The following is a 57,671-nucleotide window of genomic DNA, read 5'->3' on the forward strand; positions in this document are numbered from 1 at the left end:
AGCACCTGATCGACACATGCACATCAGCTTCAGCGGTCGCACCGCGCTCGTAACCGGTGCCGCCCAGGGCATCGGCCAGGCGATTGCCCTGGGCCTTGCGGCGGCCGGCGCACGCGTGCACCTGGCCGATATCGACCACGACGGCATGCAGCGTTTCGCTGTCCAGCACGGCATGACGGCGCACGTCGCCGACCTCGGTGACCGGACCGCCGCTCACGCGCTCGTCGATGCCGTGATGGGCCACGACGCACGCCTCGATATCCTGGTGCATGCCGCCGGCGGCGTGCGTGGCCAGGTCGGCCGCCCGATCGAGGATATCGGTCCTGCGGACTGGCGCGCGATCTTCGAGGCCAATGTCGATGCGGCCTTCTGGCTGGCGCAGGCCGCCGCGGCACCGATGCGCGCGGCGGGCTATGGCCGCATCGTCAATATCGCGTCGGGCGCCGGCCTGCGGCCCAGCCTCACCGGTATCCAGGCCTACACGTCGGCCAAGCACGCGCTGGTCGGCCTGACCCGCCAGTTGTCGCAGGACCTGGCGCGCTTCGGCATCACCGCCAACGCCGTCGCACCGGGCTTCGTGCGCTCCAATCCCGCGAGCGAGCGGCAATGGCAGAGCTACGGCGCCGACGGCCAGCAGCGTCTGGTCGACGCGATCCATACAAGGCGCCTGGGCCAGCCGGCCGACATCGCCAACGCCGTGCTGTTCCTGGCCAGTGACCAGGCATCCTGGATCACCGGCGAGATCCTCTCGGTCGATGGTGGTCGCTCGTGACGTCGATCACGCCATTTTAGCTGCACGGCTCTGCTGATTTTCCGCAGGAAAACACAGCCCCAATGTAGCCACACGTAGCGCGTTTGGTGCGGCGCGCCGATAATGTCGGCGCGCCTGGGGAGAGGGATGCGGATGATCCGAGGAAAGGTCGGGGCATTGCTCGCGAGCACGGCGGTGGTTCTCGCCTGCGGTGGTGCGGCTGCCAAGTGTTTCGACACGACGGTGATCTATGAGTCGGGCGATTTCATCCTGAGCTTCGATCAGTGGCGCAATCCCGACGACGAAGTCGGTGAGCTTCGCCACCGCCCGACGGGTAAACGGCTGGAGGTTTTCTCCATCTACCTGGGGACCAACGGCAAGACCGGCACCTGGGGCCTGTCGATCGCGGAGCGATATTGCCGCGATCGCGATGACTGCACCTTGGAGGGTGATGTCGAAGTGGTGCAGCCCGGTGACGGTCGGGAACCGCCGAAGGAGCTGCGCGTGCTCGATCTGTCCAAGATGATGGATACGTATCTGCGTGCCGGCTTCTGGCCCGGCGGCGCGCGGCCGGATGAACGCTTCGTGCTGAAGGAATGCCGCCCGCTCAGGTAGGGCGGGACGGGCTTCCGAGGCGCCTGATCGGCGGCGCCATAGACGAGGCTCAGGCTCCCTTGGCCTCGCGGCGGAAGGTGCGGGTCATGCTGGCGGCGAACGCTTCGAGCGTGGGTCGATCGGCGCCGTCGCGCGCCGCGGCCGACATGCCGGCCAGGGCAATCTCGACGAACTTGGACAGCGCATCGGCCTGTTGCGGGTATTGCGTGGCGATGAAGTCGCGCAGCGTGTCGTGGGCGGCCTGCTTGATGGCGGCGGTCAGCGCGCGCGCATCGGGATCGGCGCTGTTGCGCGCGCCGTCCAGCACCAGGCAGCCGGCGGTACCGTCGCAGGCGGGATAGATCTCCGCCGCACGCGCAAGCATGTGCCCGATTACGGCGGTGACCGAGCCGCCCTTGGCGCGGGCATGGGTGAAAAGGTCGGCCTCGCTCTTGGCGTAGCGCTCCAGCACGCGTGCGAACAGGCCGGCCTTGCTGCCGAAGGCGGCATAGAAGCTGGGTGGCGTGATGCCGAATGCCGAGACCAGTTCGGCCACGCCGACCGCGTCGTAGCCGCGGGCGTGAAACAGCTTCAGCGCAGTCGCCACCGCCTGGTCCACGTCGAAGGTCCGTGGCCGGCCGCGTGCCGGGGGATTTTTTATAGTATCCACTATATTAAGCCTTGAACCTGTGCAGATGATTATATATAGCAACTACTATACAATCTCAAGGAGGCCATGATGGCTGATTTCACAGGTAAGAACGTCCTGGTTCTCGGCGGCAGCCGGGGTATCGGCGCCGCGATCGTTCGCCGCTTCGCCACCGGCGGGGCCAAGCTTGCGTTCACCTATGCCGGTTCGAAGGAGGCAGCGCAGGCGCTGGCGACCGAGACCGGGACCGAGGCGATCCACACCGACAGCGTCGACCGCGATGCGGTGATCAAGACGGTGGCGTCGCGTGGCGCGCTCGACGTGATCGTCATCAACGCCGGCATCGGAATCATCGGCGATCCGCTGACGTTGGAGCCCGATGCGATCGACCGCATGATCGATGTCAACGTCCGCTCGCCGTATCACGCGGCCGTCGAGGCGGCGCGCAAGATGAACGACAACGGCCGCATCATCGTGATCGGCTCGGTCAACGGCGATCGCATGCCGTTCGCCGGCGGTGCTGCCTATGCGCTCACCAAGTCGGCGGTGCAGGGGATGGTGCGCGGCCTGGCACGCGACTTCGGCGCCCGCGGCATTACGGTCAACAGCGTCCAGCCGGGGCCGACCGACAGCGACATGAATCCGGCCGACGGCCCGATGGCCGGCCTCATGCACAGCTTCATGGCCATCAAGCGCCACGCGCGCGGCGGCGAGGTCGCCGAACTGACCGCCTTTCTCGCCGGGCCGCACGGCGCCATGATCACGGGCTCGATGCAGACCATCGACGGCGGCTTCGGCGCCTGATCGGGAGCAGGGCCGCAGCGCGTCCTGCCGTGGACGCGCTGCGGCGATGCCGAAATTGCAATTGCGAGTCGTTCGCAATTGGGTAGGATCTTGCCATGACAACCATGGCAAGTCCCTACCGGCTGTTCGATCTGGTTCTGGCCCGGCGGCGCAACCTGAACCACAGCCTCAGCCGCCTGACATTCCAAGGCCCGGATGTCGCCCGGATGGCGACGCACGCGCCGGACCAGCGGATCAAGATCTTCTTCCCCGACGCGGCGGGGCGGCCGTCGGCCCTGCCTCACCGGCCCGACTGGCTGGCCGTCTATCGCGCGCTGCCGCCGCAGGCGCGCCCGTCGATGCGCACCTACACCATCCGCCATTTGCGGCCGCAGGCGGGCGAGGTCGACGTCGATTTCGTGCTGCATGGTGATGCTGGCCCGGCATCACGCTGGGCGATCCACGCCCAATTGGGCGACCCCGTGCAGTTCGTGGCACCCAACCGCGACTATGACGGCGAGGCCGGCGGCTACGAGTGGAAGCCCGCGCCCGACACGCGGCACGTTCTGCTGATCGCCGACGAGACGGCATTGCCGGCGGCGAGCGGCATTCTGGAATCATTGGCAGCTCTGCCGGCGCCGCCGGCGACACAAGCCTTCATCGAGGTGGGCAGCGCCGCCGACACCTTGGCGTTGCCGACCTGGCCGCAGTTGGAAGTGGCGTGGATGCCGCGCGACCAGCACACGGACGATCGGCCGCCGATGGTGTCGGCCATCCACCGCGCCCGTCTGCCGGCGGCGAAGACGGCCGCTGCTGGGACGGCGCTGCCTGACGTCGACATCGAGTCCCAGATTCTCTGGGATCTGGCGGCACCCGGGGACGCCGGTTTCTATGCCTGGATCGCGGGTGAGGCGGCGTCCGTGCTGGCGATCCGCCATCACCTGGTCAAGGAGCGCGGCATGGATCGCCGATCCTTGAACCTGATGGGCTATTGGCGTCGCGGTCGGGCATTGGACGACAGCCTGTAACGTCTGCTGCCGTGGGCAGGCCCGCGGCACACCTTCGACTCAGCGTTGAGTTTACGCGATGAGACTGCTACAACCATAGGTCTCAAGAGAAACGTGACGTGACATGCCGCTGGCATCGATCGGTTGGGACTTTGTCGCCCTGGTGCCGGCGCGTCGGTCACGTGTCCCCGTCATTTTCCTCCACGCCGGCAGTCGGGTCTGAACGTCGTGTGCTTCATCGGTATCGCGGTGCTGATCTGAATTGATTCATCCCGGTGATCGGGAACCACGGATGCTTTGCGGCTGGCTGGAGTGGCAGGAGGTACGCCACATTTTTAGGGGAGGCCAGGCATGCTCACGATGAATCCACCGGTGACCGTCATCAGGGTCAAGAACCCGGCACAGAATTTTGTCGACGATAACGAGATGCTGTTCGGCTATTCGGAGCCGAGCTACAACGGCACGCCTGTGACACAGCTGGATCAAACCATCGCGGCGCGGCAAGCCGTCCAGACCACCATCAACCGGAACACGCCGATCGCCGTGGCGGGCAGGACCTATCAGTCCAACCTGATGGTCACAGGCGTTCCCAATCATACCATCACGTGGCAGATCTCGATGCCGCCGGCGCCGGTCTCGGGCGGCTGGGAGGCGGCCGACGTCCCCGGATTGCGGATCAAGGAGCTGGTCAACCAGATCAACACCCGCCGGCAGCGCGACGGCCTGGAGGTGACCGAGGCGATGAAGCCGGAGAATCACCCGATGCGCTTCAAGAAGACCGCGCGGATGACCTTGCGCTTCGAGCCATACCCGAACGCGACCGAATTCATGACCCACATCATGAACCACGAACTGCAGCACGTCGCCGATCACATGTGGCTCGCCAAGAAGGTCATCGGTCGCTGGGACGATGTGCTGATGATGATGCTCAATCAGCACATCACCCTGCTCGACAGGACCAGGGAGGGAACCAACATCGTCGGGATCGTCAATCTGTTCGGCTATGCCACCGGCAGCGCCCGCATCCCGCTCTATTGGAAGATCTGCACCATCGACAGCGGCGAGTTGTACCACGAGACCGAGGAAGGCGCCGACCCGGTGGCCAAGGTCGTGCAGATTACCGACACCACGGTCACCGTCCAGCTCAGGCCCAAGAAGATGATCACGGTGGCACCCAACATCACCATCAATCCGCAACCGCATCAATCGTTCGCCGTCAAGGGTGACCGGATCGACGGCATCGAGTTGCGGATGGACGCGGGCATGCCGGCGCCGTTCACCAAGGGCATCCGCAAGATCCACCTGCGCTACTACGAGCCGACGTGACGCCCGTCGAGCCTGTCACTCACCCAGGAGCGAGGCGGGATCCCGCCAGCGATGCGGTTGGGTCGATCGCCATTGCGCGCGATAGTGCGCGAGGTTGACGTCACTGACCAGTGACACCGGCTGGTCGTTCAAGGTGATCGTGCCGTCTTGCAGCAGCGGCACGCACCAGCGGAATGTCACGTCACCCCAGAACACGGTGACGGGCGCATGGTTCCAGTCCCGCACCAGCAGGAACTCGCACAGGATGCCGCGATGGACGATCGCGCGCTTGTGGCTGAAGCGCTTTTCCGGAATCTCGTGTAGGGACAGGCGGCAAATCGTGTCGTCGATCGCGGCGAAGTCATCGCCGCGGTAGACGAGGTCGATGTCGGCATGGGGACCGGGATCGCGCAGGCCCAGCAGTTCCTCGGCCCAGCCGCCGAACAGATCGCACTGCACCCCCTGGCCCGCGAGCAGGGCGAGGACGTCGCAGACCATCGCCGCCGTGCTGCCGATGGTCCGGGACATCATGCGGGCCCGCGCGGCAGGGAGTCTCAGGCCGCGTCGACGCTCTGCGCCTGTTCCAGCGCCTGCTGGCTCTCCAGCCAGGTCTCCTCGGCGGCGGCGATGCGGCGGCCGATGTCGCCGAGCTCGATCTGCAAGGCGGCGACGGCGTCCTGGTTGCCGTTGTACAGGGCCGGATCGTTGAGCCGTTCCTGCAGGGCGGTGCGCTTGTCGGTCAGCGTCGCGAGTTCCTTCTCGGCGCGGTCGATGGCCTTGCGCAATGGCGCCAGCTTCTGGCGCAATCCGGCCGCCTGGCGGCGCTGTTCCTTGCGCTGCTCGGCCGTCGCGCCGCTGGCTTGATCCGCGCCGTTGCCGCCGCGGCCGCTGCCGCGCTCGCTGAGCAGCTGCTGCTCGTAGTCGTCGAGGTCGCCCTCGAACGAGGTGCAGGTGCCACCCGCGATCAGCCACAGCCGGTCGGCCACGAGGCGCACGAGATGCGCATCGTGGCTCACCAGGATCACGGCGCCTTCGTACTCGTTGAGCGCCTCGACGAGCGCGGTGCGCGAGTCCATGTCGAGGTGGTTGGTGGGCTCGTCCAGCAGCAGCACGTGCGGCGCATCGCGCGTCATCAGCGCAAACAGCAGGCGCGTCTTCTCGCCGCCCGACAGCGAGCGCACGGTCTGATCGGCCTTGGGGCCGGAAAACATGAAGCGCCCGAGCTGGGCACGCACCTTGGTCGGCGGCGCGTCCGGCATCAGGCGGCGCATATGCTCGAACGGCGTGCCGTCGAGGTCGAGCTCTTCCTCCTGCTGCTGCGAGAAATAGCCGACGCGCATCTTGCCTGACTTGCGGACCGTGCCGCTGAGCGGCTTCAGCCGATCAGCCACCAGGCGGATGAAGGTCGATTTGCCGTTGCCGTTTTGGCCCAGCAGCGCGATGCGGTCGTCCATGTCGATGCGCAGGTCGAGCTTCTGCAGCACCGGCGTGTCGGCGGCGTAGCCGACCGACGCGCGGTCCATGGTGATCAAGGGCGGCGGCAGTTTGTCGGGGCTGGGGAAGGCGAACTCGACCGGCACCTCCTCGGCGATCGGCACGATCGGCTCCATCTTTTCCAAGAGCTTGATGCGCGACTGCGCCTGGCGCGCCTTGCTGGCCTTGGCGCGGAAGCGGTCGACGAAGGACTGGATGCGCTTGCGTTCGGCGATCTGGCGGGTCTGCAGCGCCGCCTGACGCTCGGCGCGTTCGCGCCGCGTGCGTTCGAAGCGGTCGTAGTTGCCGGCATAGGCGACCAGCTTGCCCTGGTCGATATGGATGATCTGGTTGCACACCGCATTCAGCAACTCGCGGTCATGGCTCACCAGCAGCAGCGTGTAGCGATAGGTGCGCAAATAGTCGGCCAGCCACAGCCGGGCCTCGATGTCGAGGTGGTTGCTGGGCTCGTCCAGCAGCAACAGGTCGGGCTCGGCGAACAGCGCCTGTGCCAGCGCCACGCGCATGCGCCAGCCGCCGGAGAAGGTGTCGCATGCCCGGCCTTGCGCCGCGTGATCGAAACCCAGGCCGTTGAGGATGCTGCCGGCGCGCGCCGGCGCGGCGTGGGCGCCGATATCGGCCAGCCGGGTATGGATCTCGGCGACGCGGTGCGGGTCGGTCGCGGTCTCGGCTTCGGCCAGCAGCGCGGTACGCTCGCGGTCGGCCTCCAGCACGGTGTCGAGCACGCTGCGGGCGCCGCCAGGTGCCTCCTGCGACACTTCGCCGACGCGGGCATTGGCACGCATGGTGATCGAACCGCCGTCGATGGCGGTCTCGCCGCGGATCAGCCGCAGCAGGGTGGACTTGCCGGTGCCGTTGCGGCCGACCAGGCCGACGCGATGGCCGTCGGCGACGGCCACCGTGGCGCGATCGAAGAGGACACGGCCGGCAATGCGGTACACGAGATCGTTGATGTGAAACATGGCGGCGCGGCGTTTAGCACGGGGTGGCGCCGTTGAAAACCACCGGCGCCGCGCGCTTCAGCCGCGGCGGATGAGCTTGAGCGCCGCCGTCTTTTCCGCCGCGGGCTGCTGTGGAACACCGGCGAAGCGACGTGGGCTCATTTTCCGCCCCGCGCCGCGCGCTGCTTGCGCAATTCCTCATCGACGTTGAAGAAGTATTCGTTGCCCTGGTTGACCAGGATCACGGTCGACAGCCCCAGCGGTGTCGGCACCGGACGCTCGGTGGCGAAGTCGATCAGCAGCCGATCGGGCACGCCGACCTGGCGTCCGGGATCATCCGGCGGCCTCTGCACGGACGGCGGGATCTCGATGTCGGGCTGCGGGCAGATGCCGCTGCCGATCGGGCACGTGTTGAACGTCTGCACGTCGACGACCGCACCGCGTCGGCGCACGTAGAAGCCGGCAAACGTCGTGGCGTCGAACGGCTCGCTGAACGGCGCCGTCACGGCATGTGCTGTCGTGGGATCGATCTGCCGCACGCTGCCGGTCAGGGCGATCGGGTTGCTGTGCGCCACGTAGATGCCCAGCAGGCCGTACGTGCCGCTGCCGGCGATGGTCGAGCCTGGGCCACCGACCAGGTACACCGTGGTGTTGCCGGCATTGACGTTGGTCAGCTGGATGCCGCCGTCGGGATTGGGGCCCAGCGGGATCGCCGAGGTGCCGCTGGGCGGTGTCGCGCTCGACTTCAGTGTTGCGAAGCCGCTGGACGACAAAGCCGGGCTGCCGGTCAGGTCGAGCACCACGAGGTTGGGCGACCCCGACCCGCTGTCGAACGACACGTTGTTGAGGATGATCTCGCTGCCGGTGGCGCCGGCGACGCGGCGCAGCAGGACCAGGCCGTCGGTCGTTGTCAGCGTCGTGTTGTTGACCACGATGTCGCCGCTGCCGATCGCCAGCTCCAAGGTGGCGCCAATGCCGGCGTGCACGCCATCGACCGTCGCCACCAGGCTGTCGCCGGCCACGCCGCCGGCCGGCACCGTTACGCTGGCGGCATTGATCAGCCGGAAGTCGCCCAGGCCGCCTTCGGTGGCGCCCGCTGCCGAGCCCGACAGGAACCGCACGTTGTTGAGGCCGGCCGCCGTCGACAGATCGACCGCGCCGCCGGCCACGGCCAGCAGGCCGTTGGCCACGACGCCGCCGAGCGCGCTCTGGAAGACGTCGGCGGCGGCGTTCAGGCGCGCGGTGGCACCGATGGCAGCGAGCCCGTTGATGAACTCGATGCTACCGGTGCGCGACACCAGGGTGACGTCGCCGCCGTTCGTCAGGATCGCGCTGTTGGCCGGCGCGCCCGGCGCCGCACCGCTGTTGCGGTCGCCGATCAGCGGCGTGCCCGATCCGGCCACCGAGACCACCGGGATCGATGACTCATCGACGTAGCGGAAGGTGCCGGTCTGGGTTCCCAGCGTCGCGTCGCTCTCGCGCGCGACATGCGCCAGGCCGGTCACCGAGTTGTTCGGATTCGTCAACTCGACCGAGCCACTGCCGCGAACCGCCGTGGCCAGCGCGCCGTCGAAGCCGCCGCCGCGCGTCAGGCGGATGGCCCCGGTCTGCTGGATCGCGAGACCGGCGGCGCCCGACTCCAGCACCAGGCGCTGGAGCAACGGGCCGGCGCCGGAGAAGTTCAGGCCCTGAATGGTGATCGTCCCGGCCGGGTTTTCCAGTGTCGTCGTGGCGCCGCCGAGCTGCAGACCGGCCGCACGGCCGATCGAGCCCAGCCGCAGCGTGCCCGTCTGGACACTGGCGAGCAGATTGGCCTCGGTCAACAGCGTGCCCGTCGTACCGCTGGCGCCGCCAACGACCATCGGCGCGTTGGCCGTCGTCGGCCGCAACACCGTCACACCCGTCGGGTTGTCCGCCGGGAACGACGAACCGGGCGATCCTGTCGCGATGCCGCCGATCCGCGCCCCCGCCTGGATATTGATCGTGTTGGCCGCGATGTCGAGATAGCGCCCGGCACCGATCGTGATCCCAATCGGCACGGTGAAGGCCTGGCCAATGGTCACCGTGTTCGCGTCGACAAAGCGGAAATCGCCGCCCGCCGAGCCGACCAGAGTAATCGCATCGTTGCTTGCGCTCGACAGATCGACCGAGCCCCCCGCGTTCACCACGAGCGTTGCGCCGCCGCCGCTCGCCGTCTCGACGATATTGCCACCTGTCTGGACGATGTTGCCCGAGGCGCTCAGATTGATGCTGGGGCCGGAAATGGTTCCCCCCGTTTGAACGATGTCACCGGCTGTCGCACTGAGCGTCGTCGATTGATTAGAAAAGATCTTCCCGGCTGTTTGCAGAATGCCCACCCCGCCGACACTGCCGTTGGCGCTCATGTCCACGGTGTTGCTTGCTGAAATGACACCGCCAACGACGATCTGGCTATTGGCGGTCACATTGAGGTTGGTCGCGGAAGACACGGTGGCCGTGCTGACCACGAAGACGGATCCGCCGGTCGACTCCAGGAGAGCGCCGAATGCGGAGGGGCCGGCACTTGTGACATTGGCGTTCACAAAAAGCTGCCCGCCGGCCGACAGGCGCAGATCAAAGGACGTCCCAGCGCCTGTCGCTACGGGACCGTTGACGGTCAGGTCGCCGCCTGATTGCAGGTTGATGGCGCCGGCCGCAACGCCAGTAGGATCGACCGTCAGCGCGCCCTTTGTGGTGATGCCGACCCCCCCGGGAGTCGAGCCCCTCACGGCTGCGATGTTGTTGTTAACGTTGTTGGCAAACATGCCGTTGCCGGTATTGAAGTCCACCAATCCCGCACTCACCGTGGCCGAGGTGAGGCTGACGCTGCCGAGGCCAGGGACGGTCAGGACCAGCGTCCCGCCGCCAGCGTCGATGGTGCCTGTACCGGTGATGCCGGCGCCTACAGTGTTGGTAATGCCGGCATTGAGAGTCGCGCGGATACCGGCCGCTTCGTTGGTTCCAGAGATCACACCATTTATAATAATGCTGCGGTCCGCGTTCAGGGTGAGCGTGTTTGTCGTCGTCCAGGTGATGTTCGCCCCGGCCAGCAACGTGATGTCGCCTGCGTCACTTCCGGCGCTCGATGTCGTTATGACGACATCGGTGCCGCCCTGAAGAACGGTGCTGAACCCGGCCGCCTGCGTTGCATCGATCGTCATATCAGTCGGATCAAGAAGCCACGTGCCCGCTCGACCGGCTGTCGCGCTGGCGTTGGCCATTGCTCCCGGTAAGACTGAAAGCGTGCCTTTCCCCGACGTTTCCACAAACCCGCCGTCGCCGCCCTTCTGCCCGCCCTTCGCGGTGATCGTGCCGCCGAACACGGTGGCGTTGTCGGCCCAGACGATCACCGTGCCGCCGTTGCCCAGCATCGTCGCATCGGCCGCAATCCGCGCACCAACCGCCACCGTCGCGTCGCGCGCGTTGGCGAGCGGGCCCTTGCCCTGGTAGCTGCCGCCGACGTTGACCTGGCCGCCGCCGGAGGCGCCCGAGGCGTCGATCACCGCCGTCGCCGCGACATTCACCTTGCCGCCTTGCGCCGTTGCGACCACCTGGCCGCCACGCTGGCCCATGGTGCGGCCCGACACGTCGATCTTGCCGGTCACGTTCACCGTGCCGCCGTTGCCGGCGTCCGCCGTCACCGCGCCCAGCACCAGAACGCCGTTCTCCTGCGTCACCGCCTGGGCCCGGATCGCACCGCCCACGTTCACCACGCTGTCGACGACACCGCCCGCGGCGCGCGCCGTCATCGTCACCACGCCGCCGTCGGCATTGATGGTGCCGGTGTTCGACGCCAGCGGCTGCTTCCTGCCCTGGTCATCGACCGGCTGGCGCGACACCGGCTGGCCGATCTGGAAGTTGATCAGGCCGTCGCCCGCCAGATCGACCGTGAACGTCTCGGCACCGCCGATCGTGACACGACCCAGGCGGGCGTTGATCACGCCGTTGTTGGCCGCCATGTTGCCGGCGAGACCGACCAGGCCGCCGTCGCGCACCGTGATCGAGCCGTCGTTGACGACGCCGGCGTTGGGGTTGGACGAGCGCACATCGAACGCCAGCTTTCCGTCCGCCATGAAGGCCTGGCTGCTGGCGATGTTGGCGGTCGATGCGATCAGCGATCCGACATTGACCTGCGCGCCGTTGGCGAAGAGCACGCCGGCGCCGTTCACCAGGACGATCTGGCCGTTGGCGGTCAGCCGGCCGGCGATCACCGACGGATCAGGGCCGGTGACGCGGTTGAGGGTCACCGAACTGGCGCCCGGCTGCCGGAAGTCGACGCGGTTACCCTGGCCGATCGAGAAGCTGCGCCAGTCGATCACGCCGCGGTTGGTGGTCTGGTTGACCGTCACCTGGTTGGTGCCGGTGGTGATGGTGGCACTGCCGCCCACCACCGTGCCGCCGGTCGGCAGCTGCGCGCCGGCCGGCGTGGTGAACGCGAGCGCGTTCCAGCCGATCAAGGCCGCCAGCGCCGTGGTCCCCAGCAGTCCGCCGCGCGCCGGATACCGCGCGGTCTCGATGACGGTTGGGATCCGCACCGTGCTCTGGTTCCGCCGCCGTGCCATGTCCGCGCTCCACTCACTGTACGCCTCGCTTCAGCACCGGCGTCCGTCTAGGGTCGGTGAGCCCGTGCGCGACAAGAAGCAGCCAAAGCGGGGCGTCGTCCTCGTTTGCGATGGATGGCTATTCTGTCTTCTGTGCTGGTCCAGCCGCGGTGAAATATCGTTGAAGCGGCAACCCGTATCGCGGGCCACAAGGCGCGACCGGCATTCATTTCTCTGTCAAATTGCACAAGGTTGAAAATGAAGGACCGAAGGCTTGTCGATTGAGACGCCCACGGCGCAAGGCGTCAACAGCTAACATCGTGCGCGTGGACGCAAGAGATCGCGTCGTGACCGCCGCCGCGGCGATCAGCGCATCACAACAAGGACCGCGCTCAGTCCGCTGCGTTTCAGCGTTCCCATGCCCGATCGTTCAAGGAATCGATCGTGATGTCGCTGGCTTTGGTTGGTCCTCGGGTGGAGCGTGACCGGCGCCGACGCCAAACGCGCCGGCATGGCCGCGCACCAGTCCATGGCGGCCGTCGTGACGCAACACCCTCATGGATCCCGAGCCTTACCCCCGGCGCACGAGCTTGAGCGCCGCTGTCTTTTCCGCCGCAGGCTGCTCTGGAACGCCGGCGCGGCGCATGCCGTCGATGAGCTGGGGAAACCACCGGCCGTGCGACCAGCGGTTGCGCAGCCGGCTGTAGTCGGCCAGGTTGAACCGCGGATCGAGCCCGAGCAGTTCAGCGACGGCGGCCGCGGCCGGCCGGCCGGCGATACCCAGGGCGGCGGCATGGGCCAGGTGGGCCGTCAACACCTCCGGGCTGGCCGCGATGGCGCGCTCGCCCCAGCGCACGGCGGAGTCGTGGTGACCCTGCATGAGCTGTGCGGCCGACAGGCCCGCCAGCCAGCCGCCGGCCTCCGGGTCGACCGGGTCGACACGCAGCGCCTCCTCGAAGTGCGCCATCGCCGTCACCGGATCGTCCTGATAGATGTGGACCCAGCCCGCCGTCGCGCGCGTGCACGATGCATTCGGATACAAGTCGACAGCGCGGCTAACCATCGCCACGGCAGCATCGCGCCGGTGTCCCAGGTAGCTGAAGATGAAGCCGACCTGGGCCAGGACGTGCGGATCGTCCCGTGCCACTGCCAGTGCCGCCTCCAGCAAGCGGATGGCCTCGGCCGCTTCGGCCAGCGGATCCTCGACAAAGCGTTGCGATACGCGCCACAGGCGACACCGCGCTGCCCCGACCAGCGCCAATGCGTAGTCCGGATCCATCGCCAGCGCCTGCTCGAGCAGGGCCAGCGCCTTCGCGCAATTGTCGCGCGTGAACGGCGCCATGGCGGCGATCGCCCGCCGATAGGCGGCATAGGCGCTCGGCGACTCCGTCGGCCGCCGCTGCAGGCGCTCGACCTCGGCACGCTGCAATCCCGGTTCGAGCCCGCTCACGATGCTGGAGACGACCTGGTCCTGAAGCGTGAACACATCGTCCGTGGCGTGATCGAAACGGTCGCTCCACTCCTGCACGCCGTTGGCCGTCTCGATCAGGTTGGCGTGGACCCTCATGCGGGACCCGACATGCTGCACCGTGCCGGTGACGACGTAGCCCACGCCAAGCTCGCGGCCGACGGCCACATGAGGGACGTCACGACCCCGGAAGCTGAACGCGGAATTGCGCGGCAGGACATAGAACCAGCGGATCCGCGACAGGCAGGTGATCAGGTTTTCGACCAGGCCGTCGGCCATGGGCGAGTGGCCGGACTGCGCGCCGGGGTCGGTGAACGGCAGCACCGCCAGTGACGGGCCGTGTGGCCGTCCGTCCGCCGACGTTCCCACCGATGGCGACGGCGCCCGCGCTGCCACGGGCTTCAGCGGGCCGCCGAAGCGGTAGCCGCGGCCGGACTCGGTGACGATGATCTCGGACCCTTCGGCGCCAAATGCCTTGCGCAGCGCCCAGATCTGCACGGTCAGGTTGGTTTCCTCGACGACCCTGCCGGGCCATGCCCGGGCGATCAGCGTGTCCCGATCGACAATGTCGCCGCCGGCCTCGATCAGGGCGAGCAGGATATCGATGGCGCGGCTGCCGAGCACGATGCGCTCGCCGTCGGCCACCAGGGTCCTGGTTCGCGGCAGCAGCCGCCAATGCCCAAAGAAAATGCCTTCCTCGGACATGTCCGGGTTCCGGCGAGAGTTACCACAAACTGACGCAACGCCGGACCATACCGGCGCAACGCTGCTTCGACTGGCTGAACAGTACCGAAGAGCGGCAACTGGCGCCATGGCTTTCGGGCGCGCCCGTTGGCGGAAGCGCCCGGTACGCGGCATATCGTACGGTCAGTCTGCGACGTTGCGCGGGTAGGTCAGCTTGGCGGCGTCGGCGAGCGCGAGGTCGATCTCGACGGTGACGACCGGATGGGCGGCGTCGGTACGCGCGAGCTCATCGCCGTCCGGTCCGATGATCCAGCTGCTGCCCGCGAAATTGCCGGCCGCGGGGTTGTCGCCGCGACGATTGGCGCTGGCGACGAAGGCGCCGGCGGCGATCGCGGCCATGCGCGTCGCCACCTCCCAGCGGTGATGCCCGCCGGTGGCGCGCGGCACGGCGATCAGCTGCACGCCGCCCTGTCCCAGGGCGCGCGGCGCCGGGCTGACCTGGACCTCGCTGCAGATCAGCATGGCAAAGCGCAGGCCGTCATCGTCCACGACGTCGACCACCGGCGGCGCGCGGTCGAACCAGGTGGCTTCCCAGCCACCTTCCTGTTGCGGCAGCCAGGCTTTGGCGCGGCCGGGAACCATGCCGCGTGCCGGCGTCCACAGAAAACTCTCGTTCAACCGCTGGCCGCCGGTCTCGATGGCGCGTGTGCCCAGGATCCGGCGTGCCGCCAGGCGTTCGAACTGCTTTGACAGATCCTCGTGGCGTGCGACCGCATCGCGCCAGACCGCGGCATCGAACACGGGCTGTGCCCAGAAGCTGCCCGATGCCACCAGTTCCGGCAGCACCAGCAGGTCGGTGGGCGCCGCCGCCAGCGTCGTCGCCAGGTGGTCCCATGCCGGCGCCATGGCCGCGGTGTCGTCGGGAAATTCGCAGACCGTGATCTTCATGGCCTCATCCTCCTGAGGGACCGATGATGAGCGGTCAGCGTGTCGTTGACCATTGGCACGAATGACAGCTATCGTGAAGATCATGCCAATCGTCAACACGGTCGCCGCGCCGCGGCGTCCCCGGCCACGCAACACCATGGTTGCCGTTCTGGCATACGATGGCGTCAGCACGTTCGAAATGGGCATCGCCATCGAGGTGTTCGGTCTGTCGGACATGGGCCGCGGCTGGTATCGCGTCATGGTCTGCGCCGACCGGCCGGGACGGCGGCTGATCGCCAACGGCGGCGTGAAGATCGTGGCCGATCTCGGCCTGCCGGCGCTGGCCAGGGCAGGGACCATCATCGTGCCCGGCTGGCAGGACGTCGAGGCGACACCACCCGAGCCGCTGCTCGATGCGTTGCGTCGTGCCCATCGCCGCGGTGCCCGCATTGTTTCGATCTGCTCCGGCGTGTTCGTGCTGGCCGCGGCCGGCCTGCTGGAGGGCCGGCGCGTCACGGCACATTGGGCCAACATCGACGTGCTGGCGCGACGCTACCCGCATCTGCGGATCGATCCCGACGTCCTCTACGTCGATGACGGCGACATCCTGACGTCGGCCGGCCGCGCCGCCGGGCTCGACCTCTGCCTGCACATCGTGCGCTGCGACTTCGGCACCGCGATTGCCAACGACGTGGCGCGCCGCCTGGTGGTGGCGCCGCACCGCGATGGTGGGCAGGCCCAGTTCATCCCGCGGCCGGTGTCGACCGAGGGTGATCCGCTGGCGGCGTTGCTGGCCTGGTCGCAGCGCCACCTCGATCGCGAGCTGACGATCGCAAGCCTGGCGGCGCGGGCGCGCATGAGCCGCCGCACCTTTATCCGACGCTTCGAGGCGGCCACGGGTTCAGCGCCGGGTGAATGGATCCTGCAGGCGCGCATGGCCCAGGCGCGTAGCCTGCTGGAAGCGACCGACTTGCCGATCGAGCACGTAGCGACACGCACCGGCTTCGGTTCGGCCGACGCACTGCGCCACCATTTCCGCACGCGCCTGGACACCAGCCCGCAGCGATACCGATCGAGCTTCCGCGTCTAGGGTGGGTCCCATTCAATCACGCTGTCATCCCGAGCGCAGCGAGGGACCTTGCGGTGCGTCGACCGCACCGGCTCGCATGTACGGGATGAAGACTTCACCACAGAGTTCCCACCGGCTACGCCGACCACAAGTTGCGAGCGAAGCGAGCCCCTGGGAGCGCGGGCGTCCCGCCCGCTCATGCTTCGGCGCTGCGCGCAAAGGCGAAAGCTACGCTTTCACCGGAGATGCGGGCGAGACGCCCGCGCTCCCAGGAATGATCGTCCTGGCTCCGAGACTGTTGTTTCTTGTTAGCGGCGCGCTCCCAGCGAAGATGTACCGTTTCCTTTCAGGCACGGAGGACACGGAGAAAACACAGAGACCAATCTTCGCGCACGCCGAAGATGCGCCATGCCTTGTCTCTGTGTGCCTCTGTGCCTCTGTGGTGAAGTCTTCCTTCTCATGACCGCGCGTTTGTGCGGGTTGGCGCGCCGCAAGGTCCTTCGCTGCGCTCGGGATGACAGCGGAGGTCGAGCAACCGCATGCGCCTGTTCGATCGGAACACGCTCACTGTCCGCCGCGCGCGGCGCGGTGCCGGCGCTCTTCGTCGTCGACGTTGAAGAAGTATTCGTTGCCCTGGTTGACCAGGATCACGGTCGACAGGCCCAGCGGCGTCGGCACGGCACGGTCGGCGACGAAGTCGAGCTGCAGCCGATCGGGTACGCCGACGAAGCGGCCCGGATTGTCCGGTGGCCGCTGCACCGACGGCGGGATCTCGACGTCGAGCTGCGGGCAGATACCGCCGATCGGACAGCCGTTGAATGTCTGTATGTCGACCACCGCGCCTTGCCGGCGCACGTAGAAGCCGGCGAATCGCGTGGCGTCAAACGGCTCGCTGAACGGCGCCGTCACTGCATGCGACGTCGTGGGGTCGATTTGCCGCACGCTGCCGGTCAGCGCGATCGGATTGCCGTGCGCGACGTACACACCCAGCAGGCCGTAGGTGCCGCTGCCGGCAATGGTCGCGCCGGGACCACCGAGCAGGTACACCGTCGTGTTGCCGGCGTTGACGTTGCTCAACAGGATGCCGCCATCCGGATTGGGGCCCGGCGCGATCGCCGATGTGCCGCTGGGCGGCGTCATGCTCGACTTCAATGCCGCGAAGTTGCCGGGCGACAGGGCAGGGCTGCCGGTCAGGTCGAGCACCACCAGGTTCGGCGATCCGCTGCCGGTGTCGAACGACACGTTGTTCAGGATGATCTCGCTGCCGGTGGCGCCGGCGATGCGGCGCAGCAGGACCAGTCCGTCTGTCGCCGTGAGTGCCGCATTGTCGACCGTGATGTCGCCGGTACCGATCGCCAGCTCCAGGGTGGCGCCGACGCCCGCATGCACGCCCGCGATCGTTGCCACCAGGCTGTCGCCGCCAACGCCACCGGCAGGTACCGTGACGCTGGCGGCGTTGATCAGCCGGAAGTCGCCAGGGGCTTCGCCGGCGCCGGCCGCCGATCCCGAGAGGAACCGCACATTGTTGAGGCCTGCTGCCGTCGACAGGTCGATGGCGCCGCCGGCCGCTGCCAGCAGCGCGTTGGCCACGATGCCGCCTGTCGCGCTCTGGAAGATCTGGTCGGCCGCGCTCAGCCGTACCGTGGCGCCGACAGCGGCCAACCCGTTGATGAACTCGATGCTGCCGGTGCGCGACACCAGGGTCACGTCGCCGCCCGCGGTCAGGATCGCGCTGCGGGGCGGCGCCCCTGGCGCAGCGCCGCTGTCGCGCTGGCCGATCAGGGGCGTGCCTGATCCGGCCACGGTGATCACCGGGATCGACGAGCCGTCAACGTAGCGATAGGTGCCGCCCTGGATTCCCAGCGCCGAGTCGCTGATGCGGGCGACATGGGCCAGCGCGCCCACCGAGTTGTCCTGGGTCAGCTCGACGGCGCCGCTGCCGATCACGGCCGTGGCCAGCGCATTCACGACGATCGGCGCCGTCTGGCTGATGGCGGTGCCGCCGGCGGCCGACTCGATCACCAGGGTCCGGACGGCCGCGCCGCTGCCGTTGAAGTCGAGGCCCTGCACCGTGATCGCGCCCGCGGCGCTTTCACCGGCGATCGTGGCGCCGCCCAGCACCGTGCCGGCGGCGCGGCCGATCGAGCCGATGCGCAAGGTGCCGGTACGGATGCCGGCGCTCAGTGCGGCTTGCGTGAGGCCCGTGCCGCCGGTGCCGCCGATCACGGCAGGCGTACCCGCTGTGGTCGGGCGCAGCACGGTCACGCCGGTTGGATTGTCGACACGCGATTCGCCGGCCAGCATCGCGCCGACCAGCACCCCGGAAGCGATACCGATGCCATCGGCCGAAATGTCGAGGTAGCGCCCGGCGCCGATGGTGATTCCCTGCGCGTCGCGACCCAGCACGACGGTATCGGCATCGACATAACGGAAATCCGTGCCCGCCGATCCGACGACAGTCACCACGTTGTTCGTGGCGCTGGTGAGCTGCACGGCTCCGCCGGCGCGCGCGCTGAGATCTCCGACCGAACTGGTGATGTTGCCGCCCACCTGGATGATGGACGTGCCGGCACCGGCGGTCAGAAAGACACTGGTCCCCGCGATGGTGCCGGCCGTCTGGACGATGCCGTTGCCCCGCAGGTTCACGAAGTTCTGGCCGGCGATGCTGCCGTTCACGGTGAGCTGCCCGGCGGAGTCGATGTCCGTGAAACCCGACACGGTGAGGCCGCCGGACCCGATGGTCATGGGCACGCTGCTGCTGATGAACACGTGGCTGACCGGTGATCCCGTTGCCGAACTCGCCGCCGTCGCCAGCGCGTTGATGGCGTTGCCGGGATTGTCAATGGAAGCACCGCCGTCGGCGATGAAATTGACGGCGCCGGCCGTGACCGGCGCCGCACCGAGCGTGATGCCGCCGGCCGTCATGGTCAGCGTACCGGCGCCGACATCGATGATGCCTTCGGCGGTGCTGGTGATGCTGCCGGGAAAGGCGGTGAGCGTCACGTTGCCGCCGCTGGTGACGATGGCATTGTTGATCAGCAGGCCGCCGGGGCCTGTGTTGAGGTCGACCGCGCCGGCCACGATGGCGGTGTTCGCCGGCAGGCCCGGCGTCGCGCCGCCGCTGCGCAATCCCACCAGCGGCAGTGTCGCCGAACCCAGGATGCCGATGGTCAGGCCGAAGCGGACATCGAGAGAATAGAGACCCGTGGTGATGCCAGCCTCGGTATCGCTGATGCGCAGGACGTGGGCGACCGTGCCGATCTCGTTGTTCAACGCGCCGCCACGCAACACGACATTGGCATCGGCCCGCGTGGCGGTGGCCAGCGCCGTCACCAGTAGAGGATCCGTCGCCGACTGGGTGATCGCCGCGCCGGCGGCGCCGGATTCGAGCACCAGCGTCTGGACCGCTGCCGCAGACAGATCGAGGCCCTGAATGGTGATGGCCCCGGCAGCGCTTTCCGTGGCGGTGGTTGCGCCGCCCAACGCCGTGCCGGCGGCGCGACCGATCGAACCGATGCGCAAGGTCCCCGTGCGGATGCCCGTGACCAGCGCGGCTTCGGTCAGGCCCGTGCCGCTGGTGCCGCCGATGGTCATGGCCGTGCCGGCTGTCGCTGGCCGCAGAACGATCACACCGGTCGGGTTGTCGGCACCCGTCGCCGTCACCACGCCGATTTGGGCGCCGGCGCGAATCGTGAAGCCGTCGGCTGCGATATCGAGGTATCGCCCGGCGCCGATGCCGATGCCGCCAACGGCGCCGGTGCCAACGGGACTACCCAGTTCCAGCGTGTCGGCATCGACGTAGCGGAAATCAGTCCCGGCCGCGCCCACGAGACGGTCGACATTGTTGGTGGTGCTGGCAAGCTGCACGGCGCCGGCCGCCGATATTTCGAGGCGTCCGATGCTGATCTGTCCGGGGCTGATCGCGATGTTACCGCCCGTCTGGATGATGGATCCGGTGTTTGCGGTGAGCGCGATATCGGCGCCCGATATGGTGCCGGCCGTCTGCAGGATCCCGCCTGCCGCCACAAGCGATAATTGACCTGCGGCCGTGGTGATACTTCCGCTCACGGTCAGGTCCGACGATGTGATCGTCACGGATTGGAAGGCCGTGATCCCGCCGGCGCCGATCGTCAGCGGCGTGCTGCTGCTGATAACGATGGACGGGAATACCGCGCCGGTCTGCCCACTCGGCACGGTGGCCAGCGTGCCGATGGCATTGCCGGGATTATTGACCTCGACACCACCGCCGACGACGGTGAAGTTGAAGACGCCAGCCCTCACGAGTGTCTGGAGGAGAAGGATACTTCCCGTACCCGCCGTCACCGTCAGCGTGCCGCCGCCGACGTTGATGGCGCTGTTGGCACCGCCGCTGATGCCGCCGCCAGGATCCGTCCGGGCCGCGTTGAGGATCAGCCGGTTGCCGGTTGCGGCACTGGTCGCAGAGATCGTGCCGTTGATTGTGATGTTCTGGTCGGCATTGAGCGTCAGCGTGTTGGCCGACGTCCAGCTGATCGTCGCGCCGGCATTCAGCGTGATATCACCTGCGTCAGTACCCGGGCCCGATGTGTTCAGCATCACATTGGTCGTCTCCAGCTGGCCGCTGATCGTTGTCGCATCCGCTGCCGTAATGGTGATGTTCTGGGGATCAAGCAGCCACAGGCCCGTCCCGCCAAACGCCGCGCTCGTGTCGACCCGGGCACTGGGCAGCACCGACAAGTCGACCTTCCCGGACGTCTCGACGAGGCCGCCGTCGCCGCCCTTCAGACCGCCCTTGGCCGAGATCGTGCCGCCGAACACCGTCGCGTTGTCCGACCACACGATCACGTCGCCGCCGTTGCCCTGGGTTGTCGCATCCGCGTTGATCCGCGCGCCGGCCTCCACCCGCGTGTCGCGCGCGTTCGGCAGTGGGCCCTTGCCCTGGTAGTTGCCGCCGATGTTTATGCGTCCGCCGCCCGAGGCACCTGACGCATCGATCACCGCTGTCGCCGCCACGTTCACCTTGCCGCCGCGCGCCGTCGCAACAACCTGTCCGCCGCGCTGACCCAGGCTCTTGCCCGACACATCCAGCTTGCCGGTGACGTCCACCGTCCCGCCATCCTCGCCGCCCAGCACCAGCACGCCGCCTTCCTGGCTCACCGCCTGTGCCCGGATCGCACCCCCCACGTTCACCACATTGTCGACAACGCCGCCTGCGGCGCGCGCCGTCATCGTCACCACGCCGCCATCGGCGTTGATGGTGCCCGTGTTCGATGCCAACGGTACCTTCTTGCCCTCGCCATCCACCGGCTGGCGCGTCACGGGCTGGCCGATCTGGAAGTTGATCAGGCCGTCGCCCGCCAGGTCGACCGTGAACGTCTCGGCGCCGCCGATCGTCACCCGGCCCAGCCGCGCATTGATCACGCCGTGGTTGGCCGCCATGTTGCCGACCAGGCCCACCAGGCCACCATCCTGTACCGTGATCGTGCCTTCGTTCACGACACCGGCATTGGCGGTGGGCGAGGGCACGTCGAACGTGATCTTGCCGCCCGCCATGAACGCCTGCGGGTTGCTGATGGTCGCCGTCGATGCGGCCAGCGCACCGACATTCACCTGTGCGCCGTTGGCGAACAGAATGCCGGCGCCATTCACCAGCACGATCTGGCCGTTGGCCGTCAATTGACCGGCGATCACCGACGGGTCAGGGCCGGTGACACGGTTGAGCGTGACCGCGCTGGCATTCGGCTGCCGGAAGTCGACACGCGAGCCCTGGCCGATCGAGAAGCTGCGCCAGTCGATCACGCCGCGGTTCGTGGTCTGATTGACCGTGACCTGGTTGGCGCCGGTCGTGATGGTGGCGGAGCCACCGACAACTGTTCCGCCTGTCGGTAATTGCGCGTCGGCTGGCGTCGCGAACGTGAGTACGCCCCAGCCGATCAAAGCAGCCATGGCCGTGGCGCCGAGCAGTCCACCACGCGTGGGGCATCGCGCAGCGCGGATGACGGCCGGGGTCGGCGCCGGGTTCACGATCGTCGATTTCCGCCGTTGTCCCATACCCGTACTCCACTGACTGTGTGCTCCGAGCCCTTCGCGCGCCCGTCTTTGGCCAGAGAAGGCCGCGATCCGCGCGACAACACCACGGCATGCTCAAGGCCAACGCTTTGAGTGTGCCGGCATGGACAGCTTTTTTGTCGTTCGTGCCCGTTCAGCCGCGGTGAAATGCTGTGAAGCGGCGGCGTCTGGATCGCGCTGCATTCAGCGCAACCGGCACTCATCTCGCCAACGCGCAACTCCCAACTTGCACAAAATTGAAATTGAAGATCGAAGACCAGGATTAAAGATCTTTTGATTGAGCCGGTCACGGCGTGATGCGTCAACAAAAACATCGCCAGTGCCGATGCGCCGTCATGCCGGCATCGGTCATCGCACCTGTGTGCAAAGGACGTTGGACTCTCTGCGTTTCGTGCGCACAATGGATCGTCTGGAGACTCTCCATCGACCACATCTGGAGCCGCGCACATGGCCTCTTTCGACCGTTACGGTCTGCCGCTTTCGACGTCGTCCGAGACCGCGGCTGCGGCTTACCGCAACGGCATCGACTGCATGCTGGCGGCGTGGCCGGGCGCGGCGGAGGCCTTGGACAAAGCGATCGCGGCCGATCCCGATTTCGCGCTGGCCCATGCCGCCCGTGCGCGCGAGCACTTTCTCTATGCCCGCGGGGCCGAGGCCAAGGCCGGGATCGCGGCGGCGCGTGCGCTGGTCGCGGCCAACGGCACGGCGCGCGAAAAGAGTCATGTCGAGATCCTGGCGCTGGGCATGGAAGGCCAGTCAGCCGCTTCGTTGAAACAGGCCCTGGCCCATCTGGAGACGTGGCCGCGTGATGCCTTCATCCTCTCGCTGCCGCTGGGTGCGTTCGGCTTGTTCGCGTTTTCCGGCATGCCCGATCACGACCAGGCGCGTGTCGATCTGTGCGAGCGGTACGCCCGCCACTATGGCGACGACTGGTGGTTCCTGATCTATCTCGGCTGGTCGTACACCGAGAACGGCAGCGTCGGTGCCGGCCGCCAGCTCACCGAGCGCGGCTTCGAGCGTCGGCGCGAGAATGCGCATGGCGCGCATGCCCTGGCGCACGCGATGTTCGAGGACGGCTCGACCGCCGATGCTGAAGCGCTGATCGCCGATTGGCTGCCGGGCTATGATCGCAGCGGGCTGTTGCACGGCCACATCTCCTGGCATCAGGCGCTGTTGGCGCTGGAGCAGGGTGACGGTGCGCGGGCGTTCGCCATCTATGCCGAGCGTATCCAGCCCAAGGTTTCGGCCGCGCCGCCGATCAATGTCGTCACCGACGGCGCCGCCTTGCTGTGGCGGCTTGGCGTGTACGGCCATGCTGTTCCCAGGAATGCATGGGACGATGTGGCCACCTATGCCGGACGTGCCTTCCCTAAAGCCGGCGTGACCTTCGCCGACGTGCACATGGCGATGGTGTCGGCCGTGACCGGTGACCGCGCCAGTCTCGATCAGCGCATCGAGACGCTGGAAACGCGGGTCAGGGACGGCAAGCTGGCCGCCGGGCCGGTGGTGCCGGCGATCTGCCGCGCGGCGCGTGCCTTCATCGACGGCGACTACCAGGGCTGCGCCCGCATCCTGGAGCCGGTCGCCGCCGAGGTGGTGCGCATCGGGGGCAGCCATGCCCAGCGGGAGATCGTCGAGGATACGCTGCTGGTGGCCTGGATGAAGGGCGGCGAGCCGGCGAAGGCCCGCGCGCTGCTCGACGGCCGCCTGCATCGACGGCCCTCGCAGCGCGATACGGCGTGGCGTACCGCGATGGCGTGAATTTTGCCCTCCCCGCTGCGCGGCTGGAGAGGGCTCGCCGGAGGGCGATCAGGGAGGACAACCATGCGCACATCCAGACGGGGATTTGTGGCGAGTGCATCGGCCAGCGCGGCGTTGCTGGCGGCCGGCGTGGCGCATGGACGTAAAGGAAAGTACGACGAGGGCGCTTCGGATACCGAAATCAAGATCGGCAACATCTGTGCCTACAGCGGTCCGGCATCCGCCTATGGCGCGCTGGGCCGCGGCTACGATGCCTACTGGAAAATGGTCAATGACCGGGGTGGCATCAACGGCCGCAAGATCAGGTTCATATCGCTGGATGACGGCTACAGCCCGCCCAAAACGGTCGAGGCGGCACGCCAGCTCGTCGAGCAGGACAAGGTCCTGCTGCTGTTCGCGCCGCTGGGTACGGCATGCAACACGGCGATCCAGAAATACATGAACGCCAAGCGCGTCCCGCAGCTGTTCGTGGCCACGGGCGCCTCGAAGTGGGGCAAGCCCAAGGCGTTTCCGTGGACGATGGGCTGGACCCCCGACTACCACACCGAGGCGGTGATCTATGCGTCGCACATCCTGTCCACCGTCAAGGATGCCCGCATCGCGGTGTTGATGCAGAACGACGACTACGGCAAGGACTACTACGAGGGGTTCCGCGAGGGGCTGCACACGGAGGTGGGCAGGATCGTCAAGCATGTGGCCTATGAGGTCACCGATCCGACGGTCGATTCGCAGGTGATCCAGCTGAGCGGGTCGGACGCCAACGTCTTTTTCAACATCGCGTCACCGAAAGCGGCCGCCCAGGCGATCCGCAAGGTGGCCGACATCGGCTGGAAACCGGTACATTACCTCAACAACGTGTCGACGTCGGTGGCGGCCGTGATCAAACCGGCTGGATATGCCAACAGCCAGGGCATCCTGTCGGCGTTCTACCGCAAGGATCCGACCGACCAGCGGTTCGCGAACGACGACGACGTGAAGGTGTGGCGCGCCTGGATGGAGACATACGTTCCCGGCGGCAATCTCGCCGACTTCAACTTCGTCACGGCCTATTCGATGACGTACACGTTGCATAAGGTTCTCGAGAGCTGCGGCGATGATCTCACCCGGGCCAACGTGATGAAGCAGGCGGCGAGCCTGCGCAATTTCGAGGTGCCGATGCTGCTGCCGGGCATCCAAATCAACACCAGCCCGACCGATTTCTACCCGATCCAGGCCATCCAGATGGTCCGCTTCAAGGGCGAGAGCTGGGAGGTATTCGGCGGCGTGCTGTCGAACGAGAGCACCTGAGGCGGGGCAGGGCGATCGCATACGGCCTTTGCCGTCATCCTGAACGCAGCGAAGGTTCCTCAGCGCGTCGCACCACGCTGCCGCGCTCCGCAAGGTAGGGCGAGCCGCCTCGTCCGACGCTGGAGCAGTTCATCGTTTGATGGAATCAACCGCTACTGTCGTCCTGAGCGCAGCGAAGGACCCTGCGGTGCGTCGGCCCGCGCGAACGCGCGGTCATGAGGAGGAAGAAATCACCACGGAGGCACAGAGAACACAGAGGCACACAGAGATAAGGCCATGGCGCACCTTCGGCGCGCGCGAAGATTGTTCTGAAAGGAAACTGGCCAAGGTGGCTCGATCATACGCTGGGGCGCGCCACTCTGTGGCGCGTCATGCGTCGATCCAGACGAAGGCGCGCGACGGAGTCGCGCCCCCAGCGTGTGCCCACACCACCATGCGCCGTTTCAGTCCTTGTGGTCGGCGTAGCCGGGTGGAGAACTCTGTGTCCTCTGTGCCTCCGTGGTGAATTCTTCATTCCGCACATGTGAGCCGGTGCGGTCGGCGCACCGCAGGGTCCTTCGCTTCGCTCAGGATGACGGTGGCGGCCGACTCGACCTGCCGTTTCCATCAAGCGACGAACCGCTCTAGTCGCTGCGCTTCAGCGTTCCCATCCCCCAGTCGTTCAACGAGTCGATCGTTACCTCGGCGGCCTTGCCGTTCGGACCGATCGTGAAGCGTACGGCCGACGGCATGTCGGGCAGCTCGGGGGAGGGGAAGCTCAGGAACAGGTCCCGATCGAAGTGCGTCAGCGCATAGCTGCGCCCGCCGCCGGGTCCAACCGACAAGGTGAGCACGCCATTGCGGTCGGTGACGACGGCGTCGCCGACATAGGCATTGGCATAGCGGCCGGCGTAGGCGGCCGGTGGCAGCGGCGGCGTGGCCGGTGCGGGGCGTGTGCCGTACGCCGCCTTGGCGGCGGCGACCGCCGGACCGAACAGCCCGCCGAACACGTCGTTCCACGGCTTGATCCAGTCCTTTTCTACCTTTCCGGTGAAGACGAGGTCGGCGGCGCTGTCCGACAAGCCTTCGGGAACGCCGGTGGGAAACGCGTTGGACAAGACCAGGATGCCCAGGTTGGCCTTGGGATAGAGCGTCACGACGGTGCGCGCGCCGACGCTGAACGCGCCGGCGTGGCCGCGGGCGAGGCCGTGGCGGCCGAACTCGATGTTCCATCCCAGGCCATAGAATGACGCGCCGCCGGTGACGGGATTGACGCCGCGCGCCATGAGCGGCACGCGCGCCTCCTCCAGCGCCGCGGCGGCGATCAGCCGTTGGCCGTTGTACATGCCGTCGGCGAGTTCCAACCGCATCCATTGCGCCAGGTCGCGGGCGCTGGCACTGACGCCGCCGGCCGGGGCCTGCATGTCGGGATTGCGCTTGAGCTTCGCCGCCCAGGCGCCGTCGACCTTGATATGCAGTGCGGCACGATTGGTGCGCGCGATGAAATCGTCATGACGCGAGCTGGTTGCGGTCATGCCGAGCGGCCGATAGAGCATCTCCTCGGCCACGCTCTCCCAGGACTTGCCCGTCGGTTTGGCGGCGGCGACGGCACCCTCCGTCAATCCGGCATTGCTGTAGGAATAGCCGGCGCGGAAGCTCGACAACGGTGCCACCAGGCGCAGACGTTGCAGCACCTCGGCACGGCCGAAGCCGATATCCTCGAGATCGTCACCCGCGGTTCCCGGCAGGCCGCTGCGATGGGCAAAGAGATCGCGCACCGTCAGCGCCGCGGTCGGGTAGGGATCGCGCAGTTGGAACGCTGGGTCGAGATCGGCGATGCGCGACTCCCAACCGATCTTGCCCGTACTGACCACGGCCGCCACGACGGTCGAGGAGACCGGCTTGGAAAGCGAGGCGATCTGGAACACCGTATCGGCGTCGACAACGTCGGCCTTGCCGACGTCTCGATGGCCGAAGCCCTTGAGGTAGACGACCTCGTCATTGTGGACGACGGCGATGGCAAGGCCCGGCACGCCGCCGCTCTCGATCACCTGCCGCGCCAGGGCCTCCAAAGCGGGCAGGGCAGCGACGACCTTGTCGCGGGACAATGGCTGGGCGTGAGCGGTAGCCCAAGTGAAAGACAGTGCTGCCCAAAGGGTTACGCCGATCCATAGCAGCTGCCGTTGGCTGGCCATCGCAATCCCCCCAACTCGACCATCGGACTTGGTCGAGAGTGACTCTATAGCATGGTCCCTCGACGCTGGCGGATACCGACCGATGTCATGACGATCGAGTCAGGACCGATTCTGAAGAGCGTGACAAAGGGGTCACGATTGCAACCGGTGTTTTGACTCAGTTTTCACGCGCACAGAGTTTGTAATACTGCTTTCCTGCAACTGCGGGGTGGGGAGCTTCAGTCGTACAAATGGTGCTAGCGTCGTCCGTTGGGGATTCCGTTTCGCTTGGCAGTTCTCAGGTCAGTGACACCGGCTTGGCGGCATTGGCCCTGGCCTTGCGCATCAAGGGGCGTGCCGTCGATGTCGGACAACTGAAACACCAGTTCGGCCGGCCCGATCGTCCGCTCAACGATACAGAGCTGCTGCGGGCGGCCCGCCAATCGGGCCTGAAAAGCCGTAAAACATCGAGCCAATGGGCGCGCCTGCGGAACATTCCCCTGCCGGCGATCGCCATTCTGCGCGACGGCCGCTACTGCGTGCTGGCAGCGGTACGCCACCAGGCGGGGCAGGAAGCCGCCCTGGTCGGGGACCGGCTCGATGCGCCGCCGCGCTCCGTGCCCAAAGCGGATTTCGAGGCGGACTGGTCGGGCCAACTGATCCTGATCACCACGCGCGCCGACCTCGTGGGCGCCGACCGCCGCTTCGATATCAGCTGGTTCATCCCCGCCGTCGTCAAATACCGCCGGTTGTTCGGCGAAGTGCTGCTGGGATCATTTGTTATCCAGTCGCTGGGCCTGGTGTCGCCGCTGATCTTCCAGGTGGTGATCGACAAGGTGATGGTCCACCGCACTTTGTCGACCTTGGACGTGCTGGTGTTCGCCCTGTTGGCCGTGGCGATCTTCGAGGCTCTGTTCGGCGCTCTGCGCACGTATCTGTTCTCCCACACCACCAACCGGATCGACCTGGAGCTGGGCGCCCGCCTGTTCAAGCACGTGCTGCGGCTGCCGCTGGGCTATTTCGAGGCACGCCGGGTGGGCGACAGCGTGGCCCGTGTGCGCGAACTGGAGAACATCCGCAACTTCCTGACCGGCTCGACTGTGACGGTGGCCGTGGACTTCGTCTTCACCATCGTCTTCATCGCCGTGATGTTTTTGTACAGCCCGTTCCTGACCTGGATCGTGCTGGCGGCGATCCCGTTCTATGTCGGCCTGTCCCTGGCCGTGACGCCGGTCCTGCGGCAGCGGCTGGACGACAAGTTCAACCGCGGCGCCGAGAACCAGGCCTTCCTGGTCGAGCGCATCACCGGCATCGAGACGGTCAAGGCCATGGCTGTCGAGCCGCAGATGCAGCACCGCTGGGAGGAACTGCTGGCGGCGTACGTGAAGGCGGCCTTCCGCGTCGGCAACCTGGGCAACGTGGCCGGCCAGCTGGCGCAGCTCATCAACAAGGTGCTGCTGGCCCTGATCCTGTGGTTCGGCGCCAAGATGGTGATCGACGGCCAACTGACCGTCGGCGAACTGGTCGCCTTCAACATGCTGTCCGGCCGCGTCAGCGGGCCGATCCTGCGCATTGCCCAGCTGTGGCAGGAGTTTCAGCAGGCGCGGCTGTCGGTCGAGCGGCTGGGCGACATCCTCAATACCCGGCCCGAGCCGGGCGCCGGCGCTGGCCAACAGTCCTTGCCGACGCTCAAGGGGCAGATCGGCTTCGACCATGTGACGTTCCGCTATGCTGTGGACGGGCCCGAGGTCTTGCGCGACGTGTCGCTGACGCTTGCCGCGGGACAGGTCGTGGGCATCGTCGGGCCGTCGGGGTCGGGCAAGAGCACGCTCGCCAAGCTGGTGCAGCGGCTCTACATGCCCGAACGCGGCAAGATCACGGTCGACGGGCTTGATCTGTCGCTGATCGACCCGGCGTCGCTGCGCCGGCTGATCGGCACCGTGCTGCAGGAAAGCATGCTGTTTTCCGGCTCCATCCGAGACAACATCGCGTTGGCCGACCCCGGTCTGCCGCTGCCGCAGGTGATCGCCGCGGCCGAACTGGCCGGCGCCCACGAATTCATCTCGGCCCTGCCGCAGGGCTATGACACCCTGGTGGGCGAGCGCGGCGCCACCCTGTCGGGTGGCCAGCGCCAGCGCATCGCGATCGCCCGCGCGCTGATCCGCAATCCCCGAGTGCTGATTTTCGATGAGGCGACCAGCGCGCTCGATGTCGAATCGGAGGCCGCCATCCAGGCCAACATGGAACGCATCTGCCGGGGCCGCACGGTGCTGATCATCGCCCATCGCCTGTCCGCCGTGCGCAATGCCCATCGCATCCTGACCATCGAGAACGGGCAGATCGTCGAGGATGGGCCGCCTGACCAGCTGATGCGCCAATCCGGCCGCTTCGCCGCCATGCTGCGCCAACAAGCGGGAGGCCTCCATGCCGTGTGACCTCATCCTCCCCCACGCAGTGGGGGAGGTGGCCGAAGGCCGGAGGGGGACCCGACATGGTCTCTGTTACCAGTACCACGTCGCTTCCCCTCCGCTCCTTCGGGCCACCTCCCCAGCGAAGCTGGGGAGGATGTTCTCAGCGAGTCCGACCGATGGCGTTTGAAGGCCTCCGCCGGCTGTTCACCGTGGGCCGAGCGGCGCTGGCCGAGGAGCGCACCCAGCCGCCGCCACCGCGGCGCTCGCGTGACGAGACGGAGTTTCTGCCAGCCGCTGTAGAGGTGCTGGAGACGCCAGCCTCGCCCACGGCGCGGGCGATGTTCTGGAGCCTCTCGGCACTGCTGGCCGTCGGCCTGGGGTGGTCGCTGATCGGCGAGCTCGACGTCGTGGCGATCGCCGAGGGCAAGACGGTGCCGACCGGCAAGACCAAGACCATCCAACCCCTGGAAGCGGGGATCGTGCGTGCGATCCATGTCCAGGACGGCAAGACGGTGAAGGCCGGCGACGTCCTGATCGAACTGGACCCGACAGCGACCGTCGCTGACGCCCGCCGTCTGGCCCTTGAATTGGCGTCGGCGCGCCTGGAACTGGCACGACTGGCGGCAGCGCTGGCACCTGATGATCCGCTGGCACGCTTCCAGGCGCCGGAGGGCACGCCGCCGGCGCAGGCCGACCTGCAGCGCACGCTGCTGCTGAACCAGGTGAACGAGTACCGGGCGAAGCTGGCGGTGCTCGATGCCGAGGTCACCAAGCGCCGTGCCGAGCAGGCAACCGCGGAAATCGGCATCGCCAAACTGGAGCAGGCGTTGCCGCTGTTGAAGGAGCGCTCCGATGCGCGCGATCAGTTGGCGTCGACCGGCAATGGCTCCAAGCTGATCGCGTTGGAGGTGAAACAGCAGCTGGTCGAGATGCGCCACGAACTGCGCGCGCTGCGCCAGCGCCGCGAGGAGCTCGCGGCCGGCCTGGAGGCGCTGCACCGGCAGCGCCAGCAGACCGAGGCGGAGTACGCCAAGACGGTGCTGGGGCAGCGGGTGGAGGCCGAGCGCAAGATCGCCGGCCTGGAGGAGGAACTGCGCAAGGCCGAACAGCGCCGCGACGTGCAGACCTTGACGGCACCGATCGACGGTGTAGTGCAGCAGCTGGCGGTGCACACCCTGGGCGGCGTGGTGACGCCAGCGCAGGCACTGATGTCGATCGTACCGGCCGAGGCGAAGCTGGAGGTTGAGGTCCAGCTGGCCAACCGCGACATCGGGTTCGTCGAGGCCGGGCAGGACGTCGAACTGAAGCTCGAGACCTTCATGTTCACGCGCTACGGCACGATCCCCGGCAAGGTGCTGTCGATCTCGCGCGATGCGGTGCAGGACGAGAAGAAGGGCCTACTGTATCCGGCCCGCATCGCGCTGCTGCGGAGCACGATCGACGTCGATGGCCGCAAGCTGCCGCTGGGTGCCGGGATGGCGCTGACGGCGGAGATCAAGACCGACCACCGCACGGTGATTGATTACGTGCTGTCGCCGATCCGGCGGTACGGGCACGAGAGCTTGAGGGAACGATGATTGCGGTCGTCCAAGCTAAGCTCCCGTACTCGCCGGCATGCTTTCGCCGTAGTTTACGCGATGCGGCTAGAAGAGTGACATGCGGATTCATTGGATTTCTGGCTGTGCTCTGGACTGCGGTGCCAGCGGTTGGTCAAACGAATCTACCGCAGCCACACACCAGATTCAGGTTTGATATCAGCGAGCCTGAAAGCTCCATCACTGAGAAATTCGAGATAAAGCGGAAAAGGCAATATCAGTTTGTTATTGAAGTTAACTACGTAACTCTAGCTGAAGCAGATCGGATACAAAGACTTATCGGCACCGGGCAAAGATTTCCAGACGGTCGCTACTACGCGCCGGGCGTCGTTATTCCTGTTCAATTCAAAATTGAACGCATAGTCGAAAGAACAGCGCGCCAATTAATTTTTGACGAGATGGTTCCAGTGCAGGGACGCATCTATCAACTATTGGGCCCTACTAGCACCTCTGGAAACTACGGACGCTTGATCGCCGAACTCTCATTGGAGAGAGGGATCTATGAGATGCGCGCAAGAACGACGACAAGAATCCCGGATTTTGACGGCATTCCGACCAGTTTGGCCGTTACTTACGATGGAAGAGTGCAGTACACCGACTAAATGAGGAGGTTGCCGTGGCTGACCCGACTCTCACGATCTATGTAGCTCCTGCCGGAACCCCAATGCACAACGCCACCGGTGGGAACCCGCCAACTGCAGGTTCGTCCTTCGGTGGTCACACGTGGTATGTTATCGACAAAGGCGACGGTAGTCCGCCACTTTCCTATGGGTTTGGCCCTGAGACGTCAGGCCTTCCTGATGGCTTCGTGGGTCCGGGCAAGATATATGACAACGATGTCACAAACTACCACGGGCCTAGCATTCAACGGCGAACAGTTAAAATTACAGCCGAGCAGTTTGAGGCTTTGGCAAGATTTGGGACAAACCCCCAAGCCAATGGCTTCACGACTTATGACGTTCAGAAGAACAGCTGCATCGAATTTGTTTGGGAAGCTTTGGAGGCCGCTGGAATCGTAACACGGCCTTTGTACAGTCACATGTTTAAGTTCCCTTTATTGGGTCCACTCAATCCGACAGGTGCCGCCAGGTTTCCGGCCGCGCAATGGCCAATTCTGAGAGACGCTCTGGATCAATTCGAGCGGACAGGACCTGTAGGACCTCCAAAGCGGAGTGGCTCCATCGAAGAGATCACTGACCCCAACGGCAGAGTAGTCACATCGATCGAGCGGGACCACACAGGCGCCGTCAAATCGATTGTCGAGTACGACTATGACCAGGCCGGGAACGTCTCTCTCGCGACGTACAAAGATGCAGACGGAGTCAGGACCGATGCGGTGTCGAGGACGATTGACCCTGTAACCGGCAACATAATTGTTCGATTGACGAGCTACACGGCAGCAGGGGCACTGCTTGGTGAGCACGTCCGGACATATACAGCGACCACTGAAACCTCCGTTGCAACGATGTATGACGTTGCGGCAACCCAGACTTGGCAATCGCAATCTGCCTCCATGAATCAGGCGGGGAACATCACTTCCGCGACCGTGTTGAATGACGACGGAACGTCACTGGCAACGACTTATGACGTCGCCAACGCCGAGAACTGGATCCGGCGCGAAGAAACGCGTGACGCGAACGGCGTTCCGACAAAGACGACGTGGTGGTACGACGACGGCACGCGCGCGGAGCGGTGGCTGGACGCCTACAACACCGATCCGAATGGTCTCGCGTGGGGTGAAGACAGATACGACGCGGCCGGTGTGAAGACGAGTTTTGTCCTGCGGTGGGACAACGGCTGGAACGGTCTCTACATTCTGGACGCGTACAATACGCAGAACTGGTCTCGCCTTGACGAGATCCGAACCCCGGCGGGCGCTTTGGACCAGCTCTGGCGGAACTACGATGATGGCCGGGTTGACAAGACATTCTATGACGTCGCCAACAACCAGCCCTGGCGGGAGTACACGGACAAGTACGATGCGACGGGCGCCCGGGTTGAGCGCGACCAATTGAAGGACGACGGCGGAACCTATCGGCAGTGGTTTGATCCACACAATGCGACCCCTGATGGTCTGTCCGGGGGCAGCAACACGTACGACGCGGCAGGTACGTGGATGGGATATGAGCACTACTATGACGTCGGCGGGCGATATCAGCGCTGGTACGATCCGTACAACACGAACCCGGATGGCCTATCTGGGGGCAGCAATACGTACGACTGGACGGGTGCGCACGTAGAGTATCAGCACTTCTATGACGACGGGCGGCGCTATCAGCGCTGGTACGACCCGCACAACACGAACCCTGAGGGTCTTTCCGGCGGCAGCAATACGTACGACTGGACGGGTGCGCACGTAGAGTATCAGCACTTCTATGACGACGGGCGGCGCTATCAGCGCTGGTACGATCCGCACAACACGAACCCCGACGGTCTATCCGGCGGCAGCAATTCGTATGACGCGGCGGGTGCATGGGCTGGGTATGAGTGGTTCTACGATGATGGCCGGCGCTTTCGGACCGTAGTCGACTCCCAAAACACCCAACCTTGGTCATCGTATACCGAATATTACAATTCGAGCGGACAGCACACGGAGGACATCTGGTACCACGACGGCGGTGGACGTAACCGGAACGTGTTCGATTTCAACAACAACCAGCCCTGGTCATCGTACAGTGAGTACTACAATGCGAGTGGCCAGCACACGGAGGATGTTTGGTACCGCGATGACGGCGGGCGCAATCGGAACGTGTTCGACGTCAACAACAACCAGCCGTGGTCGTCGTACAGCGAGCTCTTCGACGCGAGTGGTCGGAACACGGACGGCATCCGGTACTATGACGACGGCCGGCGCGATCATTGGCAATGGGATCCAGCCAATACACAGGCCTGGTCGTCGCGCGTGCTCAACTACAACGCGTCAGGACAGTGGACCACCCAAAACGGGGTATGGGATGACGGGACGACGTTTCAAGGCCAGTGGCGGGACATGCCAGACGTCAGATACTGGTCTTGGAAAATCGATACCCGAGATCAGAACGGACAGTTGACCCGGGTAAGTGGTGGGTACTCCGACGGCTGGACGTTCCAGGAATGGCACGATCCGTACAATGCACAGCCGTGGCGCGGGGTGGTGGAGAACTATGACCAGACCGGCGCTCGCATGACCCGAGAAGTCTTCGGAGATGACTACCGCTGGACGCGGACCAACTTCGATCCGCACAACACGGTGAACTGGAGATCAATCACTGAGCACTACAACGCTCAGGATTATTTGGTCATCCGGGACACTGTCAATGACGATGGCTCTACATCACAAGAACGGTTCAGGGCTTCCAGTGGCGTCGGCTTCGGTATTGGGAATTTCCTGTTCAAGTACTTCACCGATCCGCTCAACCTGCTGGAACTCCTCGTTCCATTTGACGCTGACACGAATTTCGTCAATAGCGGCTAAGGAGTGCTGCATTTGAAGAATAGAAAGTATTTACTCACCATCGTCGGGAACGCAATTCCGGCGATGGTTGCCCATGGGCAGGACGCCGAGCTGAGCTCGAGACCTTCATGTTCACGCGCTACGGTACGATTCCCGGCAAGGTGCTGTCGATCTCGCGCGACGCGGTGCAGGATGGGAAGAAGGGCCTGCTGTATCCGGCCCGCATCGCGCTGCTGCGCAACACGATCGACGTCGATGGCCGCAAGCTGCCGCTGGGCGCCGGCATGGCGCTGATGGCGGAAATCAAGACGGACCACCGCACGGTGATCGACTACCTGCTGTCGCCGATCCGACGGGTCGGGCATGAGAGCTTGAGGGAGCGATGATTGAATTCTTCCCGATGCTCGAATCCGAATCACGCCCAAGCCTGCGAGAACTGCCGTATTGCCCCGGCAACGCTGTCCGCCAATGCGTCGGGACTATCATCTGTACGCTGCTTGTGCTGGTCTGGGGCGCCACTTCCAATGGCCTGGCACAGACAAGAACAAAGACTTGGCAAGGGATCCCACTTGACGAGCCGTTTTCGATTAGCGTCAGCGGGATTCAATTGCGAATACCGGCAGGATACATCTGGCCAGATCCCGCTGCTCGGCATCGGATCACTGAACGTCCGGCGCTCACTTTTCAGTTCTGGATGCCGGATCGACGGTGGCCGGAAGTCGCACCATATAGCTATTCCGGCTTTCAACCCCCCGAGGCGGGGCGCCCCACGCCACCTCGAGGTTCGTATATCGTCAATGTGATCTTTTTGCGAGCCGTCAAACTCGATGATCCTCAATACGTTTCACCGGCCAAACAATTCCAGAACGTCGTATCGCTTGCAGGGATCACGTCCTATTCGTTTGAGCGCGAGGCCTTTGGCCTCATCCGCTTCTGGCAACACAACAGGCCTGCCGATCAGCCAGAGCATGTCTTGGATTATCGCACTATCGATGGCACCGATCCTCTTGGGCTGTTCTGGTGTACGCATCCTCGCCTCAGCACAGGCCATCCTAACTGCCAGGGCGAAGTCTATCTGATGCCGGAAGAGCTCGCCGTTCGCTTACAGTTTCCTCGAAACGCGCTGTCGGACTGGCACGCGATCGTGAGAAGTGTACGCGAACTGGTTGCTTCTTGGCGGCAAGCGGCGCAAACGCCATAGCACATTCACGAACACACTCTGACTCATTGGGAGGTTTCCATGGCAGGTGAAATACCATTGACGCCCGCTCAATACAGCAGATTGATGTCCGAAACAGGAAATGGGACGAAAGATTACTACAAGGGATACCGATTGATCTATGAGTTCATCAAGGATGATCCCTCGATCGACATTAATATCAAATTCTTCTTCAAGGAGGCTGCGGAGATCAATAGTAATGATCCCCTGAGTGCATCCAATGCGTTCATTCGTCAAGTGACGCGATTGGGCTTCGTTTGGGATGGGCTATTTAGTGGGGATGCGACAGGCCGCGAGGCACAGGTTCAGGCCAATTCAGATGCAATAGGGTTCAATATTTTCCGAGAGATTATCCGAAACGGTACGGTGCCATCCGTCGCGCAGATTATTCCGCAGGACGCCCTTACGGCGGTCAGTGTCGGGCACCAGTCGATCGGCGGATGGGCTGGCGCATTCTACTTTTGGAACGTAGTTCTCTCTGACGGTGTGACCGTAGGCTCGAAAATCGCTGCCAACCCGCAGGAACTGGAGAAGTTTATCGCCATCAATGCTCGGGCATTGTTTGATACAATGGCGAAATTTGGCAATACAGGCGAAAATATCCTCAATCAAATTTGGGCTGGCTTTGATGCTCAGGTGCCCTTGGCTATCAAGGCTGAGATCGCGGAACGCGCACTCCAGTATTTTACGACAGGGGACACGAAGTCATTTGCGGGCAACCCGAATTCCATAGACGGATATAGGCCCATCTATGGATCCAATGGTCAGGTTGTCGGTTGGGCGATGGACCTTCCAGGATTTCCGCCGCAGGAAGTTGTTGATCCAATTTTGCTGGATACGCTGAACCAACGTCGTGAGATTCGCCTTCAAAGACGCGACGATCTGCCGTGGCAGGAGTCTTCCTACCGTGGGAGCCTTCAGGACAATCCGGATGGGACAAAACTGATTCTGTATGCAGATGCTGACGGCGTTGAGTCTTGGTCAACAACACAAGTTGCCGTGACTGCCGATGGGACAGTCTCCTCTCGTGAGGTCACGTATGACACGGGAGTAGTGGAAGACACGACATTTGATACGCAGAACAATCAGCTCTGGACGTCGCGCACTCAGATCTTCGACCCGACAGGCCGGGAGACGGAGCGCGATATGCGCTACGACAACGGCACGGCTAGGAATCAGTTCTTCGATGTCCAGGGCAACCAGGAATGGGTGTGGCGTGACGAAGTGTTCGATGCGACGGGCGTCAAGGTCGGGAGCACGTGGCAATTCGATACTGGCGTGAACACGCAGTACATCGAGGATCCTCACGGCGCGCAATCCTGGCGCCTGCAAAGCATCAGTCACGGCGCCAATGGCGGTTTGGCCAATCACGATTGGTACTACGACGACGGCCGGATCGACCGGATAGCCTATGATGCCAATGGCACCGAGGCTTGGCAGCAGTATACGGACAGGTTCAACGCGGCTGGTGCCTGGACCGAGCGCGACATGCGCTACGACAATGGCACGGCCAGGAATCAGTTTTTCGATGTCCAGGGGAACCAGGACTGGGTGTGGCGCGACGAGGTTTTCGATGCGACGGGTGTCAAGGTCGGGAGCACGTGGCAATTCGATACTGGCGTGAACACGCAGTACATCGAGGATCCTCACAACGCACAGTCTTGGCGCCTGCAGAGCATCAGCCACGACGCCAATGGCGGGTTAACCAATCACGATTGGTACTACGACGACGGCCGGCGATATCAGCAGTGGTTCGATCCACACAATACGACCTCTCAGGGACTGTCCGGAGGCAGCAACAGCTACGACGCGACGGGCACGTGGACCGGATACGAGCACTTCTACGACAATGGTTGGCGCACGCGCCACTCTTTCGACCCGTATGACAGCCAGGATTGGCAGTCTCTCACCGATACGTACGACCCCAACGGCAATTTGGTCACCCGTGAAGGCGTCAACGACGACGGTTTTACGTATCGAACGGTATGGGATGCCGACGGGACGAGGCCTTGGTCCTCGTATACGGACTTCAACAGTCTCGATGGGCAGCGTTGGTACCGACAAGGTATTAATGACAATGGCACGACGTTTAGAACCACCTGGCAGGGAGAAATATCTGATACCTACACATACAATGCGGATGGGAGCTTCCTCTACAGGGACGTCTACAACGGGCCGGCGGGAGCCCTTACTCATCAAAGCCACGCAACTGGGACGACGGTGTACTACAACGTGGGTCAGTCCCTCGGAACCGTAGGTAGTTTCCCCAGCTTCGCCTCTATTCCAATTCCAAACGGTCTGCCGGAGGGCAGTATACCAACCTTGAGTGCGTCGCCGCCTGTGTTCACTTTTGAAGGTATCATGCTGCCCGCCATCATCATTGTTGGAACGCGTGGCGGTTGATAGTCCGGGCAGTGGAGGAGGCCGAGAGATGCCAAGCGCGATCGACGGAGCCGATCGTGCGCTGTACACTCGGTAAAGGCCACCTCAGATCGCGGCCGGTCGCCGTGCTCGGGTCGTTTGTGCTGGAATTTGATGCCCGATGTGCCGAACGGTGGGCGAGAGTGGCGCGCCGGGCTTCACGACGATCGTCTGGACGGTGATGGCGATGCCTGCGGCGATGCCACTCGACGTTGTGCTGCGGATGAACCAGGCGCTGAGCGCGGTGATCGCTGAGCCTGCTTTGCGCCAGCGGTTGCTTGGTGCCGGCACCGTCGTCGCCGGCGGCATGCCGGCCGAAGCCGCAGCGTTTCTGCAAGCCGAGCGGGGAGCGCTGGCGTCACGCCGCCGCGTTCAGCTTGGCCATCGTCCAGCGTCCGTGTAAGCGCAGGAAAGGGTCACGTCAGCTGACGCGGCGGGCGGTGCGGACCAAGGTGGTCGGCGGCACACGAAAATAAAGATGGGTTGTCGATTTTCGTTCCGTTGTCGGCCCCAGGGTGCCGATACATATGGGGCCTTGATCACGCCTTCCTGTCGCCGAGGACGCTCTTCATGTCGTGACGGACGGTTGCCGTTATCGCCGTCAGTGGTCTGCCGTGCGGCGCACTTACCGCACCGGTCAACCCGTCCGCATGTCTTCGTCTCACCCGTGGGGTGTACCCAACGATGAATTGTTGTGATTGTTGTCATTGTTGTCACGCGATTCGGGAGGGCGATTTTATAGCCGGATATACGTCGGCGCGGTGTTAAAGCATGGGCCAGGTGATTTTTTCCGTTACCATCGGCCATGGCCCTCGATCTGGAGCCCTACAAAGACGCGTTGCTGTTCCTCGGGACGGCGGGATTGGTCGTGCCGCTGTTCCATCGGCTGCGCATCAGCCCGGTGCTGGGCTTTCTCGCCGCCGGCATCGCGCTGGGGCCGCATGGGCTGGGCCGGCTGGCGGCGGACTATCGCTGGCTGGGCTACGTCACCATCGCCGACGTCGACCGCATTGCGCACCTGGCCGAGTTCGGCGTCGTCTTCCTGCTGTTCATGATCGGGCTGGAGCTGTCGTGGGAGCGCCTGGTGACCATGCGCCGGCTGGTGTTCGGGCTGGGCTCGATGCAGGTCGCGGTCTCGGCGCTGGCCATTGGTGCGGCGGCCTATGCGCTGGGCCAGTCGCCGGCGGCCAGTGCCGTGTTCGGCGCCGCGCTGGCGCTGTCGTCGACCGCAATCGTGCTGCCGGTGCTGGCCGAGCGCAAACGGCTCAACGCGCCGGCCGGCCGCGCCAGCTTCGCGGTGCTGCTGCTGCAGGACCTCGCCGTGGCGCCCATGCTGTTCATGGTCGCCATGCTGGGGGCGCGGGAGGGGACGGGCATCGGCACCGGGCTGCTGTTCGCCTTCGTGCCGGCCGCGGTGGTGCTGCTGGTGCTGGTCGTGCTGGGCCGCCTGATCCTGCGGCCGCTGTTTCACCACGTCGCCGCCGCGCGCAGCACCGAGCTGTTCATGGCCGCCTGCCTGCTGGTGGTGATCGGCACCGGGCTGGTGACGGCGGCCAGCGGGCTCTCGATGTCGCTGGGTGCCTTCATCGCCGGCATGCTGCTGGCGGAAACCGAGTATCGGCGCGAGATCGAGGTCACCATCGAGCCGTTCAAGGGCTTGCTGCTGGGCCTGTTCTTCGTCTCCATCGGCGCCGGGCTGGACATGGCGCGCCTGGCCGACGCGGCGCCTGTTGTGATCGGCCTGGCGCTGGCCCTGGTCGTCGGCAAGACGGCGATTATGATCGGGTTGGCGCGCATGGTGGGGCTGGCGCCGTCGGTGGCGCGCGAGGCGGCCCTGGTTCTGGGGCCATGCGGCGAATTCGCCTTCGTGCTGGTGACCGCCGCCATCGGGCTGAAGGTGGTGCCGGCGGATGCCGGCGGGATCGTGCTGGTGGTGGTGACGCTCACCATGGTGCTGATCCCGGTGCTGGGCGGCGTGGGCGAGCGCGCCGCACGGCGCGTCGCGCGCACCGAGGCGCCGGAGTCCTTCGAGCCGCCGCCGCAGGACAACCAGGTGCGGGTGCTGATTGTCGGGTATGGCCGCGTCGGCGCACTGGTGGGTGACATGCTGTCGCGCCACGAGGTGCCGTTCCTCGCCATCGATGCCGACCCCAAGGTGGTGACGCGCGAGCGCCAGGGCGGGCGCAAGATCTACTTCGGCGACGCCAGCCGGCCCGAGTTCCTGCGCCGCAGCGGCATCGACAAGGCGCGCGCCCTGGTGGCGACCATGGACGATCCGGCCGCGGTCGGCCGCGTCGTGGCGGCCGCCCATGCCGAGCGGCCCGATCTCACGATCGTGGCACGCGCCCGCGATGCCGAGCACGCCAGCCGGCTCTATGCGCTGGGCGCCACCGACGCCGTGCCCGAGACCATCGAAGCCAGCCTGCAACTGTCGGAGGCGCTGCTGGTCGAGATCGGCCTGCCCATGGGCCTGGTGATCGCCTCGATCCACGAAAAGCGCGACGAGATCCGCAAGGTGCTGGATGTGCCGGGCGCACCGGCGCGCCCCAAGCGCACCGCCCGCCGCGCCCTGAGGCGGACGCGGGAATGAACTTTCTCACCCACGCAGCGGGGAGGGAATCAGCGTCACCGAAACAGGACGCCTGAATTTTCGATGTCGATTTTTGGACTCTTGTCAGTGCCGCACCTGACGCTGTAATGGGCCGCAGGTACGCGTACTCGCCGCCGGAGATATCGGGCGTTCGGTCGCCGCCGTTCCTGGCACACCGCCGATCCGCTACCGCAACCCAGGGGCAGGCCTGTTGTCGTGGCAGCAGCGTTCGATGACCCTGAGCCGATGCGGCACGGATTTCAGCAATTTCCGCAACCACTTTGCCGTCGCGCATGGGTTGCGGACGCGACAGGCGATGCCGGGACTTTCTGTCGCTTTCTGTCGCTTTTCTGTCAGGTCAGGAGAACCCGCTCACGCCTTGGAATCGTTGTCGCCCGGCGTTTCTGTCGTTTCTGTCATCGGTGCGAGAATGAGCCCCGGTTGCCTGCCCAGCGCCAACCCACTATAAGGCGCGCGCCACGAAATCGACCACCTGCTCACAATGGAGACCACCATGGCGCTGGAGCGCACCTTCTCGATCATCAAGCCGGACGCCACGCGTCGCAACCTGACGGGCAAGATCAACGCCCGCTTCGAGGAGGCCGGCCTGCGCATCGTCGCCCAGCGCCGTATCTGGATGACCCAGACCCAGGCCGAGACCTTCTACGGCGTGCACAAGGAGCGGCCGTTCTTCAAGAGCCTGGTCGCGTTCATGACGTCGGGCCCGGTGGTCGTGCAGGTGCTGGAAGGCGAGAACGCCATTGCCCGCAACCGCGAGATCATGGGCGCCACCAACCCGGCCAACGCCGCGCCCGGCACCATCCGCAAGGACTTCGCCGAATCGGTCGAGGCCAACTCGGCGCACGGCTCGGACTCGCCCGAGAACGCCGCCATCGAGATCGCCTACTTCTTCGCCGGCCACGAGCTGGTGGGCTGAGCCCGATCGCCTGCGCAAAAAGAAAGGCGGCCGAGATGGCCGCCTTTCGTCTGTTGGAATAGCGGGTGATCAGCGCCGGATGGCGGCCACGATGGTGAGCGCGATCAGCGCGATGAACATGGCGACGATCACCGACCAGCCCATCTTGGCGACGACGCCGAAGGCCAGGCCGAGCACGATGATCAGAAGGGCCAGGATCGTATAGCCCGTGAGCTTCATCACGCCGTCATACGTCTGACGGTGCTGCCGCATGTCGAATTCGGAATCGGCCATGGATCTTCCCAACGCAGTCAAAGAATAGGTCGGCGGCAGGGCCGCATCAGAGGGTTATAACCAAGCGAACGGCCGGCGAAAAGCCCTTGTCGAGGGCCGAGTTAGCTTCATGGTGAGCTTGTCGAACCATGAAGCCTCGCACCGGAGCGCTGCGTGGCTCGCTTCATGGTTCGACAGGCTCACCATGAAGTGGCATCGGGCCTCAGGCGGCCGGTCGGATGACGGCGGCAATCAGCATCGACCACGGCCGATAGGGCTCGAAGGCCAGGGGCACGGCTGCGTCGGCATGCACGGCGGCGTGCCCGACATCGAGCGGTACCGGCGGGCCGCCATCCACGACCAGGGTGAAGCCGCCCCGTGCCGCGTAGAGCACGACCGTGCCATCGGACTCGCGCACCCGGCCCGAACCCGGGAAACAGAGCACGTGGCCGGTGTAGCGGCCACGGCGCAGCATCAGGTTGAAGGCCTGAACGAGGCCGTCAGTCTCCAGGTCACAGGCCGTTGGCGTGGCGCCATCAAAGGCGATGGGTTGGAAGATCTCGACCGGTGCTGGCGCAGCGCCATTGAAGCCAAGCCGCAGTCCCGCCCCCAGGGGCAGGAGGATGCGATCGATGCCGGGCAGAGTCGAGAACGGGCCGGCGCGGCCGATGTCGCTGATGTCGACCCGCCAGTCGGCCACATCGAAGTCGGCGCCGGGCGGCGTGGCCGCGATGGCGCGCGTGATGCCGCCCTTGTTCTTCCACGGTACCGCCGGCAGGCGGTCGACGCGGATGGTGTTCACGGTCATGGCCGCCACAAGACGGCAGCGTCGGCGGCGACGCCGTCGATGACGACGCGGTTCGCCGCGGCGAGCCGCACCCGGCGTTCGCCGAACCAGCGCAGGACCAGCGGATAGAGGTCGTGCTCGGCCTTCAGGATGCGCGCCGACAGGGTCTCGACGCTGTCGTCCGGATGCACCGGCACGGCGGCCTGCGCCACGATGGGGCCGCCGTCGAGGTCGTTGGTCACGAAATGCACGGTGGCGCCGCTGACGCGCACGCCGGAAGCGATCGCCTGCTGCTGCACGTGCATGCCCTTGAAGGACGGCAGCAGCGAGGGGTGGATGTTGATGATGCGATCGGCCCAGCGTGTGGGAAACCATGGGCTGAAGATGCGCATGAAACCGGCCAGGCAGACCAGTTCGACGCCGGCGGCCTCGAGCGCGGCGCTGACGGCGCGATCGAAGCTCTCGCGGTCGGCGTGGTCGCGGTGCGGCACGACCGCCGTCGGCACGCCGAACCGCGCGGCATGCGCCAGTCCGCCGGCATCGGTGCGGTTGCTGACCACCAACGCGATCGTCGCCGGAAAGCCGGGCGTGGCGCAGGCCTCGAGCAGTGCCAGCAGGTTGCTGCCGCGGCCCGAGATCAGCACGCCGACTTTCAGCGGCGCCATAGCGCGTCGGCGTTGGCGACGATGCAGTCGGCCTCGGTCTGCGGCGCCGTCTCGACGACGCCGACGGTGCTGACGGCCTCGCCCGCGTCCGTGAGGCATGCCGTCACGCGCTCGACGTCGGCGGCGGCGACCGCCACCACCATGCCCAGGCCGCTGTTGAAGGTCTGCAGCATGTCGTCGGTCGGCACGTTGCCGACGTCGCGCAGCCACCCGAAGACCGGCGGCGGTGCCCACGTCGTGGCGTCGAGCGTCGCGCGCAGGCCGTCGGGCAGCATGCGCGGCACGTTGCCGGGCAGGCCGCCGCCGGTGATGTGCGCCAGGCCCTTGATGGCACCCGTGGTGCGAATAGCGGCCAGCATCGAGCGGACATAGATGCGTGTCGGTGCCAGCAGCGCCCGGGCCAGCGTTGTGTCGCCGGCGAACGGTGCCGGCGCATCCAGCGCCAGGCCGCTGCGCTCGACAATACGGCGCACCAGGGAGAAGCCGTTGGAATGCAGGCCGACCGAGGCGACGCCCAGCAGCACGTCGCCGGCGGCGATATCGGGCCTGGGCAACAACTGGCCACGCTCGGCGGCACCCACGGCGAAGCCGGCGAGGTCGTAGTCGCCGTCGCCGTACATGCCCGGCATCTCGGCCGTCTCGCCGCCGGTGAGGGCGCAACCGGCCTGCCGGCAGCCCTCGGCGATGCCGGCCACCACGGCCCGGCCGGCCGCCACGTCCAGGCGCCCGGTGGCGTAGTAGTCGAGGAAGAACAGGGGTTCGGCGCCTTGCACGACGATGTCGTTGACGCACATCGCCACCAGGTCGATGCCGACCGTGTCGTGGATCGCGGCATCGATCGCCAGGCGCAGCTTGGTGCCGACGCCGTCGGTACCGGAGACCAGGATCGGGTCGGTGAAGCCGGCCGCCTTGAGGTCGAACAGGGCGCCGAAGCCGCCCAGGCCGCCCATGACGCCGGGCCGCTGCGTCGACTTGGCCAGCGGCTTGATCTGCTCCACCAGCGAATCGCCGGCCTCGATATCCACGCCGGCGTCCTTGTAGGTGAGCGGGGCGTGGTTATGGTCCTTGGGGAGGTTCAACAGGCCGCTTTCATGCTAGGAATCGGGCGCGAAAATATCGGAACACGAGGGCTTTGCAATGGCGGTCGCAGCGGCGTTTTCCCCATGGCGGTGGACCCGGGGACGCTTGGTGGTGGGTCTGGCGCTGTGGCTGGCCGCAGTGACGGTGCCGATGGCCCCGGTGGCCGCGCAACAGCGCCAGGCCGATGATCCCGTCTTCACGGTCACCAACGTACCGGTCGACGTCAGCGCGCCCAACCCTTTGCAGGCCCGTGAAAAGGCCTTGGTGGAGGGCGAGAAGCGGGCCTTCGAGGTGCTGGTGCGGCGTCTGGTCGCTGCCGAGGATGTCGCCAAGTTCCCGACGCCCTCGGACGCCGACCTCGAGACCATGGTCAAGGGCTTCGAGTTCGCCGAGGAGCGCACGGCGCCGGGCCGCTACATTGCGCTGCTGTCGGTGGTCTTCCGGGCCGATCGCATCGCCGGGATGATCCGCGGCGCTGCCGTGCCGTTCGTGGCCTCGTCGGCGCCGCCGGTGCTGACCATTCCGCTGGTGCGCACCAGCACCGGCGTCGTGGCGCTGGGCGAGAAGACGCCATGGCGTGACGCCTGGGGGACCGTGGCCAAGGCCGGCGGCCTGGTACCGATGCGTGTGTTGCGCGCCGACGCCGAGGACCTGAAGGGGCTCGATCCCGAGCAGGCGTTTGTCGGGGACACCGCGGTGCTCGGCCGCATTGCCGAGCGGTACGGCGTGCATCGCGTGCTGGTTTCCATTGCGTCGGGCGAAACCGACGGGCCGTTCGCCGTGTCGGGCACCCTCTACGAGATCGGCCTGGGCGAGAAGACCGCCATGCCGGCGCAGAACGCGGTGGCTGCCGACAAACTCACCGAGGCCGCGGTGCGGCACCGGACCAAGCTGGAGGAGGACTGGAAGTCCGTCGCGGCGCTGTCGCACGATATCGCCGACGCGGTGGTCGTCACGGTGCCGCTGAAGGATCTCGCCGAATGGGTGAAGGTGCGGCGGCGCATTTCCGCGGTGGCCTCGGTGCGCCGGGTGCAGGTGCAGACCTTGGAGGAAGGGCGTGCTGTCGTCGTGGTGAATTTCGTCGGCACCCGTGCCCAGCTCGACAGGGCGATGCAGCAGCAGGGCCTGTCCCTGGTCGATGGTGGCGGCACCGGCCTGTCGATCGTGATGCGATAACCAAGAGGGAGGACGTCCATGCACAGCATCACTTCCATGCGGAACTTGCCGCCGGCGATGGCGATGGCCGCGGCGCTGTTGAGCGCGGGTACGGCCCTGGCCGAGACGGCGCCGCTCGATGGGCGCATCGATGCGGCGGTGAACGCCGTCGAGCCCAAGGTGGTCGCCTGGCGCCGCGACATCCATCAGAACCCCGAGCTGGGCTTCCAGGAGGTGCGTACCGCCAAGCTGGTGGCCGACCATCTGACGGCGCTGGGCTACGAAGTGAAGACCGGCGTCGGCCGCACCGGAGTCGTTGCGCTGCTACGCGGCGGCAAGCCCGGCCCTGTGGTGGCGCTGCGCGCCGATATGGACGCGCTGCCGGTCAAGGAAGAGGTCGACGTTCCCTTCGCGTCCAAGGTCATGGCGACGTGGCGCGGCCAGCAGGTGTCGGTGATGCACGCCTGCGGCCATGACGCGCATGTCGCGATCCTGATGGGCGTCGCCGAGGTCTTGGCGTCCTTGAAGGCGGATCTGCCGGGGACCATCAAGCTGCTGTTCCAGCCCGCCGAAGAGGGCTCCCCGGACGGCACTGCCGGCGGCGCCACGTCGATGGTGCGTGACGGCGCCATGCAGAATCCCAAGCCCGAGGCGATCTTCGGCCTGCATGTGACATCGGCGATGCGGGTGGGGGACATCGCCCTGAAACCGGCCGGCCTGATGGCAAGCTCCGACAGCCTGCGCATCGAGATCAAGGGCAGCCAGACCCATGGCGCCATGCCGTGGGGCGGTGTCGATCCGATCGTGGCGGCAGCCCAGGTCGTGATGGCATTGCAGACCATTCCCAGCCGCCAGATCGACGTGACGCGCTCGCCGGTCGTGGTGACGGTCGGCAGCATCCACGGCGGCAACCGCGGCAACATCATCCCCGAGACCGTCCTCATGGAGGGTACGATCCGCTCCCATGACGAGGGCATCCGCGATCAGCTGCATGCCAAGATCAAGGAGGTGACCGAGGCCACCGCGCGTGCCGCCGGGACCGAGGCGAAGGTCACGATCAACCGCGGCTATCCGGTGACCTACAACGATCCGCCGCTCACCGAGTGGGCCGGCGCCAGCCTGCGTCGCGCTGCCGGCGATGAGCGCGTGCAGGAGTCGCGGCCGGTGATGGGCGCCGAAGATTTCTCGATCCTGGCGCGCGAGGCGCCGGGCGTGTTCTTTTTCCTCGGCATCACGCCGGCCGACAAGCGGCCGGGTGCCACCGGCATGGGCGGCGCCGCCCCCAACCATTCGCCGCGCTTCTTCATCGACGAGTCCGGCCTGAAGCTGGGCGTGCGGGCGCTGTCGTTCCTCGCCGTCGACTATCTTGGCCGCAAGAAGTGAGGATGCCGGTCGCTGCGCGATGGGCCCCTTCCTCTCCCCGCTCTCGCGGGGAGAGGAGATATCCCGCATGATCGCGCATATTCCCAATCTGCTCAGCCTGGCGCGGCTGGGGGCCGTGCCGGTCGTGATCTGGTGCGTGCTGGCCGGCGAGAATGTCGCGGCGTTCTGGGTGTTCCTGCTCGCCGGCCTGTCCGATGCGTTCGACGGCATGATCGCCAAGCGCTTCAACGTCACCAGCCAGTTCGGTGCCTGGCTCGATCCGCTGGCGGACAAGGCGCTGCTGGTCGGCACCTACGTGGCGCTGACGCTGCGCGATGCGCTGCCGATGTGGCTCACCATCCTGGTCGTTTTCCGTGATGCGCTGATCGTGGGCGGCGCGCTCACCGTGCAGGCGCTGACGCAGCGCTTCCATGTCGAGCCGCTGATGATCAGCAAGGTCAATACCGCGCTGCAGATCGGCCTGGTGGTGGCGGTGATGGCCGAGCGCGCCTATTTCAGCATGCCGCCGCATCTCGTCACCTGGGGCGCGGCGCTGGTTGCGGCAACGACCGTGCTGTCGGGTGTGACCTATGCCATAACCTGGTCGCGTCGCGTCACCGCCTGGGAGCGCGAGCGCAAGGAAGGGGAGCAGCCCAAGCAATGACCGCAGGGCGACAGATCCGGTTCTGGTTGATCGGCGCGCTGGCCGCCGGGGTGCTCATCTGGCTGCTGCGCGACATGCTGCTGCCGTTCGTGGCCGGCCTGGCGATTGCCTATTTCCTCAATCCGCTGACCGATCGTATCGAGAAGCTGGTCCGCTCGCGCACCGTGGCGACGATCATCATCGTCGTCATCGCAACTCTGGTGATGATCGGGCTGCTGCTTGCCATCGTGCCCTTGGTGTCCGAGCAGCTGGCGACCCTGGCGCGCAAGCTGCCGGAGTACACCGCGCGCCTGTACAACCGGCTGCTGCCCATCCTGCAGACGTTGCAGGAACGCTTCGGCGTCGATGCCGGCAGCGCCAAGGATTTCGAGAGCGTGCTGGCCGCGCGCGCCGGCGATGCCCTGAAATTCGTCGGCACCGTCCTGGGCTCGCTGCTGACCAGCGGTTTCGCTCTGGTGAATCTGCTGGCGCTGCTGTTCCTGACGCCGGTGATCGCGTTCTACCTGATGCGCGACTGGCCCAGGCTGGTGGCCGCCGTCGACAGCTACCTGCCGCGCGCGCATGCCGACACCATCCGAAGCCTGATGCGCGAATCCAACGTCGCCGTCGCCGGTTACGTCCGTGGCCAGGCCTCGGTCTGCCTGGTGCTGGCGTTCTACTACGGCGCGGCGCTGGCGCTGGTGGGGCTCGATTTCGGGCTTATCATCGGCATCATCGTCGGGATGATCTCGTTTATCCCGTATGTCGGCAGTTTCATCGGTGCGGTGCTGTCCGTCGGCATGGCTCTGGCGCAGTTTCCGCCCGATTGGCTGAGCGTCGGCAAGGTCATTGCCATATTTGCCTTTGGCCAGTTCATGGAAGGCAACGTGCTGGCGCCCAAGCTGGTGGGCGAGAGCATCGGCATCCATCCGGTCTGGCTGATGTTCGCCCTGCTGGCGGGCGGCAGCTTGTTCGGCTTTGTCGGTCTGCTGTTGTCGGTGCCCATCGCCGCCGTGATCGGCGTCATGGTGCGCTTCGCGCTGCGTGAGTACCGCGACAGCGCCTACTACCGGGGCACGACCGAGCGGGTGTTTCTGGATTCCGACCACCGCTGATGGCATCGATGACGCGGCAGCTCCCCCTCGATCTGGCAGGTCCACCGTCCTACGGACGGGCCGACTTCCTGCCGGCCGAGGCCAATGCCGCGGCGCTGGCCTGGATCGACCGTTGGCCCGATTGGCCGGGCCCGGCGTCGGTTCTGGTGGGGCCGGCCGGCAGCGGCAAGACGCACCTTTTGCATCTGTGGGCCGAACGCGCCCAGGCGCTGCACCTGCATGGTGGCGAACTCGATCATCTGCAACTGGCGAGCTTGCTCGACGTCCTGGGCACGGCGCGGCATGTCGCGTTGGATGAGGCCGATGCCGTCGCCGACCGACCCAACGCCGAGCAGCAGCTGTTCCATCTGTACAACTGGCTGCGCGAGCGCGGCGGCTCGTTGCTGCTGGCGGCACGCGCGGCACCGGCGCGCTGGCCGCTGCGCCTGCCGGACCTGGCGTCGCGGCTGCGGGCGGCCGCGGTGGCCGAGATCGGCGCGCCGGATGATGCGCTGCTGAGCGCCGTGCTGGTCAAGCTGTTCCACGACCGCCAGGTGACGATCACCGAGGAACTGGTCCAGTATCTGGTGCGCCGCATGGAGCGCTCGCTGTCGGCGGCCGTGGTCATGGTCGATCGCATTGACCGCCGGACACTGGCCGACAAGCGCCCTGTTTCCGTAAAACTGTTGCGAGAAATGACCGAGCTGGGGTTGGGCGAGGGGTGATATAGGGTGCGTTATGCATCCCGGCCGCAGCGCGTCGGAAACCAGGAGGGAAGTCGATGGATCTGGGCATCAAGGGCCGCAAGGCGATCATCTGTGCGGCGAGCAAGGGTCTGGGCAAAGGCTGCGCCATGGCGCTGGCCAAGGAAGGTGTCGACGTCGTGATCAACGCGCGCACCGCGGACGTTCTTGAAAAGACGGCGGAGGAGATCCGCAAGGCGAGCGGCGTCAAGGTCACTGCCATCGCCTGCGACGTCACCACGCCGCAAGGGCGCGAGGCCGTTCTCGCCGCCTGCCCGGAGCCCGACATCGTGATCAACAACGCCGGCGGTCCGCCGCCGGGCGATTTCCGCGACTGGACGCGCGATCACTGGATCGCCGCGGTCGACGCCAACATGCTGACGCCGATCGAGTTCATCAAGGCCACGGTCGACGGCATGATGGCGCGCGGTTTCGGGCGCATCGTCAACATCACCTCCAGCTCGGTGAAGGCGCCGATCGACATCCTCGGGCTCAGCAACGGGGCCCGCTCGGGGCTCACCGGGTTCGTCGCCGGCGTGGCGCGCAAGACGGTGAAGAACGGCGTCACCATCAACGGCCTGCTGCCGGGCCCGTTCGCCACCGACCGCCTGCGCGGCACCTACGTGGCGCGCGCCAAGGCCACCAAGGGCGACGCCGACGAGGAAATGCGCAAGGGCGCCGCCGCCCATCCGGCCGGCCGTTTCGGCACGGCCGAGGAGTTCGGCGCCATGTGTGCATTCCTGTGCAGTGTCCATGCGGGCTACATCACCGGCCAGAACATCCTGATGGACGGCGGCCAGTACCCGGGTACGTACTGATTGCTCACCCTCTCCACTTCGCGGGGAGGGGAAGACCATGTAGGTTGCGCGGGCCGGCCCGGGCCGGCCCGTTTCAGGGGGAGTTGAGTTTGCCTATCGCCAGCATGACCGGCTACGCCCGCACCGACGGCAGCGACGGCGCCGTGTCCTTCGTGTGGGAAGCCCGCAGCGTCAACGGCCGCGCGCTCGAAACGCGCCTGCGGGTGCCGACGGGATACGAACGGCTGGAGCATCCAGCACGGGCGGCGATTGCCGAGGTGTTGCGGCGCGGCAGCGTGTCGGTGTCGCTGCAGGTCGCCGAGCGTCGCACGCAGCAGGCGGTGCGCATCAACCGCGAGCTGGTGCGCGAGTTGCTGGCCGAGATCGCCGACCTGCGGGCGCACGGCGACATCGCGCCGCCCAGCGCCGATGGCTTGTTGCGGGTGCGCGGCGTCATCGAGGAGGAGGCGGCACAAGCCCTGTCTGAAGAGGAGATCGCGGCGCGCGACGCCAAGATGATGGAGACCTTGCGCCAGGCGCTGCGCGGCCTGGTGGAGGCGCGGGCCGGCGAGGGCGCGCGACTGGCCGTCGTGCTCGACGGACATCTCAACACCATCGCGGCGCTGCGCGACAAGGCCGCCGGCCGTGCCGCGGCGCAAGGCGATCTGATCCGCGCCCGCTTTGCAGCGCAGATGACGGACATCCTGGAGCGCATGCCGCCGCTGTCGCCCGAGCGCATGGCGCAGGAGGTCGCGGTGCTGGTCGGCAAGGCCGATGTGCGCGAGGAACTCGATCGCTTGCAGGCGCACATCGCGGCTGCGCATGAGCTGATGAAGGCGGCGAGCCCGACCAACCCGATCGGCCGCAAGTTCGACTTTCTGTGCCAGGAGTTCAACCGCGAGGCCAATACGCTGTGCTCCAAGTCGGCCGACATCGAGCTGACGCGGATCGGCATCGAGCTGAAGAGCGCTGTCGAACAGATGCGTGAGCAGGTCCAGAATGTCGAATGAGGCCGCCGCCGGACCAATCGTGCGGCGCGGATTGATGCTGGTGTTGTCCTCGCCGTCGGGCGCCGGCAAGACGACCTTGTCGCGCCTGTTGCTGCAGCATGAGCCGGGCATCGAGCTTTCGATATCGGTGACCACGCGCGCCAAGCGGCCGGCGGAGCAGGACGGCGTCGACTACTACTTCGTCGACCACAAGACGTTCCGCGGCATGACGGCGCGCGACGAGCTTTTGGAGTACGCTCAAGTCTTCGATCACCACTACGGAACGCCGCGCGGACCGGTGGAACGCACCTTGTCGGCCGGGCGTGACATGCTGTTCGACATTGACTGGCAGGGCACGCAGCAGCTCGCCGAGCGCGCGCGCCAGGACCTGGTGAGCGTCTTCATCCTGCCACCGTCCACCCAGGAACTGGAACGCCGCCTGGTGAGCCGGGCGCAGGATCCGCCCGAGGTCGTGGCGCGGCGCATGGCCAAGGCGGCCGACGAGATGAGCCACTGGGCCGAGTACGACTACGTGATCGTGAACGAAAACCTCGACCACAGCCTGGCGCTGGTGAAGTCGATCCTGACCGCCGAGCGATTGAAACGCACCCGTCAGGTCGGTCTGTCGGACTTCGTGAAGTCGCTGCGCTCGGCGCCGTAGTCCATTCTGTCATCCCGGGCGGCGAGGGATCTCCCGCGAACGGAGACTCCATTTCCACGAGATCCCTCGCTGCGCTCGGGATGCCACTTGAATCACTGCAGCGGCGAGACCACGCGGCAGGGGGCGTTGTCGACGAACTGACCGGTCGGCGGCCCCGCGATCTCGGCGGCCACTTTCTCGCCGCCGCGCACGTTGCGCAGGATGACGGTGGTGTCGTTCACCTTGCGGTCGCCGTTGTTGAACGTGCAGGCAATGGTGACGTCGAACATGCGCGACGTGTTGTTGGCCAGCACCATCGACAGTTGCCAGCGATAGTCGGGGCCCGGCCGCAGTCCGGGCAGCTCCAGCGTGACGACGGGGATCTGGGTACCGGGTGCCGACCGCATCGGCACGGCGCCGACGCGCCGCCACTGCGGCTCGACCGTGCTGGGGCCCTGGTTCTGTCCGGGCAGGACGACGCCCGGCGCGGCGCCGATGGTGGTGCCGCCGCCCGGCGCGCCGCCGCGGCCCTGCTGGCGCGGATCGAAAGCGCGGTCCTCCGGCGCCACCGGCTTGTCGTCCTGACCGACACGGGACGGGTCCGTAGGCGGCGGGGCAAGCGGTTGCGAACCGACCGTGGGTGGTGGTGTCGTTGTCGGCGCGGCCGCCGGACGCTGCGGTGTCGGCGGCGGTGTCGGGGCGGCCTGGGGGGTGGGCGCCGGCTGCGGCGCGGCTGCGGCCGGCGGGGCCGCGGACGGAGCACCGCCCGACTCGACCTTGTCATAACAGGCCAGCCGGGCCTGCGTTTCGGTGATCTCGGCGCAGAGCTTCAGCCGGCGCGTCATGGTGTCGAGCATGTCGCTCGAACGGTCGAGCGACGGCTGCGGCTGCGCGGCTGCGGTCCCGGCGACCAGCGCAGCGACAGCGGAGAGGGTGGCGATACGCATGGAGCGGCCCCGATTGAGCATTTGGGAAGGACAATGCCAGCGACTTTGGCCCCGAAGATGGCAAAAATGTAGCGCCCCCTGCCACAGTGCGCCACTGGGACAGCTGCCGGTCCCGGTTAGAGATGGCGGCGAAACAGGGCGAGCACGGTTTGAAAATGCTGCTCGGCCGCCGGTTTGTTGTAGGTCACGCTATCGGCGAACGCGTAGCCGTGGCCGGTGCCGGGCACAATGTCGACCGTGCTCTTGAACGGCGCCTGCGCCAGATGCGCCTTGAAGGCGGCAACCTGATCGAGCGGTACGTGGGAGTCGAACTCGGCGAAGGCGAAGTAAAGCTCGGCCTCGATCTCGCCCAGCCGGCGCCACGGCGCCTGCGGTACGTCGGCCATCAGCCGGGTGCCGTAGAACGACGCACCGCAGGCGATGCGCCCGGGCCAGCTCGCCGCCGTGGTGACGATATAGGCACCGCTCATGCAGTAGCCCACGGTGCCGACCTTGCCGGGGCGTACCGACCGATCGGCATCGATGTGGTCGAGCAGCGCACCGATGTCGCGGCTCACGTCGGGATAGCCGATCGCCGTGCGGTGGCGCGTCATTTCGGCGGTATTCTTTTCGACATCAGGATGATTGTGCAGGGGCCCCGCCACGAAGTCGCGCGATGTGCGGTAGTAGAGGTTGGGCACGAACACGACATAGCCCGCCGCCGCGATGCGCCGCGCGATGTCGCGCAGCGCAGTGCGCACGCCGGCGGCGTCCGTCAGCATCACCACCGCCGGGTAGGGCACAGCCTGGCGCGGCCGCACCCTGTATGTGTTCATCACCCCGTCGGCAGTGGCGATGTCGACGTCGCTCTCGATCACGACGTTGCTGGCGCCGGCCACCGCGCGGTGTCGCGGTAGATGACGCGCCCGTCAACCACGGTCAGCAGCGCACGCCCCTGCGTCGGGCGCTCGTCAAAGGCGGTGTTGCCGGTCTTGCTGTTGAACTGCTCGGGATCGATGACCCAGGCGATGTCGGGATCGAACAGCACGAGGTCGGCCGGCGCACCTTTCTCGAAGCGTCCGCCCGGCAGGTTGAACAGTCGGGCCGGCGTGCTGGCCAGCCGCTGCCAGATCGCCGGCAGGCCCATGTGGCGGTTGTGGTACAGTTCCAGCGCAATCGGCAGCAGGGTCTCCAGACCGACGACGCCGGGCTGCGCCATGGCGAACGGCACACGCTTGCTTTCGACGTCCTGCGGGCGGTGGTCGGATACGATGCAGTCGATGGTGCCGTCCTTCAGCCCCTCGACGATGGCACGCCGATCGGCTTCGCTGCGCAGCGGTGGCACGACCTTGGCGAAGGTGCGGTAGTCGCCGACCGCCAGCTCATTGAGCGCGAAATAGTGCGGCGCCGTATCGCAGGTGACGTTCAGCCCGCGCGCCTTGGCGGCGCGCATCACCTCGACGCCCTCGGCGGTCGAGATCTTGCTGGCGTGGTAGCGCGCGCCGGTCATCTCGACCAGCCGCAGGTCGCGCTCCAGCATGATCGCCTCGGCCAGCTTGTGGCTGCTCGACAGCCCCAGCCGCGTGGCCAGCTCGCCGCTGTTCATGTGGCCGCTCGACAGCGACGGCTCCTGCGGCAGATGCACGATCAGCGCGCCGAACGTTTTGGCGTAGTAGAGCAGGCGGCGCATGGTCTGGGCGTTGCCCACCGGGCGATCGGCGTCGGTGAAGGCGACGGCGCCGGCTTCCTTCAGCAGCCCGAGTTCGGCCAGCTGCTCGCCCTGCAGATCCATGGTCAGAGCGCCGTAGGCGTACATCTTGGAGAGCCGCACCTGGCGCGAGCGGCGATGCACGAACTCGATCAGCGAGGCATCGTCGAACGGCGGATCGGTGTCCGGCAGGATGCACATGGACGTGACGCCGCCGGCGGCCGCAGCCTGGCCGGCGGTGTCGAGCGTCTCCTTGTGCTCTTCGCCGGGCTCGCCCGTGTGCACCCGCAGATCGACGATGCCGGGTGCCAGGCAATGGCGCTGGCAGTCGACCGTCTCGATGCCCCACGGCGCGCCGCTGGAGAACAGGTTGGGCCCGAAGTCGGCGATCTTGCCATCGGCGCCGACCAGCAGGCTGCCCAGCCCGTCGGTGCCGGCGGCAGGATCTATGAGGCGGGCGTTGATGTAGGCGACAGGAGCGCCGGTACCGTTGGCCATGTCAGCGTCCCTGATCGCCGGCGAGGCGTTCGTCGTAGTTGCTCAGCCCGCCGACCAGCGCGTCGAGGCAGGCCATGCGCACGGCGACGCCCATTTCGACCTGCTCGTGGATGACGCTGCGCTGCAGGTCGTCGGCCACCGCCGAGTCGATCTCGACGCCGCGGTTCATCGGCCCGGGGTGCATGATCAGTGCGTCCGGCTTGGCCACCTTCAGCTTGTCGGCGTCCAGTCCGAAGAAGTGGAAGTACTCGCTGGTGGTCGGCACGAACGAGCCGCTCATGCGCTCGGTCTGCAGGCGCAGCATCATCACGATGTCGGCATCCTTCAGACCGCTTTTCATACTGAAGTGCGGCTCGACGCCCAACCGGTCGACTTCGGTCGGCATCAGGGTGGCCGGCGCCACCACCCGAACGCGGGCGCCCATGATGTTCAGCAGATGGATATTGGAGCGCGCAACCCGGCTATGCAGCACATCGCCGCAGATCGCCACGGTGAGGCCCGCGAGCTTGCCCTTGCGACGGCGGATGGTGAGCGCATCCAGCAAGGCCTGGGTCGGATGCTCATGCTGGCCGTCGCCGCCGTTCACGACGGTGCAATTGACCTTCTGCGACAGCAGGTTCACGGCGCCCGAGTCCTGGTGCCGCACCACCAGGGCGTCCGGCAGCATGGCGTTGAGCGTCATGGCGGTGTCGAGCAGGGTCTCGCCCTTGCGGGTCGAGGAACTCTGCACCTCCATGTTCACCACGTCGGCGCCCAGGCGCTTGGCGGCGACCTCGAAGGAGGTGCGGGTGCGGGTACTGTTCTCGAAGAACAGGTTGATGATGGTACGACCCGCCAGCACGTCGCGCTTCTTCACGAGCGAACGGCTGGTGTCGATATAGGTCTCGGAAAGATCCAGCAGCGCCGCGATAGTGGCGGCCGTCAGACCTTCGATGCCGAGCAGGTGCCGCGGCATCCCGGGGATCAGGGGGCGCATTGTCATTAAAGGCGCACACTAAGCAGACCGCGTACGGCGATGCAAGCTTATGCGACCGTGTGGGTGTGGATGGAGCAGTTCCTCCCCCGACTTCGTTGGGGGAGGAACGTGCTACTGACCCGACAGGGCGCGTTTTTCGGCCTCGGTCAGGGCAGCGGTTTGCGAGGGGGTCAGGGGGCCGTAACCAACCACCTGGATCGGCTCGGGTGGCGCCACCTCACTGCGCTGGTCGGGCGCCTTGCGGCGGCGCTCGTCGTCGCCGGGGGACGGCTCGCCGGTGCCGCCACCATAGCCCAGCACCTCGACCAGAATGATGGAGGGCCGTTCCGAGGCCGAGGACGATTTGGGCTCGGTCTTCGGGGTTGCGGCGGCGCTGGCGTTGGAGGCTTGAGTCAATGCACCGGTGTCGACGGCGTTGTTGGGCACACCGATCTGCACGCCCGTCGACTGGATGTTGTCCGCATTGCGCACGATCAGGGCAGCGATGACGACGGTGCCGCTCGACTGGATGCCGGCGTCACCGGCATCCACGGTGCCACGCGGTGCCATCAGAACGACGTCACCGGCCGGCACGTCGGGCCGGCTCTTGACCGTGCCGATGCCGCTGCCGGCGGCTTCGCCCGCCAGGCGGGTGGTGAAGCTGCCGACGGTGGGGTCGTAGACCGTCTCGGGGCGAGGGGCGATCTGCGCCGTCTTGGCGCCGCGGCCGGCATCGATATCACCTGCCGACGACCACATCACGATGTCGCCGCCGCCCAGTGTTTTGATCCGGTTCTGGTTCACCAGAACCGAGCCGGCGCTGAAAGTGTTGATGCCGCCGCCCCACAGCGTCATCAGGCCCAGGTCGCCCGGCTCGCGGAACCGGGCGCCGCCGTTGATGTCGGGCGTCACGAAGGTCAGGCCGATATCGATCTTGCCACCCGGCACCACCAGATCGATGCCGCCGCCGTCGAGCGTCTTGATCTGGCTGTAGAACATGTCGATGTCGCCGACATAGCTCTTGTCGGGGAACAGCAGGGCGATGGCGTCGTAGCCGTCGTTGTAATTGCGCTGCGGCACCGGCTTGGGCGCTTCGCGCCGACCGACGAAGGCGAGTTCCTTGAACAGCACCTGCCGCACCAACTCGCGGCGTGCCACCTCGGGCAGGGCCCGGAACAGCGTCCATGCGGCGCTTTCGCTCAGACCGCTCCTGCCGGTTTCCGCCTCCATGAAGGCCACGAGGTCACGGCCGTAGTGCCGCTCGACGCCTGCCGTGCCCGCCGGGTTGAGG

Annotated in this window: 44 protein-coding genes (2 of these 44 running past the window's edge); 27 read left to right on the plus strand and 17 right to left on the minus strand. The window is 66.2% G+C overall.

The genetic code is table 11. The features are described 5' to 3' along the window. The 3 genes from FQU96_RS12275 to FQU96_RS12285 all read left to right on the plus strand — a co-directional run. A protein-coding gene (locus FQU96_RS12275; RefSeq protein WP_146541534.1) for a ketopantoate reductase family protein crosses the window boundary here: on the plus strand, nucleotides 1-53 show its 3' portion. The gene continues 1,006 nt to the left of window position 1, outside the view; the window shows 53 of its 1,059 coding nt (coding positions 1,007-1,059); the start codon falls outside the window, past its left edge; the stop codon is at nucleotides 51-53. After that, nucleotides 17-772, plus strand: coding sequence for an SDR family NAD(P)-dependent oxidoreductase (locus FQU96_RS12280; RefSeq protein WP_146541535.1), 756 nt, complete (start codon nucleotides 17-19; stop codon nucleotides 770-772). Before FQU96_RS12275 ends, FQU96_RS12280 begins: the two co-directional genes overlap by 37 nt. A gap of 102 nt (nucleotides 773-874) precedes the next feature. Further along, the gene (locus tag FQU96_RS12285; RefSeq protein ID WP_146541536.1) at nucleotides 875-1,366 is read left to right on the plus strand and encodes a hypothetical protein; all 492 of its coding nucleotides are present in this window, start codon (nucleotides 875-877) and stop codon (nucleotides 1,364-1,366) included. Between the two features lie 49 nt (nucleotides 1,367-1,415). Here FQU96_RS12285 and FQU96_RS12290 read toward each other — a convergent pair whose 3' ends face one another. After that, nucleotides 1,416-1,952 (minus strand): TetR/AcrR family transcriptional regulator, encoded by a 537-nt coding sequence (locus tag FQU96_RS12290; protein WP_255468000.1) that lies wholly within the window; start codon nucleotides 1,950-1,952, stop codon nucleotides 1,416-1,418. A 132-nt stretch (nucleotides 1,953-2,084) separates the two neighbouring features. Between FQU96_RS12290 and bdcA the strand changes: the two genes are divergently transcribed. The 3 genes from bdcA (at nucleotide 2,085) to FQU96_RS12305 (ending at nucleotide 5,110) form a co-directional block, all read left to right on the plus strand. Beyond that, a complete protein-coding gene (bdcA, locus tag FQU96_RS12295) occupies nucleotides 2,085-2,798 on the plus strand; it encodes an SDR family oxidoreductase (RefSeq protein WP_146541538.1) in 714 nt (237 codons plus the stop codon). A gap of 95 nt (nucleotides 2,799-2,893) precedes the next feature. After that, nucleotides 2,894-3,805 (plus strand): siderophore-interacting protein, encoded by a 912-nt coding sequence (locus FQU96_RS12300; RefSeq protein WP_218574690.1) that lies wholly within the window; start codon nucleotides 2,894-2,896, stop codon nucleotides 3,803-3,805. 330 nt (nucleotides 3,806-4,135) lie between these two features. After that, nucleotides 4,136-5,110 (plus strand): hypothetical protein, encoded by a 975-nt coding sequence (locus tag FQU96_RS12305; RefSeq protein ID WP_146541539.1) that lies wholly within the window; start codon nucleotides 4,136-4,138, stop codon nucleotides 5,108-5,110. Between the two features lie 15 nt (nucleotides 5,111-5,125). Here FQU96_RS12305 and FQU96_RS12310 read toward each other — a convergent pair whose 3' ends face one another. The 5 genes from FQU96_RS12310 to FQU96_RS12330 all read right to left on the minus strand — a co-directional run bounded on the left by FQU96_RS12310 (nucleotide 5,126) and on the right by FQU96_RS12330 (nucleotide 15,183). Beyond that, nucleotides 5,126-5,620: a hypothetical protein gene (locus FQU96_RS12310; protein ID WP_255468001.1), complete on the minus strand. Its 495-nt coding sequence runs from the start codon at nucleotides 5,618-5,620 to the stop codon at nucleotides 5,126-5,128. A gap of 23 nt (nucleotides 5,621-5,643) precedes the next feature. Then, nucleotides 5,644-7,545, minus strand: coding sequence for an ABC-F family ATP-binding cassette domain-containing protein (locus tag FQU96_RS12315; RefSeq protein WP_146541540.1), 1,902 nt, complete (start codon nucleotides 7,543-7,545; stop codon nucleotides 5,644-5,646). A gap of 137 nt (nucleotides 7,546-7,682) precedes the next feature. After that, the gene (locus FQU96_RS12320; protein ID WP_146541541.1) at nucleotides 7,683-12,104 is read right to left on the minus strand and encodes an S-layer family protein; all 4,422 of its coding nucleotides are present in this window, start codon (nucleotides 12,102-12,104) and stop codon (nucleotides 7,683-7,685) included. A 550-nt stretch (nucleotides 12,105-12,654) separates the two neighbouring features. Continuing rightward, on the minus strand, nucleotides 12,655-14,256 hold the full coding sequence (locus FQU96_RS12325) for a winged helix-turn-helix domain-containing protein (RefSeq protein WP_178130470.1): 1,602 nt from the start codon (nucleotides 14,254-14,256) through the stop codon (nucleotides 12,655-12,657). Nucleotides 14,257-14,418: 162 nt separating this feature from the next. Beyond that, complete coding sequence (locus FQU96_RS12330; RefSeq protein ID WP_178130471.1) at nucleotides 14,419-15,183, minus strand: carbon-nitrogen hydrolase family protein; 765 nt, start codon at nucleotides 15,181-15,183, stop codon at nucleotides 14,419-14,421. A 61-nt stretch (nucleotides 15,184-15,244) separates the two neighbouring features. Between FQU96_RS12330 and ftrA the strand changes: the two genes are divergently transcribed. Then, complete coding sequence (ftrA, locus tag FQU96_RS12335; RefSeq protein WP_146541544.1) at nucleotides 15,245-16,252, plus strand: transcriptional regulator FtrA; 1,008 nt, start codon at nucleotides 15,245-15,247, stop codon at nucleotides 16,250-16,252. A gap of 543 nt (nucleotides 16,253-16,795) precedes the next feature. Here the strand turns inward: ftrA and FQU96_RS12340 are convergent. Then, nucleotides 16,796-22,261, minus strand: coding sequence for a filamentous hemagglutinin N-terminal domain-containing protein (locus tag FQU96_RS12340; RefSeq protein WP_146541545.1), 5,466 nt, complete (start codon nucleotides 22,259-22,261; stop codon nucleotides 16,796-16,798). 465 nt (nucleotides 22,262-22,726) lie between these two features. On the opposite strand from FQU96_RS12340, the gene FQU96_RS12345 reads away from it, so the two are divergent. Continuing rightward, entirely contained in the window at nucleotides 22,727-24,040 is a 1,314-nt protein-coding gene (locus FQU96_RS12345) for a tetratricopeptide repeat protein (RefSeq protein WP_146541546.1), read from the plus strand. Nucleotides 24,041-24,103: 63 nt separating this feature from the next. Next, entirely contained in the window at nucleotides 24,104-25,327 is a 1,224-nt protein-coding gene (locus FQU96_RS12350) for an ABC transporter substrate-binding protein (protein WP_146541547.1), read from the plus strand. A gap of 623 nt (nucleotides 25,328-25,950) precedes the next feature. Here the strand turns inward: FQU96_RS12350 and FQU96_RS12355 are convergent. Continuing rightward, nucleotides 25,951-27,501 carry a serine hydrolase gene (locus tag FQU96_RS12355; protein WP_146541548.1) on the minus strand — a complete coding sequence of 517 codons (1,551 nt, stop codon included), beginning with the start codon at nucleotides 27,499-27,501 and terminating at the stop codon, nucleotides 25,951-25,953. A 230-nt stretch (nucleotides 27,502-27,731) separates the two neighbouring features. Here FQU96_RS12355 and FQU96_RS12360 point away from each other — a divergent pair, with 230 nt between their 5' ends. The 10 genes from FQU96_RS12360 to ndk all read left to right on the plus strand — a co-directional run bounded on the left by FQU96_RS12360 (nucleotide 27,732) and on the right by ndk (nucleotide 42,086). Then, a complete protein-coding gene (locus FQU96_RS12360) occupies nucleotides 27,732-29,915 on the plus strand; it encodes a type I secretion system permease/ATPase (protein ID WP_146541549.1) in 2,184 nt (727 codons plus the stop codon). A gap of 152 nt (nucleotides 29,916-30,067) precedes the next feature. Beyond that, a complete protein-coding gene (locus FQU96_RS12365; protein ID WP_146541550.1) occupies nucleotides 30,068-31,468 on the plus strand; it encodes an HlyD family type I secretion periplasmic adaptor subunit in 1,401 nt (466 codons plus the stop codon). Then, nucleotides 31,465-32,088: a DUF5625 family protein gene (locus FQU96_RS12370; RefSeq protein WP_146541551.1), complete on the plus strand. Its 624-nt coding sequence runs from the start codon at nucleotides 31,465-31,467 to the stop codon at nucleotides 32,086-32,088. The genes FQU96_RS12365 and FQU96_RS12370 overlap by 4 nt, the downstream gene beginning before the upstream one ends. A gap of 14 nt (nucleotides 32,089-32,102) precedes the next feature. After that, nucleotides 32,103-34,940, plus strand: a complete 2,838-nt coding sequence (locus tag FQU96_RS12375) for a hypothetical protein (protein ID WP_146541552.1) — start codon at nucleotides 32,103-32,105, stop codon at nucleotides 34,938-34,940. Between the two features lie 107 nt (nucleotides 34,941-35,047). Further along, the gene (locus FQU96_RS12380; protein ID WP_146541553.1) at nucleotides 35,048-35,305 is read left to right on the plus strand and encodes a hypothetical protein; all 258 of its coding nucleotides are present in this window, start codon (nucleotides 35,048-35,050) and stop codon (nucleotides 35,303-35,305) included. After that, nucleotides 35,302-36,120, plus strand: a complete 819-nt coding sequence (locus FQU96_RS12385) for a hypothetical protein (RefSeq protein ID WP_146541554.1) — start codon at nucleotides 35,302-35,304, stop codon at nucleotides 36,118-36,120. Before FQU96_RS12380 ends, FQU96_RS12385 begins: the two co-directional genes overlap by 4 nt. Nucleotides 36,121-36,159: 39 nt before the next feature. Further along, the gene (locus tag FQU96_RS12390; RefSeq protein ID WP_146541555.1) at nucleotides 36,160-38,541 is read left to right on the plus strand and encodes an RHS repeat protein; all 2,382 of its coding nucleotides are present in this window, start codon (nucleotides 36,160-36,162) and stop codon (nucleotides 38,539-38,541) included. Between the two features lie 139 nt (nucleotides 38,542-38,680). Continuing rightward, the gene (locus tag FQU96_RS12395) at nucleotides 38,681-38,962 is read left to right on the plus strand and encodes a tripartite tricarboxylate transporter substrate-binding protein (RefSeq protein WP_146541556.1); all 282 of its coding nucleotides are present in this window, start codon (nucleotides 38,681-38,683) and stop codon (nucleotides 38,960-38,962) included. Between the two features lie 402 nt (nucleotides 38,963-39,364). After that, nucleotides 39,365-41,149 (plus strand): cation:proton antiporter, encoded by a 1,785-nt coding sequence (locus tag FQU96_RS12400; protein WP_146541557.1) that lies wholly within the window; start codon nucleotides 39,365-39,367, stop codon nucleotides 41,147-41,149. 514 nt (nucleotides 41,150-41,663) lie between these two features. Beyond that, on the plus strand, nucleotides 41,664-42,086 hold the full coding sequence (gene ndk, locus FQU96_RS12405; RefSeq protein ID WP_146541558.1) for a nucleoside-diphosphate kinase: 423 nt from the start codon (nucleotides 41,664-41,666) through the stop codon (nucleotides 42,084-42,086). 69 nt (nucleotides 42,087-42,155) lie between these two features. Here the strand turns inward: ndk and FQU96_RS12410 are convergent, their stop codons facing one another. The 4 genes from FQU96_RS12410 to purM form a co-directional block, all read right to left on the minus strand. Continuing rightward, complete coding sequence (locus tag FQU96_RS12410; RefSeq protein WP_146541559.1) at nucleotides 42,156-42,359, minus strand: aa3-type cytochrome c oxidase subunit IV; 204 nt, start codon at nucleotides 42,357-42,359, stop codon at nucleotides 42,156-42,158. Nucleotides 42,360-42,561: 202 nt separating this feature from the next. Next, a complete protein-coding gene (locus FQU96_RS12415; protein WP_146541560.1) occupies nucleotides 42,562-43,146 on the minus strand; it encodes a HutD family protein in 585 nt (194 codons plus the stop codon). Next, nucleotides 43,143-43,790 carry a phosphoribosylglycinamide formyltransferase gene (gene purN, locus FQU96_RS12420; RefSeq protein ID WP_146541561.1) on the minus strand — a complete coding sequence of 216 codons (648 nt, stop codon included), beginning with the start codon at nucleotides 43,788-43,790 and terminating at the stop codon, nucleotides 43,143-43,145. Before purN ends, FQU96_RS12415 begins: the two co-directional genes overlap by 4 nt. Beyond that, nucleotides 43,778-44,869, minus strand: coding sequence for a phosphoribosylformylglycinamidine cyclo-ligase (gene purM, locus FQU96_RS12425; RefSeq protein WP_146541562.1), 1,092 nt, complete (start codon nucleotides 44,867-44,869; stop codon nucleotides 43,778-43,780). Before purM ends, purN begins: the two co-directional genes overlap by 13 nt. A 58-nt stretch (nucleotides 44,870-44,927) precedes the next feature. On the opposite strand from purM, the gene FQU96_RS12430 reads away from it, so the two are divergent. The 8 genes from FQU96_RS12430 to gmk all read left to right on the plus strand — a co-directional run bounded on the left by FQU96_RS12430 (nucleotide 44,928) and on the right by gmk (nucleotide 52,314). Next, nucleotides 44,928-46,046, plus strand: a complete 1,119-nt coding sequence (locus FQU96_RS12430; protein WP_146541563.1) for a DUF2066 domain-containing protein — start codon at nucleotides 44,928-44,930, stop codon at nucleotides 46,044-46,046. A gap of 18 nt (nucleotides 46,047-46,064) precedes the next feature. Next, nucleotides 46,065-47,408 (plus strand): amidohydrolase, encoded by a 1,344-nt coding sequence (locus tag FQU96_RS12435; protein ID WP_146541564.1) that lies wholly within the window; start codon nucleotides 46,065-46,067, stop codon nucleotides 47,406-47,408. 67 nt (nucleotides 47,409-47,475) lie between these two features. Next, a complete protein-coding gene (locus tag FQU96_RS12440; protein ID WP_146541565.1) occupies nucleotides 47,476-48,051 on the plus strand; it encodes a CDP-alcohol phosphatidyltransferase family protein in 576 nt (191 codons plus the stop codon). Next, complete coding sequence (locus FQU96_RS12445) at nucleotides 48,048-49,145, plus strand: AI-2E family transporter (protein WP_146541566.1); 1,098 nt, start codon at nucleotides 48,048-48,050, stop codon at nucleotides 49,143-49,145. The genes FQU96_RS12440 and FQU96_RS12445 overlap by 4 nt, the downstream gene beginning before the upstream one ends. A gap of 8 nt (nucleotides 49,146-49,153) precedes the next feature. Beyond that, complete coding sequence (locus FQU96_RS12450; RefSeq protein WP_146541567.1) at nucleotides 49,154-49,849, plus strand: DnaA ATPase domain-containing protein; 696 nt, start codon at nucleotides 49,154-49,156, stop codon at nucleotides 49,847-49,849. A 56-nt stretch (nucleotides 49,850-49,905) separates the two neighbouring features. Next, on the plus strand, nucleotides 49,906-50,685 hold the full coding sequence (locus FQU96_RS12455; RefSeq protein WP_146541568.1) for an SDR family oxidoreductase: 780 nt from the start codon (nucleotides 49,906-49,908) through the stop codon (nucleotides 50,683-50,685). 89 nt (nucleotides 50,686-50,774) lie between these two features. Then, nucleotides 50,775-51,674 (plus strand): YicC/YloC family endoribonuclease, encoded by a 900-nt coding sequence (locus tag FQU96_RS12460; protein ID WP_218574692.1) that lies wholly within the window; start codon nucleotides 50,775-50,777, stop codon nucleotides 51,672-51,674. Beyond that, entirely contained in the window at nucleotides 51,664-52,314 is a 651-nt protein-coding gene (gene gmk / locus FQU96_RS12465) for a guanylate kinase (RefSeq protein WP_146541569.1), read from the plus strand. Before FQU96_RS12460 ends, gmk begins: the two co-directional genes overlap by 11 nt. A gap of 92 nt (nucleotides 52,315-52,406) precedes the next feature. On the opposite strand, the gene FQU96_RS12470 is transcribed toward gmk, so the two are convergent. The 5 genes from FQU96_RS12470 to FQU96_RS12490 form a co-directional block, all read right to left on the minus strand. Continuing rightward, on the minus strand, nucleotides 52,407-53,240 hold the full coding sequence (locus FQU96_RS12470; RefSeq protein WP_146541570.1) for a hypothetical protein: 834 nt from the start codon (nucleotides 53,238-53,240) through the stop codon (nucleotides 52,407-52,409). 116 nt (nucleotides 53,241-53,356) lie between these two features. Further along, a complete protein-coding gene (locus FQU96_RS12475) occupies nucleotides 53,357-54,118 on the minus strand; it encodes a dienelactone hydrolase family protein (protein ID WP_146541571.1) in 762 nt (253 codons plus the stop codon). Next, entirely contained in the window at nucleotides 54,094-55,425 is a 1,332-nt protein-coding gene (gene pyrC / locus FQU96_RS12480; protein ID WP_146541572.1) for a dihydroorotase, read from the minus strand. Before pyrC ends, FQU96_RS12475 begins: the two co-directional genes overlap by 25 nt. Nucleotide 55,426: 1 nt before the next feature. Further along, nucleotides 55,427-56,407: an aspartate carbamoyltransferase catalytic subunit gene (locus FQU96_RS12485; protein ID WP_146541573.1), complete on the minus strand. Its 981-nt coding sequence runs from the start codon at nucleotides 56,405-56,407 to the stop codon at nucleotides 55,427-55,429. Nucleotides 56,408-56,512: 105 nt separating this feature from the next. Next, nucleotides 56,513-57,671: the 3' end of a filamentous haemagglutinin family protein gene (locus FQU96_RS12490; RefSeq protein ID WP_146541574.1), read on the minus strand. 10,133 nt of this gene lie beyond the right edge of the window; only the last 1,159 of its 11,292 coding nucleotides appear in the window; its start codon lies off the right edge, out of view — the gene reads right to left on this strand; its stop codon occupies nucleotides 56,513-56,515.

It is taken from the genome of Reyranella sp. CPCC 100927 (assembly GCF_007859315.1).
Lineage (GTDB): Bacteria > Pseudomonadota > Alphaproteobacteria > Reyranellales > Reyranellaceae > Vineibacter.

What these genes read in the sequence shown, in the direction of transcription:
- FQU96_RS12280 (WP_146541535.1), top strand. Translation starts at nt 17, where the DNA reads ATGCACATCAGCTTCAGCGGTCGCACCGCGCTCGTAACCGGTGCCGCC.
- FQU96_RS12285 (WP_146541536.1), top strand. Translation starts at nt 875, where the DNA reads ATGTCGGCGCGCCTGGGGAGAGGGATGCGGATGATCCGAGGAAAGGTC.
- bdcA (WP_146541538.1), top strand. Translation starts at nt 2,085, where the DNA reads ATGGCTGATTTCACAGGTAAGAACGTCCTGGTTCTCGGCGGCAGCCGG.
- FQU96_RS12300 (WP_218574690.1), top strand. Translation starts at nt 2,894, where the DNA reads ATGACAACCATGGCAAGTCCCTACCGGCTGTTCGATCTGGTTCTGGCC.
- FQU96_RS12305 (WP_146541539.1), top strand. Translation starts at nt 4,136, where the DNA reads ATGCTCACGATGAATCCACCGGTGACCGTCATCAGGGTCAAGAACCCG.
- FQU96_RS12310 (WP_255468001.1), bottom strand. Translation starts at nt 5,620, where the DNA reads ATGATGTCCCGGACCATCGGCAGCACGGCGGCGATGGTCTGCGACGTC.
- FQU96_RS12315 (WP_146541540.1), bottom strand. Translation starts at nt 7,545, where the DNA reads ATGTTTCACATCAACGATCTCGTGTACCGCATTGCCGGCCGTGTCCTC.
- FQU96_RS12320 (WP_146541541.1), bottom strand. Translation starts at nt 12,104, where the DNA reads ATGGCACGGCGGCGGAACCAGAGCACGGTGCGGATCCCAACCGTCATC.
- FQU96_RS12325 (WP_178130470.1), bottom strand. Translation starts at nt 14,256, where the DNA reads ATGTCCGAGGAAGGCATTTTCTTTGGGCATTGGCGGCTGCTGCCGCGA.
- FQU96_RS12330 (WP_178130471.1), bottom strand. Translation starts at nt 15,183, where the DNA reads ATGAAGATCACGGTCTGCGAATTTCCCGACGACACCGCGGCCATGGCG.
- ftrA (WP_146541544.1), top strand. Translation starts at nt 15,245, where the DNA reads ATGACAGCTATCGTGAAGATCATGCCAATCGTCAACACGGTCGCCGCG.
- FQU96_RS12340 (WP_146541545.1), bottom strand. Translation starts at nt 22,261, where the DNA reads ATGGGACAACGGCGGAAATCGACGATCGTGAACCCGGCGCCGACCCCG.
- FQU96_RS12345 (WP_146541546.1), top strand. Translation starts at nt 22,727, where the DNA reads ATGGCCTCTTTCGACCGTTACGGTCTGCCGCTTTCGACGTCGTCCGAG.
- FQU96_RS12350 (WP_146541547.1), top strand. Translation starts at nt 24,104, where the DNA reads ATGCGCACATCCAGACGGGGATTTGTGGCGAGTGCATCGGCCAGCGCG.
- FQU96_RS12355 (WP_146541548.1), bottom strand. Translation starts at nt 27,501, where the DNA reads ATGGCCAGCCAACGGCAGCTGCTATGGATCGGCGTAACCCTTTGGGCA.
- FQU96_RS12360 (WP_146541549.1), top strand. Translation starts at nt 27,732, where the DNA reads ATGGTGCTAGCGTCGTCCGTTGGGGATTCCGTTTCGCTTGGCAGTTCT.
- FQU96_RS12365 (WP_146541550.1), top strand. Translation starts at nt 30,068, where the DNA reads ATGGCGTTTGAAGGCCTCCGCCGGCTGTTCACCGTGGGCCGAGCGGCG.
- FQU96_RS12370 (WP_146541551.1), top strand. Translation starts at nt 31,465, where the DNA reads ATGATTGCGGTCGTCCAAGCTAAGCTCCCGTACTCGCCGGCATGCTTT.
- FQU96_RS12380 (WP_146541553.1), top strand. Translation starts at nt 35,048, where the DNA reads ATGTTCACGCGCTACGGTACGATTCCCGGCAAGGTGCTGTCGATCTCG.
- FQU96_RS12385 (WP_146541554.1), top strand. Translation starts at nt 35,302, where the DNA reads ATGATTGAATTCTTCCCGATGCTCGAATCCGAATCACGCCCAAGCCTG.
- FQU96_RS12390 (WP_146541555.1), top strand. Translation starts at nt 36,160, where the DNA reads ATGGCAGGTGAAATACCATTGACGCCCGCTCAATACAGCAGATTGATG.
- FQU96_RS12395 (WP_146541556.1), top strand. Translation starts at nt 38,681, where the DNA reads ATGTGCCGAACGGTGGGCGAGAGTGGCGCGCCGGGCTTCACGACGATC.
- FQU96_RS12400 (WP_146541557.1), top strand. Translation starts at nt 39,365, where the DNA reads ATGGCCCTCGATCTGGAGCCCTACAAAGACGCGTTGCTGTTCCTCGGG.
- ndk (WP_146541558.1), top strand. Translation starts at nt 41,664, where the DNA reads ATGGCGCTGGAGCGCACCTTCTCGATCATCAAGCCGGACGCCACGCGT.
- FQU96_RS12410 (WP_146541559.1), bottom strand. Translation starts at nt 42,359, where the DNA reads ATGGCCGATTCCGAATTCGACATGCGGCAGCACCGTCAGACGTATGAC.
- FQU96_RS12415 (WP_146541560.1), bottom strand. Translation starts at nt 43,146, where the DNA reads ATGACCGTGAACACCATCCGCGTCGACCGCCTGCCGGCGGTACCGTGG.
- purN (WP_146541561.1), bottom strand. Translation starts at nt 43,790, where the DNA reads ATGGCGCCGCTGAAAGTCGGCGTGCTGATCTCGGGCCGCGGCAGCAAC.
- FQU96_RS12430 (WP_146541563.1), top strand. Translation starts at nt 44,928, where the DNA reads ATGGCGGTCGCAGCGGCGTTTTCCCCATGGCGGTGGACCCGGGGACGC.
- FQU96_RS12435 (WP_146541564.1), top strand. Translation starts at nt 46,065, where the DNA reads ATGCACAGCATCACTTCCATGCGGAACTTGCCGCCGGCGATGGCGATG.
- FQU96_RS12440 (WP_146541565.1), top strand. Translation starts at nt 47,476, where the DNA reads ATGATCGCGCATATTCCCAATCTGCTCAGCCTGGCGCGGCTGGGGGCC.
- FQU96_RS12445 (WP_146541566.1), top strand. Translation starts at nt 48,048, where the DNA reads ATGACCGCAGGGCGACAGATCCGGTTCTGGTTGATCGGCGCGCTGGCC.
- FQU96_RS12450 (WP_146541567.1), top strand. Translation starts at nt 49,154, where the DNA reads ATGACGCGGCAGCTCCCCCTCGATCTGGCAGGTCCACCGTCCTACGGA.
- FQU96_RS12455 (WP_146541568.1), top strand. Translation starts at nt 49,906, where the DNA reads ATGGATCTGGGCATCAAGGGCCGCAAGGCGATCATCTGTGCGGCGAGC.
- gmk (WP_146541569.1), top strand. Translation starts at nt 51,664, where the DNA reads ATGTCGAATGAGGCCGCCGCCGGACCAATCGTGCGGCGCGGATTGATG.
- FQU96_RS12470 (WP_146541570.1), bottom strand. Translation starts at nt 53,240, where the DNA reads ATGCGTATCGCCACCCTCTCCGCTGTCGCTGCGCTGGTCGCCGGGACC.
- pyrC (WP_146541572.1), bottom strand. Translation starts at nt 55,425, where the DNA reads ATGGCCAACGGTACCGGCGCTCCTGTCGCCTACATCAACGCCCGCCTC.
- FQU96_RS12485 (WP_146541573.1), bottom strand. Translation starts at nt 56,407, where the DNA reads ATGACAATGCGCCCCCTGATCCCCGGGATGCCGCGGCACCTGCTCGGC.